We start from the raw sequence: 57,115 nt of genomic DNA, 5'->3' as shown, positions 1-57,115 counted from the left end.
GCACGGCCCGGGGCGACGCCTGCGCCTACGCCTCGACGGGCCCGGAGGGCACGGTGGCGGTGGCCGTCGCGGGCGGCTCCTGGCCGATTCCTCCGGGCTGTCCCACGCCCACGCCTCCGCCCCGCCCCACGCCCACACCGACGCCCACTCCGACACCGCCGCCACCCCCGTCACCACCGCCGAAACCCACGCCACCGAAGCCCACGCCCGAACCGCCGCCACCGCCGAAGCCGAAACCGCCGGCCCCGCCGCGGCCGGCCCCCACCGCGACGCCGATGCCGACACCGACGCCGACCCGTACCCCGGCTCCCGCACCCCGCCCGTCGGCCGAGCCCGCCCCGCGGTCCTCCGCGACCCCGGTCCACTATCCGCGCCACCACCCCCGGCCGGCCGGCCTCCCGGCGCCCGACCGGACCTCCCCGGTCACCTACGTCCTGCTCATCGCCATCCCCGCGATCGTCGCCGTCGCCGCACTGCGTCCCCGCTGACACCGGGACCGCCGGCACCTCGATCCGCTTCGATCCGCTCGTACCTGGAGGCACCTGTTGTCGGATTGGCTTGTTCTCGTCCTCGCGATGCTGGGCGCGTGCGCCGTGGTGGTCGTCATCACCCTGGTGCGGCACCGGACCGCCGCCGAGGACGACGACCCCAGCGAGACCCCCGACGTCATCGAGTACATGACCATGTGGATCGGCGTCGTCTACGCCATCGTCCTCGGCCTGGCCATCGCCGGGGTCTGGGAGGCCCGCAGCGCCGCCCAGGACCATGTGCAGGCGGAGGCCCAGGCGCTGCACGAGATCTCGGAACGGGTCCGGGTCTACCCGCCCGACATCCGCGACGGCATTCGGACCGATGTCAACGCCTATGTCGGACACGTCGTCCGCACCGAGTGGAGGACGATGGAGCGCGAGGACCGCCTCACCGACACCGGCACCAGGCTGCTCGACCGCATCCGCCGCGATGTCACCGACTACCAGCCGAGGACGGACTTCGAGGCGCAGGCCTACCAACCGCTCGTCGACCAGGTGACGGCGGTGGACCAGGCGCGCAGCGCCCGCGCCGAGTCCACGGGGGCCACGATGCCCGGCGTGGTGTGGTTCGGGCTGTTCTTCGGAGCGGTGGTCACCATCGGCATGGTGTTCGCCCTGCAGATCCGGCGCACCCCGCGGGAACTCGTCCTCGCCGGGCTGTTCTCCGCCACGATCGCGTTCATGCTCTTCTTGATCTGGATCTTCGACTCCCCCTACAGCCGGGGCATGGACGCGACGGCACAGCCGTTCCTTGACCTCTTCCCGAACATCAAGGGCTGAGGGACCGGACCTCCGCCACGGAGGACCGCCAGGGGGCGTGCGCGCCGCACCGCGCACGCCCCGTCCACAGCGGGGATTTCGCCCGGACGGCCGACACGGATGACCCGTTCGCGCTACTGGGTTCGCGCACCCGCGCGAACATTCCTAGCGTTCCGGACATCGAGGTGCACGCACGGCGCAGGCGGCAGAGGCCGCGGGCTGCTCCTCGGGGACCGGAGGAAACACATGCGCGCGATACGCGTCGCTTCGGCCGCACTGCTGGGCACCGGCGCCCTCGTCCTGTGCGCCCCGGCCGCCGTGGCGGAGGACGGTGGCGGCCACGGCGTCACGCCGTTCGGTTTCGGGGTCGAACCGTCCACCATCACCGCGGGCAGCAAGGTCACCCTGCGCCTGGACCGCAACGACGGCTGCAAGGGCGGCGCCACGGTCGCCTCCGAGGTCTTCGAGACGGTCCGCATCCCGTCGGGGCGTTCGTCGGCCACGACCACGATCGGCCCGGACGTCAGGTCCGGCTCCTCGTACCGGGTGACGTTCAGCTGCGACGGGGCGACCGGCTCGACGAACCTGAAGATCGCCGAAGGGCGTGCCGACGGCGGGCCGGCCGTCCAGCCGCCCGGGGACGACGGCCTCACGGGCACGCCGGTCCCGGGCGCGGTGCAGGCCGGCGACGGCGGCAGCATCGCCGGGTTCGACCTCGGGCAGATCGGCCTGGGCACGGTGCTGACCGCCGGGGCGGTCGCCGCGGCCTGGCGGCTGGCGCACCGCCGCACCGGCGACGAGAGCTGACCGTGCCGCCCGGACCACGCTCCCGGACCTGCGCCCCGATCCGCCACGGGATCCTGGGCGAAGGTCCGGCCGCGTGCGCTCCGTTCCGCGCGTGGTGGCCGCCCGGCAGGGTGGTCGCCGGGTCAGATCCGCTTCTCGTGCCGACGGCGCACCCAGAACACGCCGCCGCCGATCACGCCCGCCGCCACCAGGCCGCCGCCGATGGCCATGTCGGCCGGGGCCGCTCCGGAGGTGACGGAGCCTCCGAAACCGCCGTGGACCGGGCCCGGCCTGATCTCGTTTCCGGGCCGAATGCCCTCACGGCCGAGCCCTTCACGGCCGAGCCCTTCACGACCAAGGCCCTCACGACCGAACCCTTCACGGCCAAGGCCCTCACGGCCGAGCCCTTCACGGCCGAGCCCTTCGCGGCCAAGGCCCTCACGGCCGAAGCCCTCGCGGCCGTTGCCCGGGCGCAAGCCGTTGTTGCCGGGAAAGAAGCCGCCGCCCGGAACGACGAGGCCCGGGCCGACCCCGCCCGGCGCGAACCCACCGCCCGGAAAGTAGCCGCCACCGGGAAAGTAGCCGCCACCGGGAAAGACGCCACCCGGGCCGACTCCGCCCGGAAAGACTCCACCGCCCGGAAAGACGCCACCACCTGGAAGGACGCCGCCCGGGGCGACTCCACCGCCCGGCAGGACTCCGGTGCCGTTGACGCCGCCGGTGTTGCTCGGTCCGCCCCCGTTGCCCACGCCGTCCGCGACGGCCGTGGGGGCGGCGAGCCCGAGGACGGCGACGGCGAGGGCCGTGGCCGCCAGGGCGCGAGTGTTACCCATGTGATCCTCCGCGAGAGGCACCCCGGGACCCGTCCCCGGTCGATCGGCGAAAAAGCACCTCCGGGGTAGACCTTCGGATGAGCGGAACACGCCCGCATGTCGAGAATGCTCCGTCCCGGTGATCAAATACGCGGAACCAAAAGCGCACAATCGGATGTTGTCCCAGGTCACGGACCGTCAGAAAAATTCCTCTCGGCCACACCTCGGATGGCGCACCCAAGGGCGCCCCGGTCACCCGTTCGCCCTCGCCCCCGTCGCCGCCCGTCCGCGCGCGACTTAGCGTTCTCGTATGCGTGGATGACGCGGCGTCGGCCGCGCCGAGAGGGGATGGCGAATGTCTGCGTTCGAGCTGTCCGAGCTTCCCGAAGAGGAGGAACGGCGCAGGAAGCGCGCTCCGTGGGGCGTGATAGCACTTGTTCTGCTGACCGGTCTCGCGCTCATCCGCAACGGGTCGGGCGAGTTCGACGTCGGACCGCCGCAGCCCGCGCAGAACGCGGCCGCCGACAGCCCCGTACCCGGCACCGGCTTCGCCGGCGCGGCGGACGCGCTGCCGTTCTCCGCCGCGGAGCGGGTGATGATCCCGGCGATCCGGGTGGACGCCCCGGTCATGCCGGTCGGCCTGGACGCGGACGGCTGGGTGACCGCGCCGCCGCCGGAGGATGCGAACCTGGCCGGCTGGTACACGGGTGCCGTCTCGCCCGGTGAGAAGGGGACGTCCGTCATCGTCGGCCATGTGGACAACACGTCCGGCCCCGCGGTGTTCTACGGACTGGGATCGCTGAAGAAGGGAAACCGGATCGAGGTCCGGCGCAAGGACCGGAAGACGGCGGTCTTCGAGATCTACGGTGTCGAGGTCTTCGCGAAGAACGGCTTCCCGGGCGACCGGGTCTACGGCTCCAAGGGCACGCCCGAACTCCGGGTGATCACCTGCGGAGGCGGGTTCTCCAAGCAGAACGGCTACGACGGGAACGTCGTCGTCTTCGCCCGCCTGGCCGAGGTCCGCTGACGGTGTCCCGGCCGGGCGGCCGGCCGCTCAGCCGTAGGGCCGTTGGGGGACGGTCAGGTGGTAGCCGTGGTCCAGCAGCCAGGGCAGATAGCTGCGCAGGGCGCTGACGCTCTGCGCGCGGTTGCCCCCGGCGTCGTGGGAGAGCACCACGACGCCGGGGCCGGCGCCGCGCTCGATCCGGTCGATGATGGTGCGGGTGCCCGGCTCGGTCCAGTCGAGGCTGTCCACCGTCCAGGCCAGCGGCTCCATGCCCATCTCGGCGCCCAGTTGGAAGGCCGCCCGGTTCCAGGCCCCGTACGGCGCGCGGAACCAGCGGGGGTGCTCGCCGTAGCCCTTTGTGATGGCCTCGCCGGTGCGTTCCATCTCGGAGCGGATCTGTGCCCGGTTCAGCTCGGTGAGCAGCGGATGGGACCAGGTGTGGTTGCCGACGACGTGTCCCTCGTCGGCCATCCTGGCCAGCAGGTATCCGTTGCGCTCGGCCATCTCGCCGCACACGAAGAACGTCGCGCGGACGTCGTACTTAGCGAGGGTGTCCAGGATGTGCGGGGTGTAGGCGGGGTCGGGGCCGTCGTCGAAGGTCAGCAGCATGCGTCGGCCGGTGCCGGGCATCCGCAGGATCGGCTCGACTCGCACGGGGGTCCTGGCGGGGCGGGTGCGCGGCGGTCCATCACCGGTCAACGGCCGCAGGCGGAACGCGGAGGAGTTGACCGCGGCCCGTGCCCCGGGTCCGGCGGCGGGTGCGCCGGACCGTGCCGGGACGGTGTCCGTGCGGCCGGTCAGGAAGAGGTCGGCGGTGCCGGCCGCCCCCAGGGCAGCGGCGCCGGCCAGCAGCACCCGGCGCCGCGTGAGCATCTGATCCTTCTTCATGACTCATCACTCGCCCGCAGGGCACCGGCGCACCACTCGCTCACGGGTGCCGCGACGGGAATCCACCCGCACGGCGCAGCCGTCCGCGCGCCTGTACGGCCGTGCGTCAGCGGCGGCGGACCAGCGGGAAGGGAAGGGTCTCCCGGATCGTCAGTCCGGTCAGGAACATGACGATCCGGTCGACTCCGAGACCAAGCCCCCCGGTCGGCGGCATCGCGTACTCGAGGGCGTCGAGGAAGTCCTCGTCCAGTTCCATCGCCTCCGCGTCTCCCCCGGCGGCCCGCAGCGACTGCGCGGTCAGCCGGCGGCGCTGCTCGACCGGGTCGGTCAGCTCCGAGTAGGCGGTGCCCAGTTCGGTGCCGAAGGCGACGAGGTCCCAGCGCTCGGCGAGCCGCGGGTCGGTGCGGTGCCTGCGGGTCAGCGGGGAGACGTCCACCGGGAAGTCCTTGTAGAAGGTGGGCAGTCGGGTCGGCTCCTCGACCAGCCGCTCGTACATCTCCAGGACGATCGCGGCCGGGCCGGTCGCCGCGGTGTACGGGACGCCCGCGCGGTCGCACAGGCGGTGCAGCACGGGCAGCGGGGTGCCGGCGTCGACCTGTTCGCCGAGCGCCTGGGAGATCGCGCCGTACACCGTCCTGACCGGCCAGGGCCCGGAGATGTCGTGCTCCTCACCCTGTCTGCGGACGACGGCGCGGCCGAAGGCGGCGGTGGCGGCGCCCTCGACCAGTTCGCGGGTGAGGTCGAGCATCATGTCGTAGTCGGCGAACGCCTGGTACGCCTCAAGCATCGTGAACTCGGGGTTGTGCTTGTGGGAGACGCCCTCGTTGCGGAAGCAGCGGCCCAGTTCGAAGACCTTCTCCAGGCCGCCGACGCACAGCCGTTTCAGGTACAGCTCGGGGGCGATGCGCAGCGTGAGGGCGAGGTCGTAGGCGTTGCTGTGGGTGGTGAAGGGCCGGGCGTCGGCGCCGCCGTGGATCTGCTGCAGCATCGGCGTCTCGACCTCGACGAAGCCGCGGTCGGCGAGGCCCTGGCGCAGCGCCTGGACGACGGCGGCGCGGATCCGGATCACCCGGCGGGCGTCGGGGCTCGTCACCAGGTCGAGGTGGCGCATGCGGACCCGGGCCTCGGGGTCGGTCAGGCCGCGGCGCTTGTCGGGCAGCGGACGCAGACACTTCCCGGTGAGCCGCCAGGAGGTGACGAACACGGTCGGTTCACCCGTGTCGCTGGTTCCGGTGTGCCCGGTGGCGGTGATGTGGTCGCCGATGTCGGTGTCGGCGGTGAACCGGTGCAGGGCCGGGCCGGTGCCGGAACGGGTGAGGGCGAGCTGATGGTCACCCGACCAGTCGCGCAGCACCACGAAGACGATGCCGCCGAAGTCACGGACCAGCATGATCCGGCCGGCGACCGTCACCTCCTCGCCGTCCCGGACGTCGGCGAGGGCCCGGGTCGGCGGCGGCACGCCCACCGGGTAGGGGTCGGTGCCGGCCGCGTACAGCCGGTCGAGCGTGCGGTGGCGGACGCGGACCTGTTCGGGCAGGCCCGCGTCCGGTCCGGCGTGGCCGGCCGCGGCACCGGTGCCGGTGCCGGTGCCGGGCGGCGGGTGCGGCGGCGCCCCGCCGGGCGCGGGCCGTTCGGCGGCCGGGCGGGTCTTGCCCCACAGCTTGTGCAGCGACGGTACGGCGACGAAGCCCTCGGCGATGCCGGAGGCCAGGCCGATGCGGGCGAGCGAGGCGGCCTCGCCGTAGCAGAGGAAACGCGGGTACCACTCGGGGCGGTACTTGGCGTTGGAGCGGTACAGGGCCTCCAGCTGCCACCAGCGGGAGAAGAACAGCAGCATGCGCCGCCACAGCCGCAGCACGGGCCCGGCGCCGATGCGGGCGCCCTCCTCGAAGACCGAGCGGAACACCGCGAAGTTCAGGGAGATACGGCGCACGCCCAGCCTCGGGGCCGCCGCGCACAGTCCGGCGACCATGAACTCCATGACGCCGTTGGGGGCGGCGCGGTCGCGGCGCATCAGGTCGAGGGAGACGCCGTCGGTGCCCCACGGCACGAAGGAGAGCAGGGCGAGCAGCCGGCCGTCCGCGCCGTGCGCCTCGACGAGGAGGCAGTCGCCGTCCGCCGGGTCGCCGAGCCGGTCGAGGGCCATGGAGAAGCCGCGTTCGGTCTCGGTGTCCCGCCAGGCGTCCGCCCGGTCGACGATCTTCGCCATCTCCGCCACGGTCAGGGCCGAGTGGCGGCGGATGCGGCAGGTGGCCCCGGTGCGGCGGACGCGGTGCACGGCCTGGCGGGTGACGCGCATGTCGCGGCCGTCGAGATCGAAGCCGGGCACGTGCAGGATCGCCTCGTCGCCGAGTTGCAGTGCGCCGAGCCCGGCACGCGTGTACGCGGTGGCGCCGGACTCGGACGCGCCCATCACGGCGGGCACCCAGGCGTGCCGGCGGGCCGTGCCGAGCCAGGCGGCGATGGCGTGCGGCCATGCCTCGCGGTCGCCGACGGGGTCGCCGCTGGCCAGGCAGACCCCGGCCTCGACGCGGTAGGTGACGGCCGCCTTGCCGCTGGGCGAGAAGACGACGGCCTTGTCGCGCCGGGTGGCGAAGTAGCCGAGCGAGTCGTCCTCGCCGTAGGCCCGGAGCAGGGTGCGGATGCGGGCCTCCTCGTCGCCGTGCAGGGCCGCTTCGAGGCGCTGCGAACGGAACAGCGCGGCGGCTGCGTTGAGCAGGGCGAGCGCGCCGAACAGGCCCAGCAGGAAGGTGACCGGGCGGGGCGGGCGGCCGTCGAAGGCCGTGCTGGAGACCAGTCCGCCGCAGACCCGGGCGGCGGCCCAGGCCAGGTGCTGCCCGGGCGGCAGGGTGCCGGGGAACAGCGCGACCAGGCCCCAGCCGAGCAGGATCGCCACGGCGAGCCCGGCCAGCAGGACGCCGAGCGCCCGCCACACGGCGCCGCGCCGGGAGGCCGCGTAGAACTCCCCGCGGGCCACGACCAGCACGGTCAGCGCGAGCCCGCACACCACAAGGGACGGGACGGACTCGGCGTACAGGCCGACCGCGAGGCCCAGTACGTCGGTGAGGACGACCAGGCCGAGGTAGACCACGACCAGCCACCAGGCGACCCGCTTGCGGGCGGCGGTCGCGGCGGCCAGCAGGAACAGGAACACGGCGTACGCGAGGTTCGCGCTGACCGGGACGATCAGCAGGTCGAGGGCGCGGACCAGCGGACGGAGCAGGACACGCAGCGGCGCGCTGACCGCCAGCAGGGCGCAGAGCAGGGCGAGGGCGCCGAAGAAGGCGGCGTAGCCCTCGGGCACCCGGCCGGGGAAGCGGCCCGCGGGCGGCGGTGTCGGGCCCGTGGCGTCCTTCCCCTGGGCGGCCTCCGGGGTGGCACTCATGGTTCCGACTGTAGGAACCGCGGGGGCGGCCCGCCCGTCGAGGGCTCCCGGAGAGGAGCGGGACCTGCGGTTTCCGATAGCCTCACGGCCGTGACGGAACAGCACGAGCAGCATGCGCACAGGTTCGAGCGGGGCACGGACGGGCCGAAGGTCATCGTGGCCGGGCTGGACGGCTCCGAGTCCTCGCTGCGGGCCGCCGCCTATGCCGCCGGTCTGGCCCGGCGGCAGCACGCGCTGCTCGCCGTCGTCTATGTGCAGCCGGTGCTGGCTGCGGGGGCCGCGCTCGGGGCGCCGGTGGCGGAGACGACGGACGAGATCGCCGAGGACCTCGTCACCCACATCCGTGAGTCCGCCGAGCAGGTCAAGGGGATATTCGATGTGCGCTGGGAGTTCCACACGTTCCGTGGCGATCCCTACAGCGGCCTGGTGAAGGCGGCCGACGAGCTGAAGGCCGACGCGGTCGTGGTCGGTGCGTCCGAGCAGGCGGGCCACCGCATCATCGGCTCGGTAGCCATCCGCCTGGTAAAAGCAGGCCGCTGGCCGGTGACGGTAGTCCCCTGACCGCCTTCTTCCCGTACGGCGTCGGCGGGGCGTTCACCGGCGCGACCACCGTGTTCTTCGCGGTCTTCGGCTACGACGCCATGTCCACGGCCGCCGAGGAGTCCAAGGACGCGCAGCGGCACATGCCGAGGGCGATCGTCTCTCGCTCGCGACCTCGATGGTGCTGTACGTGGCGGCCCGCCTGGTGCTGACCGGAATGCAGAATTACCGGCACATCGACAAGGCGAGCGGCTTCTCCACGGCGTTCAAGGCGCGGAATCACCCGCGTGAACATTGCTTCCCAGCAGCAGTTCCGGGATGACCCACAGGCGGATGTGGGTCGACGGGATCGGCGCCGGGTCAAAGGGCTCGTCACCGCCGAGGCCCTTCAGCCGTTCCATCACCGCCGGCCAGACCTCCGGCGTCCACTCCTGGCTGACCTTCCGCAGGTTCTGGCCGTCTCCGTACGGGCGGGGCAGCTTGCCCCAGCTGACGCCCGTACGGACCTTCTCCAGCATCCCCGCCAGTGCCTGACGGGCATCGCGGCCGGGGGCCGCGGGGACTATGTCCTTCACCCGCTCCCACGCCTCGTCGGTCAGCTGCGGCACCTGGTAGCCGTTCTCCCTGAACCAGGTGATCAGCGAGCACCGTACGCCACTCTTCCCCCGGGGAGCCGGGGCGGTCACGGTCACCTCTGCGTCGAGCAGTGTCAGCAGGCGCTCTTGTTTCTCCGGCGAGAGCCGGCCGAAGCGCTGCTGAGTGGCCTTGGCCAGACTCAGCAGGTCGTCCGCCCGCGTGGCGGCCTCCGTGGACTCCTTCTGCCACTCGACGGCATCCGCTCGCAGCTTCTCCAGGTCGGCGAGCTGCTTGTTCAGCGGCCGAACGGCGGCGGTCGCCTCCTGGACGGCCTGAACCTCGTCCAAGCCCCTGTCCAGGGCCTCAGAGATGGCCACGGCGCGCGTCACTGTGACGGCCTTCTTCTGCCGCTCGATCTTGGAGTCCAGCTCCTTGATGCGGTCCTCGAAGTTCACGTCACGCTTGGCTGCCTCACCCACCCAGTCGGCCGCTACGCGTTCCAGGCGGTCCAGGTCGCTCAGCGCTCCCTGGATCCTGCGCCATACGTCCTTCTCGATGGCTTCGGCGGGCACCAACTGGCACTTGGGCCCGCCGGTGTTGCACCGGTACTTGGCGGTGCGCTTGCCGGTGGGGTTCCAGCCGGTGTACGTCCCGCCGCAGGGGCACCTGAAGCGCCCACTGATGGTGTAGACCCGGCCCCGGTGGCGGGCCGGCCCCTTGGCGGCCACCTTGATGGCTGCCTTCAGCTCGTCCCTCTCCTCGTCGGAGAAGACCGGGGGAAGGTCGATCACCACCTCATCCCCGTACAGCGGCGCTCCGCTGCGGTTCAGCTTGGCCTTGCCCGCCTTGCGGAAGACCTGCCGGGACTCCAGCAGCGCATCACCGGTCAGGATGTTGCGCAGGTTGGCGTCCGACCACGGCACGCCGCTGCGCAGTGAACAACTGCTCTGCGTTCAGCAATTCTGCCGCCGTGGACCAGTTGCGATGCTCCACGAACAGCTGCCGCGCTCGCTTTGCGGTCGTGGCCTCCATCTCGTCAGGCACGAGGCGGCTTTCCCGCTTCTTGCCCATGTTCTCCACGCGGTAGCCGAACGGCACGTAACCGCCGGTGTATCCGCCGTCTTCGGCGTGCTCCTGGATACCGCTCTGCGTCCTCGCCCGGATACGCGTGTACTCCTTGAAGGCGTAGTTCGCCTCCTCGCGCATCTTGGCGCGGCCCTCGTCGGTGGTGTTGTCGATGTCCAGCTTCGCGTCAGCCACGAAGACTCCGAGGTCTTCGAGCTTCCACACCCACGGGTAGTAGGCGCGGTCCGCCCGGCCGATCACTCGGCCTTCCGGCACAACCACCACGTCGAAGGGACGTGGCTCTTGCTGCGCAAGCTCCATCAGCCGATTGAGATCGGGCCGCTCCGTCCAGTCCAGAGAACCGGAGACTCCCTCGTCGGCGAAGGTGGTGATGTAGGCCCAGTCCTTCTTCTCGATGTAGCGCTTGGCGCGCTTGTCCCCCGCGGCGATGCCGTATCCCTTGGCCTGCTCCTCCGTGGAGACGCGGGCATAGATGACGGCCCGGAGCTGTCCGGCTCGTACGGCCTGCTGCGCCACATCGATGGCGCTCGTGAGAGTGTGGGTCACGTCAGTCCCTTCGCGACTGGCTATGCGACCCCGGGAGCGTTTCTCAGGCCCTCCCGGGGTCACTCATATGGCGACATCATGACGCCTCATCAGTCGGCCCGGGGTCCGAACAGGATCTCCATCACCTCCCGGTAGACGGCCGGGTTCGGCTTGGCAGGCATGAGCGTGATGGAATCCGCGTCCTTGAGGTTCTTCCTCAGCCACTCGCCGGCCTCTTCAGCCGGTATGGCGTCCCCGTCCTGCATGGCAGGGCCTTCCACCCGCCCCGCAAGGGCGGGGCGTGAGTGTCAGCCGGCGTTCCCGGCTGGCTGGCTGCAAAGGTGCACGGGCGCCTCTGGCTCATGGAGAGCGCAGCGGCGGTCATGATCCCGGCTGCACCATCGGCATACGGCACGGCCGGTCATGCCACATACGCTCCTACCGGCGCTCCGCGCTCGCCGGTCCGGGGCGGGTCACTCCCCCATGACCAGGCCGTCCTTGGCGGCGCCGCGGGCGAGCACCACGTCCCGGATCCGGTCGCGCACGGCGGTCAGCTCGGCGCCGTCGGCGATGGCGGCGTTGAGGTCGACCACGCGGCCCGCGTCGAGGTCGTACAGCTGCGGGACGAACTCGGCGCGGGTCACCTCCCAGCGGGCGCCGGGCCGGGCGGGCGGGGAGAAGGTGAAGCGGGCGAGCGTGGACTGGTTGCCGCGCGGGTCCTGCACGCCCTGCCGGTTGTACATCTCACCGGCGATCTGATCGCCCATGCCGTACACGACCCAGGTCCCGTTGACCTTCTCGTAGGCCTGCGGGACATGGGCGTGGGTGCCGATGATCAGGTCCACGTCGGGGCGGCCGGCGGTCCGTGACGCGGTGAGCCGCTTGGCGAGGGCGAGTTGCCGGTCGTCGGGGTCGTCCTGCCACTCGGTGCCCCAGTGCAGGGACACGACGACCACGTCCGCGCCCTGCTTGCGGGCGGCGCGGGCGTCGGCGACGATCCTCGCCTCCTCGATCAGGTTGACGGCCCAGGGCTGCCCGGCCGGCGGCGCGAAGCCGTTGGTGTCGTAGGTGTACGCCAGGTGCGCGACCCGCGCCGGGCCCGCCCGCATGAGGGTGACCGCGCGGGCCTCCCCCTCGGTACGCGCCGTTCCGGAGTGCCGCAGGCCCGCCCGGTCCATGGCGTCCAGGGTGCGGGCGATGCCCGCGGCGCCGTCGTCCAGGGCGTGGTTGGAGGCGGTGGAGCAGGCGTCGTAGCCGGTGGCGGCGAGGCTGGGGGCGATCTCCGGCGGGGACTTGAAGGCGGGGTAACCGGTGTAGTCGCCGTTCGCGCCGTAGACGGTCTCCATGTGACACAGCGCCAGGTCGGCGCGGTTGACGACCGGTTGGACACCGGCGAGCATCGGGCGGAAGTCGTAACCGGCGCCGCCCGCGTCGAAGTTGGCCCGCTCGATCACGGAGGTGTGCGGCAGGACGTCGCCGGAGGCGACGAGGGTGAAGCCGCGGGCCGGAGCCGTCGGCGCCGGGTGTGCGGGCGCGGACGGCTGTTTGCGTGCCTCGGCCGAGCAGGCGGCGGCCGCCGTGAGGAGTACGGTCAGGGCCAGGGCGACCTGGCGTCTGCGTGCGATCATCGGCTCATCCCGGATGGTCTCGATATCACCGTCACATTCGTATTTACAGACAAATGAGTACGAAGATGACGGCCGCCCCAAACGACCCGGCGGTCCTCTTTAACCCGTCCGGTGTCCGTGACCGGCCGTGACCGACCGTTCGCCGAACCGTTCGCCGACGCGATCGACCGTCCGTCGCAGATCCCGGTGCGCACCCTGTCCCGTCGGCGGACCCTGCGCTGCCATATGGCCATGACGGCCGGAACCACCCTTGACCACGGGACGACGACCGCCGAGCACGAGCTGGCCGCGCTGCAACGCGAGCACGGCCGACCGCTCTTCGCGCTGCTGCTGCGGCTGTGCGACGGGGACCGGCAACGTGCCGAGGACCTGGTGCAGGAGACCTTCGTACGCGCCTGGCAGCACCCCGAGGCGCTGCGCGCCGACGCCTTCGACTCGGTGCGGCCCTGGCTGCTGACCGTGGGCCGGCGGCTCGCGATCGACGCGCGGCGGGCCCGGCAGGCGCGACCGCCGGAGGTCGGCGACGCGATCCTAGAGAACGCGCGGGTGTGCGCCGACCACGCCGAGCGGTCGGCCGCCACTCTGGATGTCCGCGAGGCGGTGAAGACACTCACTCCGGAACACCGTGAAGTACTGGTGCTCGTGTATTTCCAAGGGGCGAGTGTTGCGGAAGCCGCGGAAACGCTGGGCATCCCACCCGGTACGGTGAAGTCCCGCGCGTACTACGCGCTGCGCGCCCTGCGCCGGGTTCTGCCGGGATACGCGCCCGACCTGCGGTGAAACCGGGTCCTGGGTCAAACCTCGGTAAAGCGCCTTGCTGCGGACCCCGTTGGAGCAATCAGCTGTCTTCATCCGTGTTCCGGACCGGGGCGGGGTTCGGGCGACGCGCACGTACCGCAGGAAGGCAGGACGGGATGCTGCACAGAGGTCAAGAGAGCACGGACGGCACCGGCGGCGGCGCGCTGACCGTCCCGGTGGCCTGGTTCTACGCCGAGTACATCGCCGACGAACTGCTGCGGACCGGCGATCTGATGCCACCCACGTCCTTCGAGTTCCGGGCCGGCCGGGACGCGCTGGCGCTGACCGTCTTCCTGTCCGACACCGACGGCGAACTCTCCGGCATCCGGGTGGTCACCCAGCTGGAGACCTGGCTGACGCTGACGGCGTACGACCAGCCCTGGCAGGACTGGGTGGGCGAGCGCATGGCCCAGCTCGCCACCGCGGCGATCGCCTCCGGCACCCCCGCGCCGGACCTGGACCTCGCCGCGGCGGCCTGGCGCTGGCTCCAGGAGACCGAACTGCTCGCCCCCGACCTGGACGCGGTGCCGGGCGGCGGCCCGGTGGTCGGCGAGGACGACGGGCCGAAGGTGTGGACCCCCGCCTGGCGGCTCGGGCTGCCCCTCGGCCACCTCGCCATCCACCTTTTCTGAGCTTCTTCGCCGACGGACCAATCCGCGGCCCTGACCGCTCCGAATCCCTTGGTTGTCCCTCGGGGCGGTGATTGTGGACGTGGCTTGAGTGATTCGGCTGTCCGGTGCGTACCGGTGGGTGCACGCAGTCACCCCACCCGCACCCAACGGCACGAGGATTCGGCATGAGGTCCCTGGAAAGGCATCGCGACGTCGGCGCTTATGCGCTCGGCGTGCTGGACGAGGCGGAGACCTTCCGCTTCGAGGACCACCTCATGGAGTGCCCCAGCTGCGCGGCACACGTGACCGAATTCGGCCCTGCGGCACGGCAGTTGATGCTGTACCGCCGGGCCACCCCGCGCCTTGTGCACCCCCTGGCCCAGCCCGGCCCCCGGCTGCTCGACCGGCTGCTCGCCGAGGTCGTGGCACGCCACCGGGCGCGCCGCCGGCGCCTGCTGTACGGGCTGGCCGCGTCCGTGGTGTTCGCGGTCGCCGGTCCCGGGATCGTCGTCTACGCCGGGCACGGTACGGCGTCCGTACGGGTGACGGCGACGACCGATCCGGACTCCGGTGTGTGGGCGCAGGTGACCAGCGAGGGCGAGGCGTACGGCACCGAGGTCGAGCTGAAGGTCAGGGACGGGGCGGGCCGGCGTTCCTGTCACCTGGTGGCGGTCGGCGAGGACGGCACCGAACAGATCCTCACCAGCTGGACGGTGCCCGACCACGACACCGGCACGACCACCCTGCGGGGCGCCTCCGCGATGCACCCCGACCAAATAGACCACTACGAGGTCCGCACCACCGCAGGAAAACCCCTGGTGACCCTGAAATCCCCCTGACCACAACAGCGCCCCAAAGGGGCGCGGGGCTGTATCGATATGCGGCTCCGCCGCGGTGGGGGTGCCCCCTGTTCGAGCGAAGTCGAGAACTTGGGGGAGCGATCAACCCCAACGACGCCGCAGCCGAACAACGGCAGAAACACCCCACCCCGCCGAAACTACTTCAGCAGGCGCGACATCCTGCGGTCCGCCAACGGCTTGCCCCCCGTCTGACAGGTCGGACAGTACTGCAGCGACGAGTCGCTGAACGACACCTCCCGGACGATGTCGCCGCAGACCGGACACGGCTCCCCGGCACGCCCGTGCACCCGCAGCCCGCTCTTCTTCTCCGCCTTGAGCCGCCCGGCGGCCAGCCCCCGGGAGCGGTCGACCGCCTCCGTCAGCGTGCTGCGCAGCGCCTCGTACAGCCGCCCGGTCTCCTGCGGGGTCAGGGACGCGGCGAGTTTGAACGGCGACATCTTCGCGGCGTGCAGGATCTCGTCGCTGTAGGCGTTGCCCACGCCGGCGAGCAGGCTCTGGTCCCGCAGCGCGCCCTTGAGCTGCCGCCGCTCCCCCGTCAGCAGGGCGGCGAGCCGGGCCTCGTCGAAGTCGTCGGCGAGCGGGTCGGGGCCGAGCCGGGCCACGCCGGGCACCTCCCGCACGTCCCGTACCAGGTACACCGCGAGCCGCTTCTGGGTGCCGGCCTCCGTCAGGTCGAAGCCCGCGCCGTCCGCGAGGGCGGCCCGCAGCGCGAGCGGGCCCTTGCCGGGGCGCGGCGGGCCGTCCGGCAGCCGGTCCTTCCACTGCAGCCAGCCCGCGCGGGCCAGGTGCGTCACGAAGTGCAGGCCCGTGTCGCCCTCGATGTCGAGGAACTTGCCGTGCCGGTGCACGGCCGTGACCTCGCTGCCCTCGAACGCGGAGACCGGCGGGTCGTAGGTCTTCAGGACGCTGATCGCGACCGGCAGCACCCGGACGACCTCGCGGCCGACCAGTTGCTCGGTCAGAAAGTCCTTGAGCGCTTCCACCTCGGGGAGTTCCGGCATAGCTCCAGGGTGCCACCGGCGCGCCGAGTGGTCAGCCGCCGTGGAGCCGGCCGCCGACCTGCGCGGTGTCGGCGTCGAGGCGGCGCAGCAGGAGCAGGGCCACGTCGTCGTCGCCGCCGCGTTCCTCGGCCAGGTCGATGAGCCGGTCGGCGAGGTCGCGTACGTCCTTCGGGCCGGTGCCGATCAGTTCGGTGAGGGCCCGCACCCCGTCGTCGAGGTCGGTGCCGGGCCGTTCGACGAGTCCGTCGGTGCACAGCAGCAGGGTCTGGCCCGGGCCCAGTTCGTGGGTGGTCACCGGGTACTCGAGCCGCCCGAACTCGGCGGACAGGCCGAGCGGCAGTCCGCCGTCGACCGGCATGCGGCGGCAGCTGCCGTCCGTGTGCCGGATCAGCGGGTCGATGTGCCCGGCCCGGACCAGCTGGACCACCCCGGTGGACAGGTCGGCCTCCGCGTACAGGCAGGTGGCGAACCGGTCGGTGTCCAGTTCGTGCAGGAACACCGAGGCCCTGGCGATCACGGCGGCCGGGGTGTGCCCCTCGGCCGCGTACGCGCGCAGCACGATGCGCAGCTGGCCCATGACGGCCGCCGCGTGCGTGTCGTGCCCCTGGACGTCGCCGATGACGGCGCCGACCCGGCCGCCGGGCAGCGGGACGAGGTCGTACCAGTCGCCGCCGATGTCCCGGCCGAGGGAGCCCGCGGTGGCGCCGGCGCGGTAGCGGACGGCGACGTCGGCCCCGGGGACGCTCGGGATGGTGCGCGGCAGCATGGCCTGCTGGAGGCCCTGGGCGAGGTCCCGCTCCTGTTCGTAGAGCATGGCCCGTTGCAGGCTCTGCGCGATGCTGGAGCCGAGGGCGACCAGCACGGCCCGCTCCTCGGCCGAGAAGCCGCGCCGGTCGTTGTAGAGCAGGCCCATGGCGCCGATCGGGCGGCCCTGGGCGATCAGCGGCAGATAGGCGGCCGAGGTGATGCCGAGGTCGGTGATGTGCGGCCACAGGATCGGATAGCCCTCGGCGAACTCCTGCGGGGACTCGATGAAGCGGGGGCTGAGGAGGCGCACGACCTCGCTCATCGGGTACGGCTCGTCGATCCCGGTGATCCGGGTGCCGGGCACGAAGCTGCCCTCGGGCCCCTCGGCGACCAGCCGGATCCGGCCCGCCTCCACCAGACCGATCACCACGCTGGTCGCGCCCAGGTGCCGTACACCGTCGGTGTCCTTGAGTACGTCGATGACGTCCTGGACGCCGCGGGCGTGGGAGAGGGCGGCGGTGATGACCTGCACGACATCGCTCTGCCGGCGGAAGGCCGCGTCCTGGGCGGCCCGCAGGCTGCGCGCCTCACTGTCCGCGAGTTCCTGGGTCGCGTCGCGGACGATCCCGATGACCCGGCGCGGCCTGCCGGTCTCGTCGCGCCGGATGTAGCCCTGGGTGTGCGTCCAGCGGTAGCGGCCGTCGCGGCGGCGGATGCGGAAGTAGGCGCCGTAGTTCTCGCTGCCGTCCTTGATGGCGCGGGAGACGACGGCGTCGATCCGGCTGGCCTCCGGCTGGGGCACCCGGATGCCGAGCGATTCCAGGCGCCCGTCGAACTCCTCGGGAAGCAGGTCGAACACCTCGTGGGCCTGCGCGTCCATGTGGTACAGACCGGTGTCCAGGTCCCAGTCGAAGGTGCCCATGCGGTTGAGCGCCAGGAACGGATCCGGGTGGGCGGGCCAGTCGTCCGGGACCGACGGGGCGCTCGCTCCCCGATCGGACATGGAGCCGCCTTGCCGGGGTTCGTCCGGATCTTCGACCGGTGTCGGCGCCACAGCGGGCCCTCAGCCGCCGAGGACGCCGGTGGGGCTGTCGAAGATCGCGTCGGTGACGGCGATGACGGCGGTGTCGTCGGGGGCCGGGCCGTCGTCGCCGCCGGGCCGCTCGGGCGCTTCTGGGACGATCTCGGGTCCGGTCTCGTCGGTGGTGGGCGGGGAACTGCCCGGCTGCGTGGCGGGCGGCGGGACCGATCGGGTGGCCCGGACGCAGTCGGCCGGGCCCGGCCGGCCCGCGGCGGCGTCCGCCGCGACCGTGTCCGCACTGGCGTTCGGCTCCGGTGCGGGGGATGCCGTCCGGGGCGTGCAGCTCGGCGCCGGGGAGCGCGGGCCGTCGCCGGTGGGGCTGGCGTCCGGCGCCGGGGACGCCGTGCCCGGCAGCGGATCGGGGCCGGTGGGTACGGCGGCGGGCACGGCGGACTGAGCCGTACGGGTGATGCGGCCGTCGTCGGCGCCGCATCCGGCGAGGAGCGGCACCGCCGAGAGCACCGAGAGCACACTGACCGTGAGGATGGTTCCGGTGGGTATCCGCACCGCGTTCTCCGACATCATTCAGACCATCTGACGACATTCAGTCATTTCGACCATTCGACCGTTCGACCCTTCGACACCATTGTCCGCACCAGCCGCCCGGGTTACGCAAACGCAGCGGCGCGGTACGCACAGTGATGCGCACGCCCGCGGGCGGACACCGAAGGAGGGAGCGCGGGACCGTGGACTGGTTCACCGCATCCGAGTACTGGCTGAGCCGACTGGTGTTCCAGCGGGCCCTGGCCGCCGTCTACCTCGTCGCGTTCCTGACAGCCGCCCTCCAGTTCCGCGCGCTGATCGGGGAGCGGGGCATGCTGCCGGTCCCCCGGTTCGTGGCACGGGTGCGCTTTCGGCGCGCGCCGAGCCTGTTCCACCTGCACTACTCCGACCGGTTCTTCGCGGCCTGCTGCTGGGCGGGCTGCGCCGTCTCGGCGGCGCTGCTCGCGGGGGCGGACTCGCTGCTTCCCACGGCCGGCGCGATGGCCCTGTGGCTGGTGCCCTGGGCGCTGTACCTGTCGATCGTCAACGTCGGCCAGACCTGGTACGCGTTCGGCTGGGAGTCGCTGCTGCTCGAGGTCGGCTTCCTCGCCGTGTTCCTCGGCAACGACGAGGTCGCGCCGCCGGTGGTGGTGCTGTTCCTGCTGCGCTGGATCCTGTTCCGGCTGGAGTTCGGCGCGGGCCTGATCAAGATGCGCGGCGATCCGTGCTGGCGGAACCTGACCTGCCTGTACTACCACCATGAGACCCAGCCGATGCCTGGCCCGCTGAGCTGGTTCTTCCACCGGCTGCCCGGGCCGCTGCACCGGGTGGAGGCTGCGGCGAACCACGTCACCCAACTCGTGGTGCCCGTGCTGCTGTTCGCCCCGCAGCCGGTGGCGACGGTCGCCGCGTCCCTGATGATCGTCACCCAGCTGTGGCTGGTGCTGTCCGGCAACTTCTCCTGGCTGAACTGGATCACCATCGTGCTGGCGCTGCCGGCGATCCGCTTCCCCGGCACGCCCCCTTCGGTGGGCGCGGCCCCGCTGTGGTTCGTGTGCGTGGTGCTCGGCGCCGCCGCGCTGCTCGTGTTCCTGAGCTACCGCCCGGTGCTGAACATGGTCTCCCGCCGCCAGGTGATGAACCGCTCCTTCGACCCGCTGCACCTGGTGAACACCTACGGTGCGTTCGGCAGCGTCGGCCGGGTCCGCTACGAGGTGGTGGTCGAGGGCACGCTGGACGCGGTGCCGCGGGCGGACGAGGGGTGGCGGGAGTACGAGTTCAGGGGCAAGCCGGGCGACCCACGGCGCTGGCCGCGCCAGTTCGCCCCCTACCATCTGCGGCTGGACTGGCTGATGTGGTTCGCGGCGCTGTCGCCCGCGTACGCCGGTGACTGGTTCGGCGGCCTGGTGGAGCGGCTGCTGGAGAACGACCGGGACACCCTGCGGCTGCTGCGCCGTTCGCCGTTCCCGCCGGACCGGCCGCCGCGCTATGTCCGCGCCCGCCTCTTCCGCTACCGGTACACGACCTGGCGCGAGCTACGGGAGACGGGCGCCTGCTGGGAGCGGACGTACGTCCGGGAGTTCCTGCCACCGACCCGGCTGACGACGAACACTCGGACGCCGTAGCCGCGGGCGGCGGTGCGCTCGCCCGCTTCCAGGTGGGCGGTCAGTTCCCGGCGGGCGGCCTCGTACGCGGCGACACGGTCCGGGCGCTCGCCGAGAGCGGCGCCCGGCGTGTGCGTCTCGCCGGCGGCGATGGGCCGGTGGCGGAACGGGCAGGTCCACGGTCAGTCGCCGGGCACGGCGTCTCTTGTCGGCATGGGCGTGGGCCTCGCACGCCCATGCGGCGGGGGACCGTGCCGGGCGTCCCTCGGGTCAGTCGACGCTTGGCAGGATGTGGGGTTCGGCCAGGTCGTCCTCGTAGCCCGCGAGGCGGATCGGGGCCGACCGGGCCCACACGTCGAGGCTGCCGAGCTGTCCGGGCCTGCGCCCGCCCGAGCGCTCCGGGCGTTCCTTGGGGCGCTGTTCGTGATTCGTCTTCTCCGGTGTCACCGCGCACTCCTTATGTGTCGGGTCACCCTCGGGGCGTGCCGGCCAGTGTGCGTCTCCGGCGCTCGACGCCCGCTCGGGTCTGATGAAAGGCCAGTTCGGACGCGGTGGCGCCGGTACTCGCAGCAGAGCCGGCCGTGATGGACCGGTCGGCCCCGGACGGACCGTGGGTGTGGATGGGACCCGGTGTTGTCGTCCGCCTCACCCCAGGTTAACCAAATGAGCGGGGGTCCGCTCGATCGGGAGTGCAAACAAGCTGTAACGTTCGCGCGTCACTCCGTGCTGCACCAACAGCGATTTGACCCTATTTGTAACGTAATGCACCTCTTGGGATCGCCCGTTCGAAGCAAGGGTCGAACAAAGGAACCCGGCGCTGTGCAGTTCAAGTCCCGTTGGCCGGGTCGCAAGCTCTCCATGATCTGCTGACACCAGGCAACGGCTGTCTCGCGGGAGGACTGACGCATGGAGCTGCGCAGCGTCGAGGAGCTGATGGATCTGCTGTACGCCTGCCGGTACGAGCACGGGCTGCGCACCGCCGCGCTGCTGCGCCGCACCCGGCCCGCCGACAAGGAGCTCCAGGTGGCGGGGCTGGTGCACGGCATCGGACAGCTGCTCGGGCCGGGCGATGCGGCCGAGCGGGCGGCGCGCGCCGCGGAGGCCGTACGGCCGCTGCTCGGGGAGCGCGTATACGGTCTGGTGCGGCAGCGTGGGCCGGCGGCCGACGACGATCTGCTGCGTCTGCAGCATGCGGCCGAGGAGGGCCGGGCCGTCGTCTTCGACGCGGGCGTTCTGGAGGACTGGCGCACGGTGCTCGAACTGGTGGCGGCGCGGTCGGCTCGCGCCGGGCGTTGGCCGTGATGGTCGGTCCGCCTGAGCGGTCCCCTGCGGGGCGTTGTGGCCGGTCGCGCAGTTCCCCGCGCCCCCTTTCGGGGCGCACAGCCGTCGATCGACTGCGGGAGCGTCGTGGCTGGGCGCACCGTTCCCCGCGCCCCCTTTCGGGGCGCACAGCCGTCGATCGGCTGCGGGAGCGTCGTGGCCGGGCGCACCGTTCCCCGCGCCCCCGTCGGGGGGCAACGGGCGGCGGGCCGGTGCGGGGGCGTTCGACGCGGTTCTTTGGGGAGGGCGGTTACCACTTGCTGGGGGCGTAGTCCTTGAGGAAGACGCCGTGGAGGTCTTCGCCTTTCTCGCCGCGGACGATCGGGTCGTAGACGCGGGCGGCGCCGTCGATCAGGTCCAGCGGGGCGTGGAAGCCGGCCTCGGCGAGGCGGACCTTGTCGGGGTGCGGGCGCTCGTCGGTGATCCAGCCGGTGTCCACGGCCGTCATCAGGATGCCGTCCTTCTCGAACATCTCCTGCGCGCTGGTGCGGGTGAGCATGTTGAGCGCGGCCTTGGCCATGTTGGTGTGCGGGTGCCCCGCGCCCTTGTAGCCGCGGCTGAAGACGCCCTCCATGGCGGAGACGTTGACGACGTACGTCCGCCGGGCCGGGGAGGCCGCCATGGCCGGGCGCAGCCGGCTGATCAGGATGAACGGGGCCGTCGAGTTGCACAGCTGGACCTCCAGCAGCTCCACCGGCGTGACCTCGTCCACCGACTGGATCCAGCTGTTGGTGTCGTGCAGGTCGGGGACCAGCCCGCCGGCGTCGATGGCCGTACCGGCCGCGATCCGCTCCAGGGACGCCGAGCCGGAGACGAGCGCCAGGCCGGTCACGTCCTCGGCGGTCAGGGCGCCGCCGCCGGCCACCGGGAGCGCGGCAACCGCGCCCGAGCCGAAGGCGCCGATCACCTGGGCGGCCGGCAGCTCACCGGCCGGCAGCGGAGCGGACTCGGCGGCGACCAGCTCGCTGTAGGCCTGCGGGGAGCGCCGCACCGTCTGCGCCGCGTTGTTGATCAGGATGTCGAGCGGGCCCTCGGCGGCGACCGCGTCGGCCAGCGCCACCACCTGGGCGGGGTCGCGCAGATCGATACCGACGATCTTCAGCCGGTGGATCCACTCGTCGCTGTCGGGCTGGGCCTTGAAACGGCGGATCGCGTCGTTCGGGAACCGCGTCGTGATCGTCGTGTGCGCGCCGTCGCGCAGCAGCCTGAGCGCGATGTACATGCCGATCTTGGCCCGGCCGCCGGTGAGCAGCGCCCGCTTGCCGCTGAGGTCGGCGCGGGCGTCGCGGCGGGCCCGGTTCTCGTCGGCGCACTCCTGGCACAGCTGGTGGTAGAAGTAGTCGACCTCGACGTAGCGCTGCTTGCAGATGTAGCAGGAGCGCGGGCGCTGGAGCACTCCCGCGATCCGGCCCGCCTGCGTCGTCGAGGAGGGCAGGATGCCCTCGGTCTCGTCGTCGATGCGCTCGGCGGAGCCGGTCGCGGTGGCCTCCGTGACCGCCTTGTCGTGGGCGGTCTTGGCGGCCCGGCGCTCCTGGCGGCGGCGCTGCTTGACCGTGCGGTAGATCTGCGAGGTGGCCCGGCGCACCTTGACCGCGTCGGGGTGGTCGACCTCGATCCGGTCGAGTTCCGCCAGCACGCTGAGGCACACGGCGAGGCGTTCGGGGTCGATTCCCGGACCGTACGCCGCCTCGTCACCGGGCTCCAGCGCCCCCTCGGGAGCCGCCGGGCCGTCCTGTGTCACCGTCATCGCGTTGCCGTTTCCCTGATCACCGCACGGCGCTCCGGTCGCGCCGCCGTCGAACGCGGAATTTTACGGAGCGCCCGGCCGCACCGCCAAACCCGGCCCCCATGGGCCGGCGGGACGGCGTGCGGCGCGCGGGCCGGGGAGCCGGCGGCGCAGGGGGCAGGCGCCGCGGCGGCCGGGGCCCGCCCGCCGTGCTCAGCGCTCGCAGACCGTGATCAGGGCCTCGACCTCGTCGGCCACCGCCCGGGCCAGCCGGTCGAGGTCGGGCACGGCCCGCGCGTCGGCGACGAGCCCGTAGTGGACACGGCCGCGGTACGTCGAGATCGCGACCGCCAGCGACTGGCCGGGGGCGAGCGGGGCGAAGGGGTAGACCTCGGCAAGCTGGTGGCCGCCGAGCCGCAGGCCGAGACCGGGCAGCGGCACGCTGGTGACCAGGATGTCGAACCAGAGCCGGGCGGCCTGGCCGACGAACGGTCCGCCGAGCCGGTGCCCGAGGGCGGGCACATGGTCGGCGAGCAGCGCGACCGCGCCCGCGCCCCGGTTGGGTCCGGCGTCCTTGTTGCGGTCCATCGCGGCACGCACCGTGCCGAGGCGGCGCAGCGGGTCGGGCTCGCCCACGGGAAGCCGTATCAGGTACCCGGAGAGCCGGTTGCCCTGGGGGTGGGCGGTGCGCGGGCGGCGCTTGGAGACCGGGATCAGGGCGCGCGGAGCGACCCCCTCGCTGCCGTCGCCGCGCTCGTCGAGCCAGCGCCGCAGGGCGCCCGCGACGACGGCGATCAGGACGTCGTTGACGGTGCCGCCCGCGGTCTTGCGGACCCGGTGCACGTCGTCGATGTCCAGGACGACGCCCGCGGTGCGGCGGGTGCCGCTCGGGGCGGAGGCGAGCGCGGCGGAGGAGCGCACGCCCAGGCCGGACAGGGCCACGGAGGCGCCGATGTCGAGGGCGCGGCCGATGTCGGACAGGGCGCCGCGCAGCAGGCCGGGCAGCCTGCGCACATCGGGCACCGTGCGGCGCGGCGGCGCGGTGGGGCGGGGGCCGCGCTGCGGCAGGTCCACCGGGTCGAGCAGGCCGGCGGCGAGCTTGAGCGCGCGCAGGCCGTCGGCCAGCGCATGGTGGAACTTGAACAGCACGGCGAAGGAGACGCCGTCCGCGCCGGGCAGGACGTGTGCCTCCCAGGGGGGCAGGCCGCGTTCCAGCGGACGCTGCATCAGCCGGCCCGCGACGGCGTGGAAGTCGTCGGTGGGGGCGTGCAGGCGCACGTGGTTCAGGGGGTCGAAGCCGGGGTCGGGTTCGCGGGCCGCGCCGCCGAAGGCGAGCGGGAGGGTCAGCGGGGAGCCGGTCGGCTGCCACACGTCCCGGATGCGCATGCGCAGGCCGGGCACGGCGGCGGCGCGGGCGGCGAGCAGGTCGGCGGCGTGCGCGCCGGCGGTGGGCGAGTGCGTGGCGAAGACACCGAGCGCGCCCAGGTGCATCGGGTGCAGGTCGGACTCGATGTTCCAGAACGCAAGGTCGAGAGGTGCGAGCAGATGGGATGTCAATGGCTTGCCTCGCGTCGGCGGAGGGTGGACAAGCAGTCAACCCCCCACCGGCGATTACGGTCAAGTACGATCAGACTACGCACAGTTAACGCCACATGGAGCCACCGACCCTCCGAAAGCGGCGGGACGCATGAGGCGCCTGAGGTCACGTCAGGGCAGGTGGGGCCGCCTGGGGTGATGTACCCCACTCTGACGGGCGCGGGCCGACCGTGAACGCGAGCGTCCGCAGGGAGCGCAGCGCACCCGTCGTCAGATAGGTCCGGGCGTGCGGCACTCCGTCGGCGCTGACCGACTGGACGTAGCGGTCGGCGGCCGAGGTGCCGGGCGCGGTGACGGTCAGCCCGCCGCTCGGCCAGTGCCGCCGGTCGAGGACCAGCTCGACCCGGTCGAAGACGGGTGTGGACAGGCCCCAGGTGCCGTAACCGGGCTGCACGGGGAAGAGCCCGATCGAGGAGAGCACGTGCCAGGCGGACATGGTGCCGAGGTCGTCGTTGCCGGTGACCCCGCTCGGCGCGTCCGTGAACAGGGTGAGCGCCGCGTGCACCACGTCGGTGGTCTTCCAGGGCTGACCGGTCGACAGATAGGTGTACGGGGCGATGAGGTCGGGCTCGTTCTGCGGGTTGTACTTGTCCGCGTGGTAGTAGTCGTACGGATCGCCGTGCACCCACACCCGACGGGCGGTGCCCTCCGGGTCGGCCTGCAGCCGGTCGTAGGCGAAGAACGCGTCCAGCCGGTCGTTCGCCGCCCGCTCGCCGCCGAGCAGGCCGATCAGCCCCGGCAGGTCCTGCGGGACCAGCCACTGGTACTGCCAGGCGGTGCCCTCGTGGAAGCCGACGCTGTGCGCCGGGTCCGCCGGTCCGGTGAAGGCGCCGGAGACGTCCCGGGCCCGGAAGAAACCGGTCGAGGGGTCGAAGACATTGCGGTAGTTGCGGGACCGGGCCGCGTAGCGGGCGGCGTCGCCGGTGTGGCCGAGGCCGCGCGCCATCTGCGCGAGCATCGCGTCGGACAGCGCGTACTCCAGGGTCACCGAGCCGCCCTGGTGGAAGTCGGAGTCGCCGAGCTTGGCCCGCGGGCGGTCCTTGTCGTACGGGGCGAAGCCGTGCGCGATGTACTCCGCGCCTGCCTCGCGGCCCGCCATCGGCAGACCGGCCGGCGGCACACCGTCGGCGTTGCGCTTCAGCACCCGGTACGCCCGCTCCTCGAACCCGGCGAGCAGGCCCTGCTGGTAGGCGGTGGTCAGGAACGGGGTGACCGGATCGCCCGTCATGATGTTCGTCTCGACCGTGCCGTAGCCCCACTTGGGCAGCCAGCCGCCCTCCTCGCCGACCCTGACCACGGAGAGCGCCATGTCACGGGCCTCGCGCGGCGCGAGCAGGGCGAGCAGCTGGCACTGGGTGCGGTAGGTGTCCCACAGCGACCAGTTCTGGTAGTACGTGAAGTCCCGCGCGCGGCGCACCCGCAGGTCCCAGCCCCGGTAGCGGCGGTCCGCGTCGCTGCCGACGTTCGGCGCGAGGAACGACCGGTACAGCGACGAGTAGAAGGTGCGCAGGCGCACCGGGTCGCCGCCCGTGACGCGGACCGTGCCCAGCCGCTCCTCCCACGCCCGCCGCGCCGCCGCGCGCACGGCGTCGAAGGAACGGCCGCCCTCCGCGGCCAGGTTGACCTCCGCGCCGTGCGCGTCGACGTACGACAGGGCGGTGGTCGCCGTGACGGTGCGCTGCCGGGTCGTGTCGAAGCGCAGGTAGGCGCCGCCCGGCCCGGTCCGCGCGCCGGGCGTGACGGTGGCGCCGTCCCAGGTGCCGTACGCCGTGAACGGCCGGTCGAAGCGGGTCAGCGTGTACACGGTGTAGGGCGGGGTGTCCCGGCAGAAGCCACGGCCGGTGATCTTGGTGCGCACCGTCCGGTCGTCGAGGATCCGCACCTCGCCCGCGACCGGCTTGTGCAGCGACTGGGCCGCGTTCAGCAGCACGTTCGCCTTATCGGTGGCGGGGAAGGTGTAGCGCTGCACGCCGGTGCGGGCGGTGGCGGTGAGCTCGGCCCGGATTCCGGAGGCCAGGCCCACCCGGTAGTAGCCGGGGCTCGCCCGCTCGTCATCGTGCCGGAACCCGGCCGCGTACCCGGCGTAGTCCGTCCGCGTGACGTCACCGGTGGTCGGCAGCGCGGGCAGGTCGCCGCCGATGCGGCAGCCGACGCCCGAGAGGTGGACCAGCGAGAAGCCGCGGATCCGGCGGTGGGAGTAGTCGTAGCCGGTGCTGTGCCCGGTGTCCGGGGACAGCTGCACCATGCCGAAGGGCACGGCGGCGCCGGGGAAGGTGTTGCCCTCGTTCTGGGTCCCGATGAACGGGTCGACCAGGTCGGTGAGGTGGCCGACGGTCGGCTCGGCGGCCCGTGCGGCGGGGGTGGCGAACAGCGCGGACGCCGCCATCACCCCGGCCAGGCACAGTCGCGGACGCCGGGTCACTCTCATCTCGGATGACCTCCGGATCTCGACATCGTTGTCTGCATCCTGAGGTCCGCGGACCGGGAAGCCGGGGATCCCGCGGCGGTGGTGCACAACACGTCGCCCACGCGGCCCTGCCGGGAGCGGCACAGGGGCCGGGTGCGCTGCACGTCACCCGCACCGCCCTGCCGACGCCGGGAGCGGCGCACGGGGGTGGTGCGCCGCACGGCGCCCAGTCGGCCCAGCCGATACCGGGAGCGGCGCACGGTGGGGTGCACGACGCGCCGCACGCGCAGCCCTGCCGATACCGGGAGCGCCGCACGGAGGTGGTGCGCTGCGCGTCCACCCGCACCTCCCTGCCAACGCCGACAGCCACGCGCGGCGGTGGCCCACGACGCGACACCCGCACCGCCCCGTCGGTGCCGGGAGCGCCGCACGCACCGCCCTGCCGACGCCGGGAGCGGCGCACGGGGGTGGTGCGCTGCGCACGCGCGGGCCTGTCGGTGCCGACAGCCGCGCATGAAGGTGGCGCACGGCCCTGCCGGTACCGGGAGCGCCGCACGGAGGTGGTGCGCTGCGCGACACCCGCACCGCCCCATCGGTGCCGGGAGCGCCGCACGGGGGTGGTGCGCGGCGCGGCGCACGCGCGGGCCTGTCCGGGGGCGGGAGTGGGGTTGCTTTCGGCGGTCCGTCAGGAGACCCGTTGGCCCTTGCCGAGCGCGATCACCCCGGCCGGGGAGACCGTGTACAGCTCCGCGTCCCGCTCCGGGTTGACGCCGATGGTCGCGCCGGGCGGCACGTCGACGTTCTTGTCGAGGACGGCGCCGCGGACCACCGCGCCCCGTCCGACGTGCACGTTGTCGTGCAGCACCGAGCCCTGGACGACGGCACCCGGGTCGACCACCACGCCCGGGGACAGCACGGACCGGGTGACCTGGCCGCGGATCAGACAGCCGGCGCTGATGATGGACTCGCTCGCCATGCCGCCGGCGTTGAACCGGGCCGGCGAGAGCTGGTTGGAGTGGGTGTAGACGGGCCAGCTCCGGTTGAACAGGTTGAAGGCGGGACGCTCGGCGATCAGGTCCATGTGCGCGTCGTAGTACGCGTCCAGGGTGCCGACGTCCCGCCAGTAGCCCCGGTCGCGGCTGGTCTCGCCGGGCACGTGGTTGTCGCCGAAGTCGTACAGCTGCGCCTCGTCGCGGCCGGTGAGCCGGGGCAGGATCGAACCGCCCATGTCGTGCGCGGAGGACTCGTCCTCGGCGTCCCGCTGCAACGCCTCGATCAGCGCCTTGGTGGTGAACAGGTAGTTGCCCATCGAGGCGAAGACCCGCTCCGGGTCGTCCGGCAGGCCGGGAGGGTCGGCGGGCTTCTCCAGGAACCGCTGGATGCTGCGCCCGTCGGAGCCGGGCGTGATCACCCCGAACGCCGAGGACTCGGAGCGCGGCACGCGGATGCCCGCGACGGTCACGCCCGCGCCGCCCTCGATGTGCTGCCCGAGCATCTGCCGCGGGTCCATGCGGTAGACGTGGTCGGCGCCGAACACCGCCACGTAGTCGGGCTGTTCGTCGTGCACGAGGTTGAGGGACTGCAGGATCGCGTCGGCGCTGCCCAGGTACCAGCGCGGGCCGAGCCGCTGCTGCGCCGGGACGGGGGTCACATAGTTGCCGAGCAGGCTCGACATCCGCCAGGTGGTGGTGATGTGCCGGTCCAGCGAGTGCGACTTGTACTGGGTGAGCACGCAGATGCGCAGGATGTCGGCGTTGACGAGGTTGGAGAGCACGAAGTCCACCAGGCGGTAGGTGCCGCCGAAGGTGACCGCCGGTTTGGCCCGGTCCGCGGTCAGGGGCATCAGCCGCTTGCCCTCGCCGCCCGCGAGGACGATGCCGAGCACTGAAGGTCCTCCACGACGCATGGCCGCTCCCCCCTCACCCTGGTTCCCCCATCGTGCCCTGGCGCGGCACGCGTTAAGCCTGCTTGACGACCTCCTCGTACAGTGCGACCGTGCGCCGCGCCACCGCGTCCCAGCCGAACTCGCGCACGGCGCGCTCCCGTCCGGCCTCGCCCATCCGCCGGGCCGTCGCCGGATCGCCGAGCACGCGGTCCAGGGCCCGCGCCAGGGACGTCTCGAAGTCGTCGTCCATGTCGACCAGCAGCCCGGTCCTGCCGTCCTCGACGACCTCGGGGATGCCGCCGACCCGGGACGCCACCACCGGGGTGCCGCAGGCCATCGCCTCCAGGTTGACGATGCCGAGCGGTTCGTACACCGAGGGGCAGACGAACACGGCGGCGTGCGTGAGGAGTTGTACGACGTCGGCCCGCGGCAGCATCCGCGGGATCCAGTGCACACCGGCGCGGACGCGGCTCAGCTCACCGAACAGGTCGCGGAACTCCCGGTCGATCTCGGGGGTGTCGGGGGCGCCGGCACACAGCACGACCTGGGTGGCCGGGTCGATGTCCCGCACGGCGCGCAGCAGCCGGGGCACGCCCTTCTGGCGGGTGATGCGGCCGACGAACAGGACGTAGGGCCGGTGCGGGTCAAGGCCGTTGCGGGTGAGCACGTCGGTGCCGGGGTCGGGCCGGTACAGGGCGGTGTCGATGCCGTTGTGCACGACGTGGACCCGGGCCGGGTCGAGCGCCGGGTAGCAGCCGAGGATGTCCTCGCGCATCGCCCCGGACACGGCGATCACCGCGTCGGCGGCCTCGATCGCGGTGCGCTCGGACCAGCCGGACAGGGCGTAGCCGCCGCCCAGTTGCTCGGCCTTCCAGGGCCGCAGCGGTTCCAGGGAGTGGGCGGTCACCACGTGCGGGACCCCGTACAGGAGCTTGCCGAGGTGGCCGGCGAGGTTGGCGTACCAGGTGTGCGAGTGGACGAGTTCGCGGCCCGCCAGGGCCGCGGCGATGGACAGGTCCACGGAGAAGGTGCGCAGCGCGTCGTTGGCGGTGTCCAGCGCGGTCCACGGGCGGTGCCGTACGACGCCGGCGCTTCGGCCCTCGCCCCAGCAGTGCACCTCCAGGTCGACCAGGCAGGCCAGCTCCCGGGCAAGGAACTCGACGTGGACGCCCGCGCCGCCGTACACGTCCGGGGGGTATTCCCGGCTCAGCAGTCCCACTCGCACCCGTAACCCCCTGCTCTCACCGGCCGGTCCCCTCATGGTGGCCCGTACGGGGCGCGCGGGGAAGGCCCCGGCGGCCGGCTCGGGCGCAGGCGTCGGCGGCGGCCGGGACGGATCCGCCCCGGTGGGATGACCGGGTGTCCACCCTGCGTCGCCCACCCGTGGGATGACGGGGAACGGACCGTACTCCATCGGCAGTAGGACCCATTGCCTGCTCAGGTACGACGACGGGAAGCCTTCGGGCGGGCAGAGTGTTGCCCATGCAAGACGATCGTTCGCCGCACCGGGCCGCGCGCCCCCGTTCCACGCAGAGGAGCAGTTCATGAGTGCCCTCGCGTTGTCCGTGGTGCTCTCGATCGTCTCCGCCGTCGCCTACGCCGGCGGAGCGATCGTGCAGGAGCGGGTGGCGGTGTCCTCCTCCCCGGACGACCGGTACGGGCCGCTGCGCCGGCCGAGCTGGTGGGCGGCGATGGCGCTCAACGGGCTCGGCGGGCTGCTGCACGTGGTGGCGCTGGCCTTCGGCCCCCTCAGCCTGGTGCAGCCGCTGGGCGCCCTGACCATCGTGTTCGCGCTGCCCATGGCGGCGCTGTTCGTGGGGCGCAGGGCCGGGGCCGCCGCCTGGCGCGGCGCGATCATGGCCACGGTCGGCCTGGCGGGCCTGCTGTCCCTGGTGGGCGCGTCCGACGGGCACGCGCTCGACGGCGCCGAGCAGTGGGCGGTCGGGCTGGTCACCGGCGGTGCGGTGGTGGCCCTGATGATCGCGGGCCGGGTGGTGCAGCGGCATCCGGCGGTGCGCAGCGTGCTGCTCGCGACCGCGTCCGGCATAGCGTTCGGCATGTCCTCCGTGTTCACCAAGACCGTCGCGGTCGACTGGAGCAGCGGGATCGCCCCGGCGGAGCTGCCGTCGCTGGCCGTGATCGGCGCGTTCGCCGTCGGCGGCGTCCTGCTGTCGCAGGCCGCCTACCGCGGTGGCGGCCTGGCCGCGCCGCTGGCCACGCTGACCGTGGTGAACCCGGTGCTGGCCGCCGTGGTCGGTCTCACCCTGTTCGGCGAGACCTTCCGGTACGGCACCACGGGCACCGTCCTCGCGCTGGGCTGCGGCGTGCTGGCGACGGGCGGACTGGTCCTGCTGACGACCGAGCGCATCGGGCCCGCCCCGCACCCCGGCGAACCGCACCCCGGGGAACCGCTGCCCGCGACGGGTGCGGCCCCGCTGCCCGTGCCCGCACTCGCCGGGACGGCGGCGGGCGGGGAGCCGCCCGTGGTGCTGCCGCAGCAGCGGGGCGCGCCGGTCCTGGCCGAGCCGGACCGCAGACCAGCGGCCGAGGAAACGGCATTCGACGCGCCGCCGGGCCACGGCGAAGGGCGGGCATGGGACGCGTACACGCTCTTCGCCCCCTGCGGCCCGCTGCACAGCGGCGTCTACCGCGTGCCCCTGCCGCTGCGGGGGCGGTGCCGGGCGCAGCTCAGATCCTGACGCCGCCCGAGCGGAGATAGGCGACCGGATCGATGTCCGACCCGAACCCCGGACCGGTCCGCACCTCGAAGTGCAGATGCGGCCCCGTGGAGTTCCCGGTCGATCCGGAACGCCCGATGCGCTGTCCCGCGGTGACCGGCCGGCCGGCCTTCACGGAGATCGCCGACAGATGCGCGTACTGCGAGTAGCGGCCGTCGGCGTGTCGGATCACCACCTGGTAGCCGAAGGAGCCGCCCCAGCCGGCCGCGACCACCTGGCCTGCCGCGACCGCCTTGACCGGGGTGCCGGTGGGCACCGGGAAGTCGACGCCGGTGTGGTAGCCCTTCGACCAGTGCGCGCCCGAGGCGTGGTACCGCGTGTCCATGGCGGCCTGCACGGGCGCCACGAGCAAGTGGGCGGATGCCGACCCGTGGCTGCTGCTGCCGGCCGTCTTCTTCGCCCCGGAGGAGGACTTCTTCGCCTCGGGTGCGGTCTTCTTTCGTTCCGGGGCCTGCTCGGCCTTCGTGGGCTTCTTCGGTGGCGAGGTCCGCTTCTGCGGTGTCGTGCCGGAGCGGCCCCCGGCCGCCGGGGTGTGCAGGTCGAGCCGCTGCCCCGGCAGGATCAGATCGGGGTCGGAGCCGATCGTGCTGCGGTTGGCCGAGTACAGCCGGTGCCAGCCGCCCCGCACCCGGTGCTCCTCGGCGATGCCGGAGAGCGTGTCGCCGTGCACCACCGTGTACATCCGGGCCCGGCCCGCCCGGGACTGCGGCGTGGTCTGCGGCTGCACGTCGCGCACCGGGCTCTGCGCGGGCCGGGTCGCGGCGCCCAGCGGCTGTGTGCCCGGCGCGTCGCCGCCCCGGGTGAGCCCGGCCCGCTCGGAGCACGTCGGCCAGGCGCCGGGCCCCTGTCCGTCCAGCACCCGCTCCGCCACCGCGATCTGCTCGTCCCGGGTGGCCAGATCCGCGCGTGCCGCGTACTTCGCGCCGCCGTACGCCGCCCAGGTGGACTGGGTGAACTGGAGCCCGCCGTAATACCCGTTGCCGGTGTTGACGCTCCAGTTGCCGCTCGACTCGCAGGCGGCGACCTTGTTCCAGGTGGCCGCGTCGGCCGCGTGGGCGGTTCCGGTGCCGATCAGCGGGATCGCGATGCCGACGCCACCCGCCGTGGCCGTGAGCGAGGCGCGGTTGATCCTGTTCGGCTGGTACCGGCGGTGCCGGCCGCGTACGGCCATGGAGAGCCCCCTCGACATGCGCAGGAGCGGCAAAGGTAAGCGCCGCGAACAGGCCATGACAAGACGGCAATCGGCCGCACCGCGCCACAAGTGACCGGGAACCCACCCCAAGTTGGAATACGGCTGAGGCAGGTGGGACTTGTCATGCGTATCTGCCTGCGCAGCCGGAACGGCCGGAACGGCTGGTACGACCGATCGACTGGAACGACTGGAACGACTGGAACACGGCAGCCGGAACAACCAGGACGTGCGGGCGGCGTACCGGCAAGTCAGGATGGTCAGGGGCAATACTGGCGGCACGACCGGCAGCACCGATGTCCAGATCTTTAGGAGCCAACCGAATGAGCACTTCAGCCCAGATCGGCGTCACGGGTCTCGCGGTCATGGGCCGCAATCTCGCCCGCAACTTCGCGCGCAACGGGTACACGGTCGCGGTGCACAACCGCACCGCGACCCGGACCCGGGAGCTGGTGGCGGAGTTCGGACACGAGGGGGACTTCGTCGCCGCCGAGACCGCCAAGGAGTTCGTGGCGGCGCTGGAGCGGCCACGGCGCCTGGTCATCATGGTGAAGGCGGGCGAGCCGACCGACGCCGTGATCCAGGAGTTCGCCCCGCTGCTGGAACCCGGCGACATGATCATCGACGGCGGCAACGCGCACTTCGCGGACACCCGGCGCCGCGAACGCGAGCTGCGCGGCAAGGGCATCCACTTCGTGGGCACGGGGATCTCCGGCGGTGAGGAGGGCGCGCTGCACGGGCCCAGCATCATGCCGGGCGGCTCGAAGGAGTCGTACGACTCACTCGGCCCGATGCTGGAGAAGATCTCCGCGAAGGCCGCGGACGGGGCGCCCTGTGTGACCCATGTCGGCCCCGACGGCGCCGGGCACTTCGTGAAGATGGTGCACAACGGCATCGAGTACGCCGACATGCAGCTGATCGGCGAGGCGTACCAGTTGCTGCGCGATGTCGCCGGGTACTCCCCCGCGCAGATCGCGGACATCTTCCGCACCTGGAACACGGGCCGTCTCGACTCGTATCTGATCGAGATCACGGCCGAGGTGCTCTCCCATGTGGACGCGGCGACGGGCAAGCCGTTCGTGGACGTCGTGGTGGACCAGGCGGAGCAGAAGGGCACCGGCCGCTGGACGGTCCAGATCGCCCTCGACCTCGGCGTCCCGGTGTCGGGCATCGCCGAGGCCGTGTTCGCCCGCTCGCTGTCCGGGCATGCCGCGCTGCGGGCGGCGTCGCGGGATCTGGCCGGGCCGAAGCCGGCCCCGCTCGGCGAGGCGGAGGCGGCGGCGTTCGCCGACCGGGTCGAGCAGGCGCTGTACGCGTCGAAGATCGTGTCGTACACGCAGGGCTTCCACGAGATCGCCGCGGGCAGCGCGGAGTACGACTGGAACATCGACCTCGGCGCGGTCTCCGCCATCTGGCGCGGCGGCTGCATCATCCGGGCGGCGTTCCTCGACCGCATCCGCGCGGCCTACGACGCCCGGCCCGACCTGCCGAGCCTGCTGTCCGACGAGACGTTCGCGCAGGAGATCGCGGCGGCCCAGGACGACTGGCGCGAGGTGCTGGTCGCGGCGACCCGGCAGGGCGTCGCGGCCCCCGGTTTCGCGGCGGCCCTCGCCTACTACGACGCCCTGCGCGCCGAGCGGCTGCCCGCCGCGCTGACCCAGGGGCAGCGGGACTTCTTCGGGGCGCACACCTACCGGCGGATCGACCGCGACGGCTCGTTCCACACGCTGTGGGGCGGGGACCGCTCGCAGGTCGAGGCATAGCGGGGCGCCGGCCGGGGGCGGGCGGCCCGTGCGGGGCCGCCCGCCCCCGGCCGGGTCAGGTCAGCGGTGGACCCGGTTCGGGGTTCGGCACGGGCTCCGGGCCGGGCGGGATCGGGGACGGCGAGGGCTCCGGCGGCGGCCCCGGATGCGGGGCGGGCGGCGGAGTCGGGGCCGGGCCGGGGGCCGGCGGTTCCGGGGCCGGCGGCGGCTCGGGGGCCGGTACCGGGCTCGGATACGGGTCCGGCGGGCGGGGGCCCGGACCCGGCGCGGGTCCGGGCGGGGTGGGTTCGGGATGCGGATTGCTCATGACGTCCTCCGGCGGGCCACTCGACAGCGCCACTGGACTACTCCCCCGCGTACCCGGCAGCGCGTCCACCACTCACCCGGGCACACCGGGGCCGTCCCCGCCGCGGCAGGACCGTCGCGGCGGTACGGCGCCCGCGGTCGCCGCCGCGGTCAGAACCGGCCGGGGTGCGCCGCCAGCCAGGACTTCGCGGCCCGCAGCAGGTCGCGGTCGGCGGGCGGCGCCTCCTCGGGGTGGCGGGCGGCCCACTTGACGACGTACGGGCACAGCGGGGCCACCGCGACGCCCTCGCGTCCGGCGATGGCGTACAGCTCGCGGGCCAGGGAGCCGGCGATGCCCTTCCCCTCGTGCGCGGGTTCCACAACGGTGTGCACGGGGACCAGGGCACGCCCCGGTGACTCCAGGACGAAGTACTCGATGCGGCCCACGACTTCGGCGTCGGAGACGGCCTCCAGCCGGCCCGCCACCCGGTCGTCGCGGATCTCGATGTCACTCATGGCTGCGTGCCCTCCTGCTTCGGTCTGCCGAGCGTAACCCATGTGATCAGCGGCGGTGCGGCGCCGGTGGCACCCCGCACGCGGGTGCGGACGGCAGGCGCGGTGGCGGGTCCGCCCTCACCCGCTTCCCGTACGTAAGCCGCCGTCCCCTGTCCGGCCACCCGCCGTTGACGTGGGGCGGAAAACCTCTCCGGGTGTGACAGCGGCACACCTCCCCGATCCCCGCGGGCCACGACGTCTTCTGCGGCGCCTGCCCGTCCGCCAGGTGCTGTGCCTGGCCCCGCTCGTGCTCGTCACCGTGATCGCGGTGCGGCACCGCTCCGTGCTCGCCGAGGGCTTCGGCCATCTGCGTGCCGCGTCCTGGCCCTGGCTGCTGGCAGCGGGCGGCGCCACCTGCCTGACCTGGGTGGCGGCCGCGGTGACCCGGCAGGGGGCGGTGGTGCAGCCGCTGCCGAAACGACGGCTGCTGGCCACCCAGTTCGCGGCCTACGCGGCCAACCACCTGCTGCCGACGGGGCTCGGGTCGAGCGCGGTGAACCTGCGCTTCATGACCGTGTGCGGGGTGCCGCTCGCCCGTTCCTCGGCGGCGGTCGCGCTGTACCTGCTGGCCGAGTCGGTGGGCCGGGTGGGCCTGCTGGCGGCCCTGCTGATCGCCTTCCCGCACGCGCTGCGGGTGGGCGGCCTGCTGCCCGCAGGGACGCTCGGACCGCTGGTACTGGCCGCCGTCCTGCTGCTGGCCGTGGCGGCGTGCGTGCTGGCGCTCGTACGGCGGCTGCGCACGGCCGTGTGGTCCTTCCTGCGCAGCGCGCTGGGCGAGGCACGCTCGGTGCACACGCGTCCGTCGCGGGCGCTGGCCCTGTGGGGCGGATCGCTGGCCTTCCCGGCGCTGCAGGCCGCGGGCCTGGCCGCGGTGGGGCGGGCGCTGCACCTGCCGGTCGCACCGGCGCACATGGCGCTGGCCTATCTCGCGGCGACGGTCGCGGTGGCGCTGGTGCCCACGCCGGGCGGCCTCGGCTCCGTCGAGGCCGCGCTGATCGTGGCCCTGGTGGCGGCGGGCGGACCCGTCGCGGTCGCCACCGCGGTGGTCCTCGCCTACCGCATCATCACCGTGTGGGTGCCGCTGCTGCCGGGGGCGCTGACGCTGGGCGCACTGGTGCGGCTGAAGGTGATCTGAGGCAGAGTGGGCCCTCCGAGCCGACCGGGGACGCGGCCCGGCCGGCCCGCCAGGGAGGAGGGCCGTCCGTGCCGGTGCGCCTGGAACGCGAGGAACACGTCACCACCGTCGTCCTGTCCCGGCCCGAGGCCCGCAACGCGGTGGACGGGCCGACCGCGGCCGAACTCGCCGCCGCCTTCAGGGCGTTCGAGGCCGACGAGCAGGCGCGGGTGGCGGTGCTGTGGGGTGAGGGCGGCACGTTCTGCGCGGGCGCGGACCTGAAGGCCCTGGGCACCGGGCGGGGCAACCGGGTGGCCGAGGACGGGGACGGCCCGATGGGGCCGACCCGGATGCGGCTGTCCAAACCGGTGATCGCCGCGGTCGCCGGGCACGCGGTCGCCGGGGGCCTGGAACTCGCCCTGTGGTGCGATCTGCGGGTGGCGGAGGAGGACGCGGTCTTCGGCGTGTACTGCCGCCGCTGGGGCGTCCCGCTCGTCGACGGCGGCACGGTACGGCTCCCCCGGCTGATCGGCACCGGCCGGGCCCTGGACATGATCCTCACCGGGCGGCCGGTGCCGGCCCCGGAGGCGTACCGGATGGGCCTGGCCGACCGGATCGTGCCCGCCGGGCGGGCGCGGGACGCGGCGGAGGCGCTGGCCGCGGACCTCGCGCGCTTCCCGCAGGCGTGTCTGCGCTCCGACCGGGCGTCGGTACTGGAGCAGGAGGGACTGCCGGAACCGGCCGCACTGCGGAACGAACTCCGGCACGGGGCCGCGGTGTTGACCGAGGCCGCGGAGGGTGCGGCGCGGTTCGCCGACGGCGCCGGGAGGCACGGGTCCTCGACCGACCTGTGAACCACGGGCCCCGGCCCGCCGGGGCCGCCTCCCGCCGGGCGGCCGTGGTGCGAACTCCCGTGCCGGATACGGCAGGATGAACGAGCGCGGCCGGTCCTTCGCACCGTGGAGCCGGCGCGCCCGCACATCCCGGACCCGAACAGGTGACACACAACGTGACGAGACATCGCAGCCGGCCGTCGGACGCGCGGCACGCCGCACGGCGCCGCACCGGAGGTGACCGGTGAACCGGGCACTGACCGCGCACGATCTGATCCTCGCCGCGATCGCCGTGGCCGCGGGCCTGGTGGCGGCGTTCCTGTCGCGGACGCTGCTGCGCTGGCTGGCCAAGCACGCGAAGCGGACCCGCTGGAGCGGCGACGACGTCGTCGTGGACGCCCTGCGGACCGTCGTGCCCTGGGCGGCGATCGCGGGCGGCGTGGCCGTCGCGGCGGCCGTGCTGCCGCTGACCCGGACCGTGCGGCACCACACCGACCAGGCGCTGCAGGTACTGCTGATCCTCGTGGTGAGCGGCGCCGCGGCCCGCGTGGTCGCCGGTCTGGTGCGGACGGTCACCCAGTCCCGGTCCGGGGTCGCCGGCTCGGCCACGATCTTCGTGAACATCACCCGGGTGCTGGTCCTCGCCCTCGGGTTCCTGGTGATGCTGCAGACACTGGGCATCTCGATCGCGCCGCTGCTGACCGCCCTCGGCGTCGGCGGTCTTGCCGTGGCCCTCGCGCTCCAGGACACCCTCGCCAACCTGTTCGCGGGCATCCACATCCTCGCCTCCAAGACCGTGCAGCCCGGCGACTACATCCGGCTGAGCAGCGGCGAGGAGGGCTACGTCGTGGACATCAACTGGCGGCAGACCACGGTCCGCCAGCTGTCCAACAACCTGGTGGTCATTCCCAACGGGCAGCTCGCGAAGACCAACATGACCAACTTCACGCGCCCTGAGCAGGAGCTGACGATCCTGGTACAGGTGGGGGTCAGCTACGACAGTGACCTGGACCAGGTGGAGCGGGTGACCGGCGAGGTCGTCACGGAGGTGATGACGGAGATCACCGGGGCGGTGCCCGACCACGAGCCCGCGATCCGCTTCCACACCTTCGGGGACTCCCGGATCGGCTTCACGGTGATCCTGGGCGTGGGCGAGTTCAGCGACCAGTACCGGATCAAGCACGAGTTCATCAAGCGGCTGCACCGGCGTTACCGCGAGGAGGGCATCCGCATTCCGGCCCCGGCGCGGACGGTGGCCCTCCAGCAGGGGGCGGTCCTGATCCCCCACCAGCGCGCGGCCGAAAACGAACCGACGCCTCCGCAGTGAGGCCGGGGCCGCGCGACGCCTCCGCGGCGGTGCGGGGTGTCTTTGGCCTTGTCGCGCAGTTCCCCGCGTCCCCTACGGCACGCGCCGTTCATGGAACGGGAGCGTTGCCGAGTGCGGGTGCGTTGTGGCTTGTCGCGCAGTTCCCCGCGCCCCTACGGGACGCGCCGTTCATGGAACGGGAGCGTTGCCGGGTGCGGGGGCGTTGTGGCTGATCGCGCAGTTCCCCGCGCCCCCTCGGGGCGCGCCGTTCGTGGAGCGGGAGTGTTGCCGGGTGCGGGTGCATTGTGGCTTGTCGCGCAGTTCCCCGCGCCCCTTCGGGGCCCGGGCGGCGGGCGTTGCGCGGAGCGGGGCGTGGGGGGAGTTGTCGGGTGCTGTCGAGTCGGGGGGCGGTAGGAGATATCTTGATGTCGAGCAATGTTGCAGACGTGGAGCGGAGCACCCGGTGACTGACCCGACCATCATCTACACCTACACAGACGAGGCCCCGGCCCTGGCGACGCATTCGTTCCTGCCGGTGATCCAGGCGTACGCCTCGCAGGCCGGTGTCGCCGTGGAGACCCGGGACATCTCGCTGGCGGGCCGCATCATCGCCGTATTCCCGGAGTACCTGAACGAGGACCAGCGCATCCCGGACGCCCTGTCGGAGCTGGGCGAGCTGGCCAAGACGCCCGAGGCCAACATCGTCAAGCTGCCGAACATCTCGGCGTCGATCCCGCAGCTGAAGGCCGCGATCGCCGAGCTGCAGGGCAAGGGCTACGCGCTGCCGGACTACCCGGACGACCCGAAGAGCGACGAGGAGCGGGAGATCCGCGCCCGCTACGACAAGATCAAGGGCTCCGCCGTCAACCCGGTCCTGCGCGAGGGCAACTCCGACCGCCGCGCACCGGCGTCGGTGAAGAACTACGCCAAGACCCACCCGCACCGCATGGGCGCCTGGACCCCCGAGTCCAGGACGAACGTGGCCACCATGGGCGTCGACGACTTCCGTGCCACCGAGAAGTCCGCGGTGATCTCCGAGGCCGGTGCGCTGCGCATCGAGCTGAAGGGCGACGACGGCTCCACCACCGTGCTGCGCGAGTCCGTGCCGGTGCTCGCGGGCGAGGTCGTCGACGCCTCCGTGATGCGCGTCGCCGCGCTGCGCGAATTCCTCACCGCGCAGGTGGCCCGCGCCAAGGAGGAGGGCGTCCTGTTCTCCGTGCATCTGAAGGCCACCATGATGAAGGTCTCCGACCCGATCATCTTCGGCCATGTGGTGCGCGCCTTCTTCCCGAAGACCTTCGCGGAGTACGGCGAGACGTTCGCCGCGGCCGGTCTGACCCCGAACGACGGCCTGGGCGGCATCTTCAAGGGCCTTGAGTCCCTGCCGAACGGCGACGAGATCAAGGCGTCCTTCGACGCCGAGCTGGCCGAGGGCCCCCGGCTGGCGATGGTCGACTCGGACAAGGGCATCACCAATCTGCACGTACCCTCCGACGTGATCGTGGACGCCTCCATGCCGGCCATGATCCGCACCTCCGGCCACATGTGGGGCCCGGACGGCCAGGAGCACGACACCCTCGCGGTGCTGCCGGACTCCAGCTACTCCGGCGTCTACCAGGCCGTGATCGACGACTGCCGCGCGCACGGCGCCTACGACCCGTCGACCATGGGCTCGGTGCCGAACGTGGGCCTCATGGCGCAGAAGGCCGAGGAGTACGGCAGCCACGACAAGACCTTCGAGATCCCGGTCACCGGCACCGTCCGCCTGGTCGACCAGTCCGGCACCGTCGTCCTGGAGCAGACCGTCTCGGCCGGCGACATCTTCCGCTCCTGCCAGACCAAGGACGCCCCGATCCGCGACTGGGTCAAGCTGGCCGTGACCCGGGCCCGCGCCACCGGCGACCCGGCCGTGTTCTGGCTGGACGAGAACCGCGCCCACGACGCCGTACTGATCGAGAAGGTCAGGGCGTACCTGCCGGAGCACGACACCGAGGGCCTGGACATCCGGATCCTGCCCCCGGTCGAGGCCACCAAGCTGTCCGTGGAGCGCATCCGCCGCGGCGAGAACACCATCTCCGTCACCGGCAACGTGCTCCGCGACTACCTGACCGACCTGTTCCCGATCCTGGAGCTGGGCACCAGCGCCAAGATGCTGTCCGTGGTGCCGCTGATGGCGGGCGGCGGCCTGTTCGAGACGGGGGCCGGCGGTTCCGCGCCCAAGCACGTCCAGCAGCTGGTCAAGGAGAACTACCTGCGCTGGGACTCCCTCGGTGAGTTCTTCGCGCTGGTGCCGTCCTTCGAGCAGTACGCGAAGACCACCGGCAACGCCCGCGCCCAGGTCCTCGCGGACACCCTGGACCGGGCCACGGCGAGCTTCCTCAACGAGAACAAGTCGCCGACCCGCCGGGTGGGCGGCATCGACAACCGCGGCAGCCACTTCTACCTGTCCCTGTACTGGGCGCAGGAGCTGGCCCGGCAGACCGACGACGCGGAACTGGCCAAGGCGTTCGCCGCGTTCGCCGACACGCTCGGCGCGCAGGAGCAGAAGATCGTGGACGAGCTGATCGCCGTCCAGGGCTCCCCGGCCGACATCGGCGGCTACTACCGGCCGGACCGGGCCAAGGCCGACCAGGTGATGCGCCCGTCGGCCACCTGGAACGAGGCGCTGGCCACCCTGAGCTGACCTCCGCCCGGCGACCGCACGCACACCCCGCGGCCCGTCCGCTCCGCCCCGGCCGGCGTACCCCCTGGCCGGGGCGGAGCCGTGTCCGCCGGTGCCCGGGGCGCCGCGTACGGTGGGCGGTGATCGTCCGCCGCAGTGCCGACCGCGCCCAGGGAGCCGCCGCATGCATGCCGCCACACCGCCCTTCGACCTGCTCCCCGGCGCGGCCGACTCCCCGGTGATCCTGCATGTGCCGCACTCCGCGCGGGAGATACCGGCGGCGGTGCGCGCGGGCATCGTGCTGGACGACGCCGCGCTGGAGCGGGAGCTGGACGACATCACGGACGCGCACACGGCCCGGCTGGCCGAGGTCGCGGCCGGGCTGGCCCGGGTCACCCCGTGGCGGTTCGTGAACCGGCTGTCCCGGCTGGTGGTCGATCCGGAGCGGTTCCCCGACGAGCGGGAGGAGATGCTGTCCGCGGGCATGGGGGCCGTCTACACCCGGACCACCCGGCGGGGCACGCTGCGGCCCGCCGACACCGATCCGGGGCCCCTGATCGAGCGGTACTTCCGGCCGTACGCGCGGGCCATGACCGAGGCCGTGCGGGACCGGCTCGCCGCGACCGGCCGTGCCGTCGTGATCGACGTGCACTCCTATCCCACCGAGCGGCTGCCCTACGAACTGCACGGCGACGGGCCCCGGCCGCCGGTCTGTCTGGGCACCGACGCCTTCCACACCCCGGCCGAGCTGGTGGAGGCGGCCCGCGAGGCGTTCGCCGGGTGCGGCGGTACGGGGCTGGACAGTCCGTTCGCCGGGGCGTACGTGCCGCTGGAGTTCCACGGGACGCAGCCCCGGGTCGGCGCGCTGATGGTGGAGATCCGCAGGGACGGCTATATGACGGAGCCGGGCGGCCCGGCCGGGCCCGGGCTGCACCGGCTCGCGTCCGCGCTCGCCGCCCTGGTGGACGGCGCGGGCCGCTGACCCCTACGCCCGCAGCCCTGTGGCGGAAGCCCTTCGCCGCCGCCCCTCACCCGGTGGCCCGGGCCGGCTCAGGCGCGCAGCCACTCGGTGACGACGACGTCCCCGCCCGTGCGCAGCCGCAGCGCGAACGGGCCGGCGGGGCGCGCGTCGCTGGTGAAGCGGCCCAGTTCGTCGACGGGGACCGGCACCGCCGACTGCGGCCCGCCGAGCACCTCGATCCGCGCCGGCTGCGGCGGCAGCACCTGTCCCAGCAGGCCCTGCCCGGTGACCTCGACGTCGACGGTCAGTTCGCCGGCGTGGAAGGTGAGCATGCGGGGCGCGTCCGTGGCTCCCCTGATGGGCAGGCCGTCCACCAGGGAGTCGAAGGCCAGCTCGGCGACACTGGCGTCGAGGTCGTACAACACGTAGGCGTCGAGGGCCAGTTGGCGCAGCCCGGTGGGGACGGGGTCCCGGACGGCGGCCACCTGACGCAGTTCCTCCTCCAGCAGCCCGTCCTCGAATACGGCCGGTTCGAAGGCATCCGCCGCGAGTTCCCGCTCGTCCGCACCGTACGGGTCGTTCTCGTCGTACCGGTCGTTCTCCTCCCGCATGCCGCTCATACCGCCCCCCGTGCGTCGAGCCGGGCCCGCAGCCGGCGCAGGCAGCGCTGGCGCAGCGGTCCGATGCTGCCGACCGCGATGCCGAGGGCGGCCGACACCTCCAGATAGCTGGGCGGCGGCGAGGCCATCAGGACGCGCAGCAACCGGCGGCAGCGGTCGCCCAGTTCCTCGAACTCCTGCCACAGGCGACGCACCCGCTCGGCCTCGGCGGCCGCGTCCTCGGAGTCGATCAGCAACTGCTCCGGGGTGCGGTCCTCGCTCACCCGGTCCAGGACGAGCGGGTCGTCCGTGGGCGTCAGCCGGGTGAGGCTCTTGATGACCTTGAGGCACTCGTGCCGGGCCGTACTGGCGAGCCAGGACCCGGCCTTGTCCGGCTCCCGGATCCGGCCGAGGTGCTGGGCGAAGCGGAACCACACGGTCTGGTAGACCTCGTGCCCGTCGGCGTCGGACAGCCGGTGGGCCCTGACCACCGCCCACACCAGCGGACTCAGCCCTTCCACCAGCGCCTTCCAGGCCCCCGCGTCGCCGTCGACGGCGGCCCGGACCAGCGCGCCGACCTCTGCTCGCTCCACGGCCCCACCCCTCGTGTACGGCCTGTCATCGTACGCCGTGGAGGGGCCGGTTCCGGCCGTCATGCCTGGGCGTCCGACGGGACAACCGGAGCCGGGCGCCAGGTGGGTGGCAGGAGCGCCGGCACATACGCCCCGCGCACTTCCGCGAACGCGGCGGTGGCTTCGAGCAGTTGCCGGCGGGCCGCGCGCGGGTCGCTCTCCTTGTGCGCGCTCATGTGGGCGGCGACGAGCCCGGCGGCCAGCGGGGTGGCGAACGAGGTGCCGCTCCAGTGCGCGAACCCCGCGAAGGTCACCCGGTCCGGCTCGCCCGGGCCGCTGACCCCCTCCTCGTTGTCCTCGCTCAACGCGCCTGTGTGACGCGGGAACTGACAGGTGCAGTCGTAGCCGAAGCCGTACCGGCAGGCGTCGTAGGTGGAGTGCTGGTACACGTAAGGCACGGGCGTCTCGAAGCCGGTGAGGGAGCTGACGAGGCGTTCGCCGGGGGCGTAGGCCGCGACCCAGGGGCCGTGGTTGCTGAAGCAGGCGCCCCGCTCGCCGTCGCCGCGCAGGGCGCCGACCGACAGCACGGCGTCCTGGTAGCCGGGCAACGCGGCGTAGGCGGCGGGCCAGAACGGGGTGGCGCTGCCGTTGTTGCCGGCGGCGGCGACCAACAGGGTGTGCTGCTCGCGCAGTTCCCGCATGAACGCGTCGACGCCGAGCAGCCCGTCGGTGCGCCCGTTGGAGGTGCCGGCGGACAGGCTGATGACGTCCGGCCAGCCGTCGCGGTCGACGGCCTCGAAGAGCCTGGCCCCGAACTCCGACTCCAGGACGGCCCCGGCGTCGTTGAGGGTGCCCCGCACGGTGATGTCGGTGTTGGGCGCGACCGCGGCGACCAGTCCGGCGATGAACGTGCCGTGCCCGACGTACTGCCGCAGGACGCCCTCCTCGTCGGTCTCCGCGACCTGTGCGTCGCCCTCGGTGTGCGCGAGCGGCGGGTAGCAGCGGTGGTCGTGCATGAGGCCGGTGTCCACGACCAGGACGCCGACGGCCGTTTCCTGGTCGTAGGGGGTGCCGTCCGCTGCCGGATTGGGCGGCTCGCCGGCCGGGGCGGGCACCGGCTCGTCGCCGGGGCAGGCGTTGACCGCGATCGAGACCACGTGGTTGCGGCTGACCAGCCGGTGGCCACGGCGCCCCTCCGCCTCGCGCAGGGCGCGCAGGGCGTGGGCCACGGCCGGGTCGCCGTCGCGCACCCCGCGGCCCGGGTCGCCGACCCGGATACGGGTGATGCCGGTCCGGTTGGTCTCCGGGCCCGCGCGGCGCACGTCGTCGGCGGCCAGGTCGGGCGTCGCGGCGAAGTGGCCGCGCACCCTCTCCTCGACGAGGCGTGCCTCCTCGCCGTCGCGGGCGAGGACGACGCCCTTCTCGTAGAAGAACTCGGCGGAGTCGTCCGGGCCCATCGCCAGCGGGACGTCGGTCATCGAGCGCTGGATCTGGTCGAACTGCTCGCGGAATCGCTGGGGTGCCATGGCGTGTCCTCCCATTCGGGCGGCGGTCGTCAGTCAGAGCCCCGGGGCCGCCGGTTGATACAGCCGATACCGTCATCCCCCGCGTCGAACCCGTGTGACGTGCAGCCTTGGAGCACTACCATCCGAGGGGTGACAGCGGGAAGCGACTCGGTCCTCGAACTGCTGCCGATGGTGTTCGCCGACCCCATGGAGGCCCTGGCGCGCGCGGAGCGGGTGCTGGAGACCGGTCCGCCGCCGCTGCACGCCTGTGTCGCGCACCAGGTGATCGGCATCTGGCAGCGGGACTTCGGCGACCTGCGGATCGCGCTGCACCATCTGCGGCGGGCCCGTGACCTCGCGGCGCGCGCCGAGTCCGCAGAACGCGAGGCGGATGTCCTCGCCACCCTCGGGGTCGCACTGGTGCACGCCGGGCGCACCCGGCAGGGCCTGGCGGCGTTCGAGCGCGGGGTGGCCCGGGGCACCGGGCACACCCGGGCCCGGGTGCTGTACCGGCGCGCCTACGTCTGGTGGGTGCTCGGCCGCCACCGGGAGGCGCTGGAGGACGTGCGCCGGGCGATCTCCGTGCTCCGCCAGGCCGACGACGTCATCTGGACGGCACGGGCGCTGACGCTGCGGGCCACGGTGCATCTGGCGCTGGGCGCGGTGGACCGGGCGGACGCCGACTTCACGGCGGCGGAGCGGCTGTGGGAGACCACCGGGCAGGAGCACGACAAGGCCGACGCCGTGGAGAGCCGGGGGCTTGCCGCGTTCCGGTCGGGCGACATCCCGGCCGCGCTGCGCCTGCTGGACGAGGCCGAGGAGCGGTACGCCAAGCTGGGCACGCCGACCTTCATGCTCAACATCCGCCGCTGCGAGGTGCTGATGGCCGCCGGACTGGCCCCGGAGGCGCTGGCCGAGGCGGACGCGGCGATCGCCACGCTCGACGGGATCGGCGGGCAGTCCACCCGCAAGGCGGAACTGCTGCTGGCCGCCGCCCAGGCCGCGCGTTCGGCGGGCGACGCGCACACGGCGATCGCCCGGGCCGCCGTCGCCGTACGGCTGTTCGCGGCGCAGCGGCGCGCCTGGTGGGAGACGCACGCCCGGCTGGTGCTGATCGAGGCGCGGGTGGCGACCGGGCGCGGCTCGGGGCGGCTGGTCGCGGACGCCGCCGCGGTCGCCGAGCGGCTGGCGTCCTTCGGCTCGCCGGCCGCTCCGGAGGCCTCCTTGCTTGCCGGCCGGATCGCGCTCGGCCTGGGCTGGACGGCGGACGCGGAGCGGCATCTGGCGCTCGCGGCGCGCAGCAGACACGCCGGCCCGCCACTGGCGAGGATGACGGGCTGGGCGGCGCAGGCGCTGCGGGCGCGGGCGGCCGGTTCCGGGCGGGGTGTGCTGGAGGCCTGCCGGCGCGGACTCGACGTGCTCGACGACCACCGGATGACGCTGGGCGCCTCGGAGTTGCGGGCCCGGGCCACGGCGCGGGGCGGGGAACTCGCGGCGCTGGCCCAGCAGGCGAGCCTGGCCCGTGGCGGTCCGCGGCGGCTGCTGGAGTGGAGCGAGCGGTGGCGGGCCACGGTGCTGTCCGCGCCGCCGACCCGGCCGCCCGCCGACCCGGCGCTGCTGAGCGCGCTGACCGCGTTCCGGGAGATCGCGGCCCGCGCCGAGGCCGCCCGGGTCGAGGGCCGTCCGGTGCCCGCCCTGGAGCGGGAACAACGGCGCCTGGAACGGGAGATCCGCTCCCGGACCCATCACATGCGCGGCGACGCCTCCGGCGACGGCCGCCGCTTCGACACCGCCCGGCTGCTGGCGCGGCTCGGTGACACGACGCTGGTCGAACTCGCCGTGCTGGACGGGCGGGTGCAGGTGCTGCTCTGCGGTCAGGGCCGGGTACGGCGATTCGAGGGCGGGGCGCTGGCGCAGGCGCTGACCGAGGCGGAACACGTCCAGGCGGGGCTCAGGCGGCTCGCCCATCCCGGGGCGGAGGGGCGGCTGCCGGTGGTGGAGGCGGCCGGCCGCCGGCTTGAGGAGCTGCTGCTGGGCGGTGCCGTGCGCCGGCTGGGCGGCGGCCCGGTCGTGATCGTGCCGCCCGGGGCGCTGCACCGGGTGCCCTGGGCGCTGCTGCCCGCGCTGCGCGAGCGGGTGCTCAGCGTCTCGCCGTCGGCGGGCAGTTGGCTGCGGGCCCGGGAGACCGCGGCGCCGCCGGGCGGCCGGCAGGTCTTCGTGCGCGGGCCCGGGCTCGCCACGGGCGGCGCCGAGGTGCCCGAGGCGGCCGGCCGGTACCGCACGGCGACGGTCCTGGAGCAGGCGGACGCGCGGGTGCCGCGCGTGCTGCGGGAGCTGGACGGGGCGGCGCTGGCGCACCTCGCCGCGCACGGCACGTTCCGCGCGGACAGCCCGATGTTCTCCTCGCTGCGGATGGCCGACGGCCCGCTGATCGTGCACGACTTCGAACGCCTCGACCGCAGCCCGTACCGGATCGTCCTGTCCAGCTGCGACACCGCCCGGCTCGCCTCGGTCGGCGCCGACGAACTGCTCGGCCTGGTCACCGCGTTGCTCCCGCTGGGCACGGCCGGGGTGGTCGCGAGCAGCGCGCCCGTCAACGACGCGGCGGTGGTGCCGCTGATGCTCGCCCTGCACAAGGGCCTCGACGCGGGGCTCTCGCTGGCCGAGGCCCTGCGTGACGCGCGGGCGGCCCTGCCGGGTGACGCGGTCCACCGGGCGACGGGGTGGGCGTTCGCTGCGTTCGGCGCGGCATGAGACCCCACCGGTGGCCGGCCGGCTGCCGACGACCGGTCGGGCCGCCGCCGTCGCCCGTCTCAGGCCGATGCCGCGCCCGGCAGCTCCACCAGCCAGGGCAGCGCGCCCCGGTCGCCGGCGCCCAGCCGGGTGTAGGCGCCGTACAGGTGGTTGCCGACGGTGCGGACGGACAGCGTGAGCCGTTCGGCGATCTGCCGGTTGCTCAGCCCGGCGGCGGCGAGGGTGACGATCTGCCGCTGCCGGGCGGTGAGTTCGCCGAGCACCAGCCCGGCAAGCGCCGGGGTGCGGGCGCCCTGGCAGCGGCGGGCGAGGGCGACCGCGCGGGTGCGGGCGGTGCGGGCGGCGGCGGGGTCGCGGTGCGCCCGTACGGCCTGCGCGTACGCCTCGGCCGCGAACAGCAGGAAGCCGCGCTCCGCCAGCGCCGCGGCGGCCCGGTCGAGAGCGGGCCCGTCGCCGCGGGCGAGCGCGTCGGCGTGCCGGGCCAGCACCCCGTCGCCGGGCAGCCGTCCGACGGCCAGCTCGGGCGCGCCGAGGCGTACGGCGTCGTAGCGGGCGTACGCGGCGGCGTGCCGGTCGCCCGCGTCACCGCAGGCGTCGCGGCCGTCGGCGTCCTCGGCGCGGCCGGCGAGTGCCCGTAGGGCGCCGTCCACGTCGCCGCGCGCCGCCGCGGCCCAGACCGCGGTGCCGTCCGCCGTGCCGTCCGCCGACGACGGCCCGGCGGCGCGGTCCGCCGTGCCGCCGTGACCCCGCCTCCCCGGTGCCCCGCCGGCCGGGTCCGGTCCTGACCGGCCCGTCTCGCCCGACTGGGCCGCGGCGAGGGCGAGTTCGGTGCGGCACGCGGGGTCGCCCGGCGTCGCCCGCAGCCCTTCCCGCGCCCAGGCCGCCGCGTCCCGCAACTCGCCGCGCAGCCGCGCGAACCGGGCCCGCAGCGCCGCGTATCCGGCCGGTACCGCCGCCCCCTGTGCGAGCAGCCACTCCCCCACCGGGGCCGGCAGCGCCCGTACGTCCATCGCGTCGATCCGCCGGGCCAGGGCCTGCTGTTCGGCGGCCAGGGCCGGGCCGTGGTGCCGCGGGCCGCGGGCCGGCCGCCGGGCCCGCAGCCGTCCGGCGCGGGCGCGCAGCGCCGGGCCGTGCAGCGGGTGGGCGAGGCGGACGGTGCCGTGCTCGTCGACGTGCACCAGGCCGTCGGCCTCGACGCGTTCGAGGGCGTCGAGGCCCAGGTCGTCCGGGTGCAGCGGCAGGGGTTCGGCGAAGGCGAGGCGTTCCAGCACCTCGCGTTCGCCGGGACCGCGGCGGTCCAGGACGGCGGCGACGCGCTCACGCACGGTGGGTGTCATCGGCAGCGGGCCGCGCCAGGCCCAGGTGTCCGTGCCGGGCACCGGGGTGAGCAGCCCCTGGGTGCGCAGCGCGCCCGACAGGTCCCGCAGCAGCCGCAGATCGCCCTGGCAGAGCCGGTGCAGCCGGCACACCGTGAGCGGTTCCAGGGCGGTGCCGCGGGCGAGCAGACGGGCCGTCTCCTCGTGCGGCAGCGGCTCCAGGGCCAGCCGCGGCAGCAGTTCACCCGTCCACAGCCGGGACACCGCGCCCGGGACGGGGGCGCTGTCGTCGGCGATCACGATCAGCCGGGTGCGGCCGTGCACGGCGAGCTGATGGACCAGGGCGGCCGAGGCCTCGTCGAGCAGATGGGCGTCGTCGACCACGAGGAGGCGCGCGCCGGAGAGCGACCGCACCGCGCGGTGCAGCGAGAGGGTCCCGGGCAGCAGCGGGGCGAACGCGGCGAAGGGCAGCGAGCGGGTCTCGGGTGTCCCGGTCACCCGGGCGCAGTCGGTGCCGCGCACGGCCTCGGTGACCAGCCGGGTCTTGCCGCGGCCGGCCGGGCCGGTCACCACGATGCCCTGCCGTCCCGCGGCCGACGATCCGCGGATCAGCTCCAGTTCGTCCTCGCGGCCGGTGAACGGCCAGGGCAGTTCGAGGGTCTTGGCGTCCTGTGCGTAAGTCGTCACGTCATGGAGAGACCCGGTACTCACGCCTGATACAGGGGGACTTGAGTAGCCCCCGACTCAGGCGCGCCTGCCGGGGCCACGGCAGTCTTGGCGCATGACCCAGCGCTACTGCTCACTGCCGCAGCAGCCTGCCCCGTCCTTCGCGCCGGGGCTGGCCGCCGAGCGGTTGAGCGCGCTCGTCGCGGGGCGGCGCATGTGGGTCAACGGCACGGTGCTGCACTACTACTTCTTCGACGCCGACACCGACGGCTCCGTCATCCCCGTGCCGGGGACCGGGGAGACCCGGTGGGTGCCGTGGGCCGGCGCCAAGGAACAGTGCGATGTCGTACGGGAGTGCTTCCGTCAGTGGCAGGACCTGGGCATCGGGGTGACGTTCGCGGAAGTCGCCGACCGGTGCGAGGCGGAGCTGCGGATCGGGTTCCAGTACGGCGACGGCTCCTGGTCGCGGGTGGGCCGGGACGCTCTCGGGGTCGGCCTCAACGAGCGGACCATGAACCTCGGTTGGGACCTCACCCGGCCCGGGCAGCGGGTCACGGCCCTGCATGAGATCGGGCATGTGCTCGGCATGCAGCACGAGCACCAGAACCCGCTGGCCGGCATCCACTGGGACGACGAGGCGGTGTACGCCGAGCTGGCGGGCCCGCCGAACCACTGGAGCCGGGACAGGACGTTCTTCAACATCCTGCGCAGGCTGGACCCGGCCGAGGTCAACGGGTCCGTCTGGGACCCGCAGTCCGTCATGGGCTTCCCGTTCGGGGCGGGGCTGGTCCTGGAGCCGGAGCAGTACCACGGGGGGCTGCATTCGCCGGGCACGCTGTCCCCGGCCGACAAGGAGTTCGTGCTGCGCTGGTACCCGCCGGCCGGCCCGGACGCGGACGGACCCGGCCGGCCGGCCGCGCTGGTGCCGTTCCGCTCGGTGCCGCTCGGCCTGGGCCCGGGCGGGCAGGCCGACTTCACCGTCGATCCGCCCGAGACCCGCGACTACTCGGTGGGCACCTTCGGCGACGGTGACGGCGTCGTGGTCGCCTTCGAGGAACGCGACGGCGTACCGCGCTACCTCGCCGGGCGGGACGACGGGGGCACACCGCACAACGCCGTACTCAGGGTCAGGCTCGTCAAGGGCCGCCGCTATTTCGTCCGTGTCCGTCTGTACTCCACGTGGGGAACGGGCGAGACGGCCGTCATGTGCTGGTGACAGCACGGGACCGCGCCACGCGGACGCTCGGACCACAGTCCGGCACCGGGGGAGCGGTCGAGGACGTCACCTTCGGGGGGCGATGTCGCTGAGGCACTGTTCGGGGGAGCAGGGTCTCAGCCGGACATCGCGGGTGACGTCCTCGACCACGCCACTCACCGGGTGCCGTTCACCGGCGCTGCCACTCCCGGGCCAGCAGTTCGTAGGAACGGACCCGGGCCGTGTGGTCGTGGGTGACGGTGGTGACGAGGATCTCGTCGGCTCCGGTGGCCTCCTGGAGCTGTTCCAGCTGGTCGGCGACGCGGGACGGGGTGCCGACGAACCGGGTGTCGACGCGGTCGCGCACCAGGTCGCGGTCCGCGTCGGACCAGGCGTGTGCGCGGGCCTCCTCGGGGGTGGGGAACGGGATGGCGCCCTCGGCGGTACGGATGCTGCGCACCCACAGGCCGTACCCGGCGGCGATGTCGTGGGCGGTGGCCTCGTCGTCGGCGACCACGACGTCGGCGGAGACGCTGACGTACGGTTTGCCGAGGTCGTCGGAGGGCTCGAAGTACGCGCGGTAGCCGTCCACGGCCTGAAGGACGGTGGCCGGGCTGACGTGGTAGTTCGCGGCGAACCGCAGACCGCGCCGGCCCGCGACCTCGGCGCTCGTGCCGCCGCTGCTGCCGAGGATCCACACCTCGACGTCGGCGCCCTCGCCGGGCACGGGGTGCGCCTCGACGCCCTCCGCCGAGCGGTAGGTGCCGGCCAGCAGGGCGAGGATGTCGTCGACCTGTTCGGCGTAGTCCTGGGACCGGGCGCCCGGCAACTGCAGAAGCCGGCGCTGCAGGGCGATCCTGGGCGAGCCGAGCAGCCGCTCGAAGGAGAAGGGGGGCGGGATGAGCAGTCCGTTCGGTGCGCGGCCGTCGACGACCGGGGTCGCCGTCGGCGGCGGGGCCGCCCGCTCGCCCGGTGGCCGGCCGCCCGAGCGGCCGAGGCCCAGATCGACGCGGCCCGGGTGCAACGCGTCGATCAGGCCGAACTCCTCCACCGTGCTCAGCGCCGTGCGGTGGCCGAGCTGCACGGCGCCCGAACCGAGCCGGATGGTGGAGGTGGCGGCGGCCGTCAGCGCGAGGAGGACCGCCGGTGACGTGCCCGCCACCCCGGGGTTGAGGTGGTGCTCGGCGAACCAGTACCGGTGGTAGCCGAGGCGTTCGGCCCGCTGGGCCAGGTCGATGGAGTTGCGCAGCGCCTCGCCGGCCGTGGCCCCCGAGGGGACGGGGACCAGGTCGAGGACGCCGAGGGGTGTGCTGGAAGGCATGCGGGCTCTCCCTCAGTGCGCGTCGGGCACGGGCGCGGGGTCCGGTGGCGCGAGCACCGGGCCCCAGGGGAACGGCGGGTCCGGGATGTCCCTGCGCAGCACCGGGGCGACCTCGGTCCAAAACCGCTCCAGCGAGTCCCGGTGCCGGGTGTCGCTCAGCCCGCTCGCGTCCGCGGGCACATGCTGCACGGTGTGCCCGAGCCGCTCGTGGTAGCGGTGCACCTTGTCGATGACCTGCTGGGGGCTGCCGATCAGCGCCGAGCTGCGCTCGACGAAGTCCTCCAGGGTCTCGAAGACCACGGGCAGGCCGGTCGCCCGCTGGAAGGCGAGGTTGCTCTCGAAGACCGGCCGGTAGGCGTCGAGTGCTTCCTGTGTGGTCCGGGCGACGCACAGGCCCGCCGAGCCGGCGCCGACGGCGATGGCGGCCGGGTCGTGGCCGTGGTGCTCCCAGCGTTCCCGGTAGTGGCGGACCAGTGCGGCGTACGGCTCCACCGGGTGGGTGACGTTCGCGGAGAACAGCGGGTCGCCGTAGCGGGCGGCGAGGTCCACGCTCTGCTCGCTGGTGGCGCTGCCGTGCCAGACCCGTACGGGCCGCTGGTAGGGGCGCGGCCAGACCTCGGCGTCGGTCAGCTGCGGCCGGAAGCGGGTCCTGGCGGTCACCCGGTCCTCGCGCCAGATCCGCCGGAACACCTCGTAGCTCTCGGCGTTGCGCTCCCACTGGTCCTCGGGGGTGACGTGGAACAGCTCGCGCTGCGCGGCGCCGTTGCCCTTGCCGATGATCAGGTCGAGCCGTCCGTCGGCGAGATGGTCGAGGGTGGCGTAGTCCTCGTAGGCGCGCACCGGGTCCAGCAGGCTCAGCGTCGTCACCGCGGTGAACAGCCGGATCCGCCGGGTGCGGGCGGCGATGTGGCTGAGCACGACCGGGGGCGAGGAGGAGATGAACGGCCGCTCGTGCCGCTCCCCCACGCCGAAGCCGTCGAAGCCCAGCTCCTCGGCGAGCAGCGCGTTGTCGAGGACTTCCCGGAACCGCTCGTGTGTGGTCTTCCGCACGCCGGTGACCGGATCGGGGCGGTGCACGATCAGGGTGATGGCGAGGAACTTCACGAGGCCACCCGTTCCCGCTCGCCCCGCGCGTCGTCGGGGTGGGCGAGGCCGAGGTGGTCGCGCAGGGTGGTGCCCTCGTAGTCGGCGCGGAAGACGCCGCGCTCCTGGAGCAGCGGGACGACGGTGTCGGCGAACGCGTCGAGGCCGCCCGGTGTGATGTGCGGGACGAGGATGAAGCCGTCGGCTGCGTCGGCCTGGACGAACGCGTCGATGGTGCGGGCGACGGTGGCCGGGGAGCCGACGAAGGTCTGCCGGTTGCCGGTGTTGATGACCAGGTCGCGGATGGACCACCGGTGCGCGGCGGCCAGTTCCCGCCACTCGCGGGCGGTGGCCAGCGGGTCCCGGTACATGCGCACCTGGGCGCGGCCCCGCGCGATGTGCTCCTCGTCCACGTTCGGGTCGATCTCGGGCAGCGGGCCGTCCGGGTCGTACCCGGACAGGTCCCGGTTCCACACGAACTCCAGGTGCTTGATCGCGGTGGCGCCGCTGACCTGCTGCCGGCGCACCTCGCGGGCCGCGTCCTCGGCCTCGGCGTCGGTGTCGCCGAGCACGAAGGTCGCCGCGGGCAGGATGAGCAGCTGGTCGCGGCGCCGGCCGTGGGCGGCCAGGCGCCGTTTGACGTCGGCGTAGAACGCCTGGCCCTCCTTGAGCGTGGCGTGCCGGCTGAAGATCGCGTCGGCGCTCGCCGCGGCGAACTCGCGGCCCTCTTCGGAGTCGCCGGCCTGGAAGATCACCGGTCGGCCCTGCGGCGAGCGTGGCACGTTGAACCGGCCGTGGATGTCGAAGTGCCGGCCCCGGTGCACGAAGGCGCCGGCCCGGGCGTCGCGCAGGAAGGTGCCGGTGGCCTGGTCGGCCAGGATCTCGTCGCCGCTCCAGGAGTCGAACAGCTCGTTCGCGGTGGCCAGGAACTCCTTGGCCCGGGAGTACCGCTCCTGCTGGGGCAGGAAGCCGCCGCGGCGGAAGTTCTCGCCGGTGAAGGCGTCCCAGGAGGTGACCACGTTCCAGGCGGCCCGGCCGTCGGAGAGATGGTCGAGGCCGGCGAACTGGCGGGCCACCTCGTAGGGTTCGTTGAAGGTGGAGTTGATGGTGCCGGTCAGGCCGAGCCGGTCGGTGACGGCGGCCAGCGCGGCGAGGACGGTGAAGGTGTCGGGCCGGCCGACGACGTCCAGGTCGTAGATCCGTCCGCCCTGTTCGCGCAGTCTGAGGCCCTCGGCGAGGAACAGGAAGTCGAACTTGGCGCGTTCGGCGGTGCGCGCGAAGTGCGCGAAGGAGGCGAACTCGATGTGGCTGCCGGCGGCCGGATCGCTCCACACAGTGGTGTTGTTGACGCCGGGGAAGTGGGCGGCCAGGTGGATCTGCTTCAGCGGCTTGCTCATGACGGTGCGGTCCCTCCGGCTCAGGCGATGGGGGTCCCCCCGGGCACGGGCGAAGCCGAGTGCCTGGGGGAGTAGCGGTTGGCGGGGCGGGCGAGGCCGAGCAGCCCGCGCAGGGTGGCTGCTTCGTAGGCGCGCCGGAACAGGCCCCGGCGCTGGAGTTCGGGCACCAGGCCCCGGGTGATCCGCGGCAGGTCGTGGCCGAGTACGGCGGGCCGCAGCCGGAAGCCGGTGAGTCCGCCCTGCCGCAACTCGACCAGGAGGTCGGCGAGTTGGGTGGGTGTGCCGGTGAAGATCCGGGCGTCCGAGGTATACGGCTCGCCGGCCGTCTCGTCCAGGCGGGCGCGGCGCGCCGCCGCCTCGGCGGGGTCGTCGTCGAGGAAGACCAGCAGGTCGCCGAAGAGGTGCAGGGGCTCTTCGGCGCGGCCGGCCGCCGCCTGTTCGGCCCGGATCTCGGCGACGATCGCGCGGGCCTGCTCCGGGTCGTGCGGGGTGATGTATCCGACGTCGGCCTGGCGGGCCACGAGCCGGTAGGGGACGGTCTGGTGGGCCAGCGCGGTGACGAGCGGCTGCCCCTGCGGCGGGCGGGGGGTGATGCTCGGGCCCTTGACGCTGAAGTACCGGCCCTCGAAGTCGATGTAGTGCAGCTTGTCCCGGTCGATGAAGCGGCCGGTGGCCGCGTCCCGGATCTCGGCGTCGTCCTCCCAGCTGTCCCAGAGCCGGCGGACGACCTCGACGTGGTCGGCGGCCTCGTCGAACAGGTCGGTGACCAGGTCCTGGGCGGCCGGGCTGTCGTAGGCGTCGATCCTGGGCAGGGTGCGGCGGCCGAAGTGGGCGGCCTCGTTGGGGCGTGCGGTGATCTGGACGCGCAGGCCCGCGCGGCCGGTGCTGACGTAGTCGAGGGTGGCGATCGCCTTGGAGATATGGAACGGCTCCGTGTGTGTGGCCACCACCGTCGGCACCAGACCTATGTGGCGGGTGAGCGGTGCGACACGGGAGGCGATGAGGACCGCGTCGAGCCGGCCGCGCACCTGGTCGGTGCGCTCGTCCGGGTCGAGGAAGCGCGAGGACTGCGGGCCCAGGCCGTCCTCGAAGGTGACGAAGTCGATCAGGCCGCGTTCGGCCTCGGCGACCAGATGGGCCCAGTAGCCGGCGGTGAACAGGTCGCGGGGGCGGGCGACCGGCTCCCGCCAGGACGCGGGGTGCCAGCCGGTGCCGTCGAGCGCCACGGCGAGGTGCAGGGGGGCAGGGGTGGATGAGGACACGAGTGGGCGCCTTCCTGGAGGTCCGTACGGGATCGCCGGCCCGCCCCGGCGGCCGGGGCGGTGGCGGATGGGGCAACGGGTCAGGAGCAACAGAGCGCGCCGGCGACGCGCAGCAGATCGATGTGCGGCCGGGAGTGGAGCCGGACGGCGCGACGGACCCAGGTCATGTCCGTCACCTCCGCCCGTCGCGTCGGCGGCCGTGCGGCCGCGCCGTGCACATGTCGTCGCGAGTGACAACACGCTGTCCGTCCGGTGTGTTCCGTCGCCCTTGCGGCGGCGGGTCAGGAGTTGTCGAGGGGCAGTCCGGGCGGGTTGACCTCAGCCTTGGTGACGGCCTCGTCGGACAGGTTGTAGGCGGCCAGCCACTTGGCGTACTGCCCGTTCTCGATCAGGTGGTTGATCGCGTCGGCGACCGGCCGGGCGAGGCCGCTGTCCTTCTTCGTGGTCGCCGCGATCAGGCCCTGGAGGGTGGCGCCCGCGCCGGAGAAGGTGCCGCCGCTGCGGGTCGGGTTCGGCGATGAGGCCGTCTGCCTGATGTGGTAGGCGATCCCGGGGTTGGCGGAGAAGTAGGCGTCGATCTTGCCGCCGGTCAGCGCGAGCGAGGTGGCGTTCTTGCTCGCGTAGTGCTTGACGGTGAGCTGCTTGCCCTCCTGTTTCAGCTTCGCCTGCCACTCCAGGAGGATCTTCTCCTGGTTGGTGCCGTTGTCGACGGCGACGGTCCGGCCGGCCAGGTTCCGGTAGTCGCCGCCGAAGTTCCAGGTGCTCTTCTTCAGCACCTCGAAGCCGAGGTTGTCCTTGCGGTAGGAGGCGAAGTCGTACTTCTTCTTGCGTTCCTCGGTGTCGGTGATGTTGGAGAAACCGATGTCGGCCCGGCCGCTGTCGATACCGACGAACATGTTCTCCCAGGTGGCGTTGGAGATCTGCGGTTTCAGCCCGAGCACGGCGGCGACCAGGCGGGCGAGGTCGGGTTCGGCGCCGGTGAGGGTCTTCTGGTCGGAGCCGACGTACGCGAGCGGCGGGAAGCCGTCGGGCAGGGCTCCGACGACGATCTTCAGAGTGCCGCTGCCGCGGACGGACTCGGGCAGTTCGGCGCTGATCGACTTCACCTCGGAGACCTTGAGTTCGGTCTGCGTGGCGGCGCCGTTGGACACCCGGCCCACCGTGACCGTGCCCGCGGTGTCGGCGGTGGTGGCGGCGTCGCTGTCGCCCCCGCAGGCGGTGAGGCCGGTGGCGAGGGTGGCCGCGGCGGCGGCCGTGGTGATGCCGCGGATCAGACGGCGTCCGGAGAGCTGGCTGGGCATGGTTGTCCTATCTATTGATGTGGGTCTGAACTGGTCATTCGTAAGATCGGTGAGGCCCAGGGGCCCGGGGTATGGCTGTCATGGGTGAGCCGCTGGAT

At 73.3% G+C, this 57,115-nt stretch carries 46 protein-coding genes and 2 pseudogenes; 20 read left to right on the top strand and 28 right to left on the bottom strand.

The genetic code is table 11. The features are described 5' to 3' along the window. Positions 1–275: 275 nt before the first annotated feature. The 3 genes from ACIRFL_RS22105 (at position 276) to ACIRFL_RS22095 (ending at position 2,096) form a co-directional block, all read left to right on the top strand. Positions 276–488, top strand: coding sequence for a hypothetical protein (locus tag ACIRFL_RS22105; RefSeq protein WP_404030859.1), 213 nt, complete (start codon positions 276–278; stop codon positions 486–488). A 57-nt stretch (positions 489–545) separates the two neighbouring features. Next, the gene (locus tag ACIRFL_RS22100) at positions 546–1,310 is read left to right on the top strand and encodes a hypothetical protein (RefSeq protein ID WP_404030856.1); all 765 of its coding nucleotides are present in this window, start codon (positions 546–548) and stop codon (positions 1,308–1,310) included. Positions 1,311–1,535: 225 nt separating this feature from the next. Continuing rightward, positions 1,536–2,096 (top strand): hypothetical protein, encoded by a 561-nt coding sequence (locus ACIRFL_RS22095; RefSeq protein ID WP_404030854.1) that lies wholly within the window; start codon positions 1,536–1,538, stop codon positions 2,094–2,096. Positions 2,097–2,218: 122 nt separating this feature from the next. On the opposite strand, the gene ACIRFL_RS22090 is transcribed toward ACIRFL_RS22095, so the two are convergent. Next, complete coding sequence (locus tag ACIRFL_RS22090; RefSeq protein ID WP_404030851.1) at positions 2,219–2,908, bottom strand: hypothetical protein; 690 nt, start codon at positions 2,906–2,908, stop codon at positions 2,219–2,221. Between the two features lie 334 nt (positions 2,909–3,242). Between ACIRFL_RS22090 and ACIRFL_RS22085 the strand changes: the two genes are divergently transcribed. Next, complete coding sequence (locus ACIRFL_RS22085) at positions 3,243–3,914, top strand: class F sortase (RefSeq protein ID WP_404030848.1); 672 nt, start codon at positions 3,243–3,245, stop codon at positions 3,912–3,914. Positions 3,915–3,941: 27 nt separating this feature from the next. On the opposite strand, the gene ACIRFL_RS22080 is transcribed toward ACIRFL_RS22085, so the two are convergent. After that, complete coding sequence (locus ACIRFL_RS22080) at positions 3,942–4,781, bottom strand: polysaccharide deacetylase family protein (RefSeq protein WP_404030845.1); 840 nt, start codon at positions 4,779–4,781, stop codon at positions 3,942–3,944. A gap of 106 nt (positions 4,782–4,887) precedes the next feature. Next, positions 4,888–8,166: a bifunctional lysylphosphatidylglycerol synthetase/lysine--tRNA ligase LysX gene (gene lysX, locus ACIRFL_RS22075; protein WP_404030843.1), complete on the bottom strand. Its 3,279-nt coding sequence runs from the start codon at positions 8,164–8,166 to the stop codon at positions 4,888–4,890. 90 nt (positions 8,167–8,256) lie between these two features. Between lysX and ACIRFL_RS22070 the strand changes: the two genes are divergently transcribed. Together ACIRFL_RS22070 and ACIRFL_RS22065 are read left to right on the top strand one after the other, a co-directional pair. After that, positions 8,257–8,727, top strand: a complete 471-nt coding sequence (locus ACIRFL_RS22070; protein ID WP_404030841.1) for a universal stress protein — start codon at positions 8,257–8,259, stop codon at positions 8,725–8,727. Between the two features lie 5 nt (positions 8,728–8,732). Next, positions 8,733–8,980 (top strand): annotated as a pseudogene (locus ACIRFL_RS22065) (amino acid permease); the annotation flags it as partial. Here the strand turns inward: ACIRFL_RS22065 and ACIRFL_RS22060 are convergent. From ACIRFL_RS22060 to ACIRFL_RS22045, 4 genes are all read right to left on the bottom strand, one after another. Then, positions 8,973–10,010: a transposase gene (locus ACIRFL_RS22060; protein ID WP_404031026.1), complete on the bottom strand. Its 1,038-nt coding sequence runs from the start codon at positions 10,008–10,010 to the stop codon at positions 8,973–8,975. The pseudogene ACIRFL_RS22065 and the gene ACIRFL_RS22060 overlap by 8 nt on opposite strands. Positions 10,011–10,161: 151 nt before the next feature. Continuing rightward, on the bottom strand, positions 10,162–10,914 hold the full coding sequence (locus ACIRFL_RS22055) for a recombinase family protein (protein ID WP_404030838.1): 753 nt from the start codon (positions 10,912–10,914) through the stop codon (positions 10,162–10,164). An 89-nt stretch (positions 10,915–11,003) separates the two neighbouring features. Continuing rightward, positions 11,004–11,159: a hypothetical protein gene (locus ACIRFL_RS22050; RefSeq protein WP_404030835.1), complete on the bottom strand. Its 156-nt coding sequence runs from the start codon at positions 11,157–11,159 to the stop codon at positions 11,004–11,006. A gap of 207 nt (positions 11,160–11,366) precedes the next feature. Continuing rightward, a complete protein-coding gene (locus tag ACIRFL_RS22045; protein WP_404030832.1) occupies positions 11,367–12,521 on the bottom strand; it encodes a CapA family protein in 1,155 nt (384 codons plus the stop codon). Between the two features lie 231 nt (positions 12,522–12,752). Between ACIRFL_RS22045 and ACIRFL_RS22040 the strand changes: the two genes are divergently transcribed. The 3 genes from ACIRFL_RS22040 (at position 12,753) to ACIRFL_RS22030 (ending at position 14,769) form a co-directional block, all read left to right on the top strand. Further along, entirely contained in the window at positions 12,753–13,301 is a 549-nt protein-coding gene (locus ACIRFL_RS22040) for a sigma-70 family RNA polymerase sigma factor (protein WP_388704471.1), read from the top strand. Positions 13,302–13,435: 134 nt separating this feature from the next. Beyond that, the gene (locus ACIRFL_RS22035) at positions 13,436–13,951 is read left to right on the top strand and encodes a hypothetical protein (protein ID WP_404030830.1); all 516 of its coding nucleotides are present in this window, start codon (positions 13,436–13,438) and stop codon (positions 13,949–13,951) included. A gap of 164 nt (positions 13,952–14,115) precedes the next feature. Next, on the top strand, positions 14,116–14,769 hold the full coding sequence (locus ACIRFL_RS22030) for an anti-sigma factor family protein (protein ID WP_404030827.1): 654 nt from the start codon (positions 14,116–14,118) through the stop codon (positions 14,767–14,769). 158 nt (positions 14,770–14,927) lie between these two features. Here ACIRFL_RS22030 and ACIRFL_RS22025 read toward each other — a convergent pair whose 3' ends face one another. From ACIRFL_RS22025 to ACIRFL_RS22015, 3 genes and pseudogenes are all read right to left on the bottom strand, one after another. Further along, complete coding sequence (locus ACIRFL_RS22025) at positions 14,928–15,791, bottom strand: Fpg/Nei family DNA glycosylase (protein WP_404030824.1); 864 nt, start codon at positions 15,789–15,791, stop codon at positions 14,928–14,930. A gap of 43 nt (positions 15,792–15,834) precedes the next feature. Then, positions 15,835–17,541 (bottom strand): annotated as a pseudogene (locus tag ACIRFL_RS22020) (SpoIIE family protein phosphatase); the annotation flags it as partial. Positions 17,542–17,601: 60 nt separating this feature from the next. Beyond that, a complete protein-coding gene (locus ACIRFL_RS22015; RefSeq protein WP_404030821.1) occupies positions 17,602–18,144 on the bottom strand; it encodes a hypothetical protein in 543 nt (180 codons plus the stop codon). A gap of 161 nt (positions 18,145–18,305) precedes the next feature. Here ACIRFL_RS22015 and ACIRFL_RS22010 point away from each other — a divergent pair, with 161 nt between their 5' ends. Then, positions 18,306–19,727 (top strand): lipase maturation factor family protein, encoded by a 1,422-nt coding sequence (locus ACIRFL_RS22010; protein ID WP_404030818.1) that lies wholly within the window; start codon positions 18,306–18,308, stop codon positions 19,725–19,727. A 249-nt stretch (positions 19,728–19,976) separates the two neighbouring features. On the opposite strand, the gene ACIRFL_RS22005 is transcribed toward ACIRFL_RS22010, so the two are convergent. Then, a complete protein-coding gene (locus tag ACIRFL_RS22005) occupies positions 19,977–20,153 on the bottom strand; it encodes a hypothetical protein (RefSeq protein ID WP_404030815.1) in 177 nt (58 codons plus the stop codon). A gap of 459 nt (positions 20,154–20,612) precedes the next feature. Here ACIRFL_RS22005 and ACIRFL_RS22000 point away from each other — a divergent pair, with 459 nt between their 5' ends. Continuing rightward, the gene (locus ACIRFL_RS22000) at positions 20,613–21,008 is read left to right on the top strand and encodes a hypothetical protein (RefSeq protein ID WP_404030813.1); all 396 of its coding nucleotides are present in this window, start codon (positions 20,613–20,615) and stop codon (positions 21,006–21,008) included. 268 nt (positions 21,009–21,276) lie between these two features. Here the strand turns inward: ACIRFL_RS22000 and ACIRFL_RS21995 are convergent, their stop codons facing one another. The 5 genes from ACIRFL_RS21995 to glgA all read right to left on the bottom strand — a co-directional run bounded on the left by ACIRFL_RS21995 (position 21,277) and on the right by glgA (position 29,865). Further along, positions 21,277–22,773: an SDR family NAD(P)-dependent oxidoreductase gene (locus tag ACIRFL_RS21995; protein WP_404030810.1), complete on the bottom strand. Its 1,497-nt coding sequence runs from the start codon at positions 22,771–22,773 to the stop codon at positions 21,277–21,279. Between the two features lie 192 nt (positions 22,774–22,965). Beyond that, positions 22,966–24,309 carry a wax ester/triacylglycerol synthase family O-acyltransferase gene (locus ACIRFL_RS21990; RefSeq protein WP_404030807.1) on the bottom strand — a complete coding sequence of 448 codons (1,344 nt, stop codon included), beginning with the start codon at positions 24,307–24,309 and terminating at the stop codon, positions 22,966–22,968. Between the two features lie 145 nt (positions 24,310–24,454). Then, the gene (locus ACIRFL_RS21985; RefSeq protein ID WP_404030804.1) at positions 24,455–26,776 is read right to left on the bottom strand and encodes a GH92 family glycosyl hydrolase; all 2,322 of its coding nucleotides are present in this window, start codon (positions 26,774–26,776) and stop codon (positions 24,455–24,457) included. A gap of 664 nt (positions 26,777–27,440) precedes the next feature. Next, positions 27,441–28,661: a glucose-1-phosphate adenylyltransferase gene (gene glgC / locus ACIRFL_RS21980; RefSeq protein ID WP_404030801.1), complete on the bottom strand. Its 1,221-nt coding sequence runs from the start codon at positions 28,659–28,661 to the stop codon at positions 27,441–27,443. Positions 28,662–28,713: 52 nt separating this feature from the next. Beyond that, entirely contained in the window at positions 28,714–29,865 is a 1,152-nt protein-coding gene (glgA, locus tag ACIRFL_RS21975; RefSeq protein WP_404030799.1) for a glycogen synthase, read from the bottom strand. 319 nt (positions 29,866–30,184) lie between these two features. On the opposite strand from glgA, the gene ACIRFL_RS21970 reads away from it, so the two are divergent. Further along, a complete protein-coding gene (locus ACIRFL_RS21970) occupies positions 30,185–31,339 on the top strand; it encodes a DMT family transporter (RefSeq protein WP_404030796.1) in 1,155 nt (384 codons plus the stop codon). Here the strand turns inward: ACIRFL_RS21970 and ACIRFL_RS21965 are convergent. After that, positions 31,329–32,549, bottom strand: a complete 1,221-nt coding sequence (locus ACIRFL_RS21965) for a transglycosylase family protein (protein ID WP_404031023.1) — start codon at positions 32,547–32,549, stop codon at positions 31,329–31,331. The two genes, ACIRFL_RS21970 and ACIRFL_RS21965, sit on opposite strands and share 11 nt — an antisense overlap. 341 nt (positions 32,550–32,890) lie before the next feature. On the opposite strand from ACIRFL_RS21965, the gene gndA reads away from it, so the two are divergent. Continuing rightward, the gene (gene gndA / locus ACIRFL_RS21960; protein WP_404030793.1) at positions 32,891–34,330 is read left to right on the top strand and encodes an NADP-dependent phosphogluconate dehydrogenase; all 1,440 of its coding nucleotides are present in this window, start codon (positions 32,891–32,893) and stop codon (positions 34,328–34,330) included. Positions 34,331–34,786: 456 nt separating this feature from the next. Here gndA and ACIRFL_RS21955 read toward each other — a convergent pair whose 3' ends face one another. Beyond that, a complete protein-coding gene (locus tag ACIRFL_RS21955) occupies positions 34,787–35,131 on the bottom strand; it encodes a GNAT family N-acetyltransferase (protein ID WP_404030790.1) in 345 nt (114 codons plus the stop codon). Between the two features lie 196 nt (positions 35,132–35,327). On the opposite strand from ACIRFL_RS21955, the gene ACIRFL_RS21950 reads away from it, so the two are divergent. The 5 genes from ACIRFL_RS21950 (at position 35,328) to ACIRFL_RS21930 (ending at position 42,067) form a co-directional block, all read left to right on the top strand. Next, a complete protein-coding gene (locus ACIRFL_RS21950) occupies positions 35,328–36,305 on the top strand; it encodes a YbhN family protein (protein ID WP_404030788.1) in 978 nt (325 codons plus the stop codon). A gap of 68 nt (positions 36,306–36,373) precedes the next feature. Further along, entirely contained in the window at positions 36,374–37,138 is a 765-nt protein-coding gene (locus ACIRFL_RS21945) for a crotonase/enoyl-CoA hydratase family protein (RefSeq protein WP_404030786.1), read from the top strand. 223 nt (positions 37,139–37,361) lie between these two features. Continuing rightward, entirely contained in the window at positions 37,362–38,444 is a 1,083-nt protein-coding gene (locus ACIRFL_RS21940) for a mechanosensitive ion channel family protein (protein WP_404030783.1), read from the top strand. A 442-nt stretch (positions 38,445–38,886) separates the two neighbouring features. Continuing rightward, the gene (locus ACIRFL_RS21935; RefSeq protein WP_404030781.1) at positions 38,887–41,106 is read left to right on the top strand and encodes an NADP-dependent isocitrate dehydrogenase; all 2,220 of its coding nucleotides are present in this window, start codon (positions 38,887–38,889) and stop codon (positions 41,104–41,106) included. A gap of 163 nt (positions 41,107–41,269) precedes the next feature. Then, positions 41,270–42,067, top strand: coding sequence for an N-formylglutamate amidohydrolase (locus ACIRFL_RS21930; RefSeq protein ID WP_404030778.1), 798 nt, complete (start codon positions 41,270–41,272; stop codon positions 42,065–42,067). Positions 42,068–42,135: 68 nt separating this feature from the next. Here the strand turns inward: ACIRFL_RS21930 and ACIRFL_RS21925 are convergent, their stop codons facing one another. Genes ACIRFL_RS21925 through ACIRFL_RS21915 form a run of 3 tightly spaced genes read right to left on the bottom strand, consistent with a single transcriptional unit; the run spans position 42,136 to position 44,743 of the window. After that, positions 42,136–42,666 (bottom strand): hypothetical protein, encoded by a 531-nt coding sequence (locus ACIRFL_RS21925; protein WP_404030775.1) that lies wholly within the window; start codon positions 42,664–42,666, stop codon positions 42,136–42,138. Continuing rightward, positions 42,663–43,301, bottom strand: a complete 639-nt coding sequence (locus ACIRFL_RS21920) for an RNA polymerase sigma factor (protein WP_404030772.1) — start codon at positions 43,299–43,301, stop codon at positions 42,663–42,665. The genes ACIRFL_RS21925 and ACIRFL_RS21920 overlap by 4 nt, the downstream gene beginning before the upstream one ends. Beyond that, the gene (locus ACIRFL_RS21915) at positions 43,298–44,743 is read right to left on the bottom strand and encodes a S8/S53 family peptidase (RefSeq protein WP_404030769.1); all 1,446 of its coding nucleotides are present in this window, start codon (positions 44,741–44,743) and stop codon (positions 43,298–43,300) included. The genes ACIRFL_RS21920 and ACIRFL_RS21915 overlap by 4 nt, the downstream gene beginning before the upstream one ends. Positions 44,744–44,911: 168 nt before the next feature. On the opposite strand from ACIRFL_RS21915, the gene ACIRFL_RS21910 reads away from it, so the two are divergent. Then, positions 44,912–47,476, top strand: coding sequence for a CHAT domain-containing protein (locus ACIRFL_RS21910; protein ID WP_404031020.1), 2,565 nt, complete (start codon positions 44,912–44,914; stop codon positions 47,474–47,476). A 59-nt stretch (positions 47,477–47,535) separates the two neighbouring features. Here the strand turns inward: ACIRFL_RS21910 and ACIRFL_RS21905 are convergent, their stop codons facing one another. Further along, a complete protein-coding gene (locus ACIRFL_RS21905) occupies positions 47,536–49,479 on the bottom strand; it encodes a LuxR C-terminal-related transcriptional regulator (RefSeq protein ID WP_404030766.1) in 1,944 nt (647 codons plus the stop codon). Positions 49,480–49,573: 94 nt separating this feature from the next. Between ACIRFL_RS21905 and ACIRFL_RS21900 the strand changes: the two genes are divergently transcribed. Further along, the gene (locus tag ACIRFL_RS21900; protein ID WP_404030763.1) at positions 49,574–50,674 is read left to right on the top strand and encodes a M12 family metallopeptidase; all 1,101 of its coding nucleotides are present in this window, start codon (positions 49,574–49,576) and stop codon (positions 50,672–50,674) included. A gap of 169 nt (positions 50,675–50,843) precedes the next feature. Here the strand turns inward: ACIRFL_RS21900 and ACIRFL_RS21895 are convergent, their stop codons facing one another. From ACIRFL_RS21895 to ACIRFL_RS21870, 6 genes are all read right to left on the bottom strand, one after another. Then, positions 50,844–51,974, bottom strand: coding sequence for an LLM class flavin-dependent oxidoreductase (locus ACIRFL_RS21895; RefSeq protein ID WP_404030761.1), 1,131 nt, complete (start codon positions 51,972–51,974; stop codon positions 50,844–50,846). Between the two features lie 12 nt (positions 51,975–51,986). Beyond that, complete coding sequence (locus tag ACIRFL_RS21890; RefSeq protein ID WP_404030759.1) at positions 51,987–53,078, bottom strand: LLM class flavin-dependent oxidoreductase; 1,092 nt, start codon at positions 53,076–53,078, stop codon at positions 51,987–51,989. Beyond that, complete coding sequence (locus ACIRFL_RS21885) at positions 53,075–54,454, bottom strand: NtaA/DmoA family FMN-dependent monooxygenase (RefSeq protein WP_404030757.1); 1,380 nt, start codon at positions 54,452–54,454, stop codon at positions 53,075–53,077. The genes ACIRFL_RS21890 and ACIRFL_RS21885 overlap by 4 nt, the downstream gene beginning before the upstream one ends. A 20-nt stretch (positions 54,455–54,474) precedes the next feature. Further along, positions 54,475–55,716 carry an LLM class flavin-dependent oxidoreductase gene (locus tag ACIRFL_RS21880; protein WP_404030754.1) on the bottom strand — a complete coding sequence of 414 codons (1,242 nt, stop codon included), beginning with the start codon at positions 55,714–55,716 and terminating at the stop codon, positions 54,475–54,477. Between the two features lie 80 nt (positions 55,717–55,796). Further along, complete coding sequence (locus ACIRFL_RS21875) at positions 55,797–55,883, bottom strand: putative leader peptide (RefSeq protein ID WP_404031016.1); 87 nt, start codon at positions 55,881–55,883, stop codon at positions 55,797–55,799. Between the two features lie 114 nt (positions 55,884–55,997). Further along, a complete protein-coding gene (locus ACIRFL_RS21870; RefSeq protein ID WP_404030752.1) occupies positions 55,998–57,017 on the bottom strand; it encodes an ABC transporter substrate-binding protein in 1,020 nt (339 codons plus the stop codon). Positions 57,018–57,115 lie beyond the last annotated feature (98 nt).

The sequence above is a fragment of the Streptomyces sp. NPDC102462 genome, from assembly GCF_044765425.1.
GTDB lineage: Bacteria > Actinomycetota > Actinomycetes > Streptomycetales > Streptomycetaceae > Streptomyces.
The sequence above is the reverse complement of the archived record's forward strand: the minus strand, read 5'-3'. Positions and strand labels throughout refer to the sequence as shown.

Excerpts from the sequence above, each read along its gene's own strand:
- ACIRFL_RS22105 (WP_404030859.1), top strand. The coding sequence starts at position 276 with ATGCCGACACCGACGCCGACCCGTACCCCGGCTCCCGCACCCCGCCCG.
- ACIRFL_RS22095 (WP_404030854.1), top strand. The coding sequence starts at position 1,536 with ATGCGCGCGATACGCGTCGCTTCGGCCGCACTGCTGGGCACCGGCGCC.
- ACIRFL_RS22090 (WP_404030851.1), bottom strand. The coding sequence starts at position 2,908 with ATGGGTAACACTCGCGCCCTGGCGGCCACGGCCCTCGCCGTCGCCGTC.
- ACIRFL_RS22085 (WP_404030848.1), top strand. The coding sequence starts at position 3,243 with ATGTCTGCGTTCGAGCTGTCCGAGCTTCCCGAAGAGGAGGAACGGCGC.
- ACIRFL_RS22080 (WP_404030845.1), bottom strand. The coding sequence starts at position 4,781 with ATGAAGAAGGATCAGATGCTCACGCGGCGCCGGGTGCTGCTGGCCGGC.
- lysX (WP_404030843.1), bottom strand. The coding sequence starts at position 8,166 with ATGAGTGCCACCCCGGAGGCCGCCCAGGGGAAGGACGCCACGGGCCCG.
- ACIRFL_RS22050 (WP_404030835.1), bottom strand. The coding sequence starts at position 11,159 with ATGCAGGACGGGGACGCCATACCGGCTGAAGAGGCCGGCGAGTGGCTG.
- ACIRFL_RS22045 (WP_404030832.1), bottom strand. The coding sequence starts at position 12,521 with ATGATCGCACGCAGACGCCAGGTCGCCCTGGCCCTGACCGTACTCCTC.
- ACIRFL_RS22040 (WP_388704471.1), top strand. The coding sequence starts at position 12,753 with ATGACGGCCGGAACCACCCTTGACCACGGGACGACGACCGCCGAGCAC.
- ACIRFL_RS22035 (WP_404030830.1), top strand. The coding sequence starts at position 13,436 with ATGCTGCACAGAGGTCAAGAGAGCACGGACGGCACCGGCGGCGGCGCG.
- ACIRFL_RS22030 (WP_404030827.1), top strand. The coding sequence starts at position 14,116 with ATGAGGTCCCTGGAAAGGCATCGCGACGTCGGCGCTTATGCGCTCGGC.
- ACIRFL_RS22025 (WP_404030824.1), bottom strand. The coding sequence starts at position 15,791 with ATGCCGGAACTCCCCGAGGTGGAAGCGCTCAAGGACTTTCTGACCGAG.
- ACIRFL_RS22015 (WP_404030821.1), bottom strand. The coding sequence starts at position 18,144 with ATGATGTCGGAGAACGCGGTGCGGATACCCACCGGAACCATCCTCACG.
- ACIRFL_RS22000 (WP_404030813.1), top strand. The coding sequence starts at position 20,613 with ATGGAGCTGCGCAGCGTCGAGGAGCTGATGGATCTGCTGTACGCCTGC.
- ACIRFL_RS21995 (WP_404030810.1), bottom strand. The coding sequence starts at position 22,773 with ATGACGGTGACACAGGACGGCCCGGCGGCTCCCGAGGGGGCGCTGGAG.
- ACIRFL_RS21985 (WP_404030804.1), bottom strand. The coding sequence starts at position 26,776 with ATGAGAGTGACCCGGCGTCCGCGACTGTGCCTGGCCGGGGTGATGGCG.
- glgC (WP_404030801.1), bottom strand. The coding sequence starts at position 28,661 with ATGCGTCGTGGAGGACCTTCAGTGCTCGGCATCGTCCTCGCGGGCGGC.
- ACIRFL_RS21970 (WP_404030796.1), top strand. The coding sequence starts at position 30,185 with ATGAGTGCCCTCGCGTTGTCCGTGGTGCTCTCGATCGTCTCCGCCGTC.
- ACIRFL_RS21965 (WP_404031023.1), bottom strand. The coding sequence starts at position 32,549 with ATGGCCGTACGCGGCCGGCACCGCCGGTACCAGCCGAACAGGATCAAC.
- gndA (WP_404030793.1), top strand. The coding sequence starts at position 32,891 with ATGAGCACTTCAGCCCAGATCGGCGTCACGGGTCTCGCGGTCATGGGC.
- ACIRFL_RS21955 (WP_404030790.1), bottom strand. The coding sequence starts at position 35,131 with ATGAGTGACATCGAGATCCGCGACGACCGGGTGGCGGGCCGGCTGGAG.
- ACIRFL_RS21930 (WP_404030778.1), top strand. The coding sequence starts at position 41,270 with ATGCATGCCGCCACACCGCCCTTCGACCTGCTCCCCGGCGCGGCCGAC.
- ACIRFL_RS21925 (WP_404030775.1), bottom strand. The coding sequence starts at position 42,666 with ATGAGCGGCATGCGGGAGGAGAACGACCGGTACGACGAGAACGACCCG.
- ACIRFL_RS21920 (WP_404030772.1), bottom strand. The coding sequence starts at position 43,301 with ATGACGGCCGGAACCGGCCCCTCCACGGCGTACGATGACAGGCCGTAC.
- ACIRFL_RS21915 (WP_404030769.1), bottom strand. The coding sequence starts at position 44,743 with ATGGCACCCCAGCGATTCCGCGAGCAGTTCGACCAGATCCAGCGCTCG.
- ACIRFL_RS21910 (WP_404031020.1), top strand. The coding sequence starts at position 44,912 with ATGGTGTTCGCCGACCCCATGGAGGCCCTGGCGCGCGCGGAGCGGGTG.
- ACIRFL_RS21900 (WP_404030763.1), top strand. The coding sequence starts at position 49,574 with ATGACCCAGCGCTACTGCTCACTGCCGCAGCAGCCTGCCCCGTCCTTC.
- ACIRFL_RS21895 (WP_404030761.1), bottom strand. The coding sequence starts at position 51,974 with ATGCCTTCCAGCACACCCCTCGGCGTCCTCGACCTGGTCCCCGTCCCC.
- ACIRFL_RS21885 (WP_404030757.1), bottom strand. The coding sequence starts at position 54,454 with ATGAGCAAGCCGCTGAAGCAGATCCACCTGGCCGCCCACTTCCCCGGC.
- ACIRFL_RS21875 (WP_404031016.1), bottom strand. The coding sequence starts at position 55,883 with ATGACCTGGGTCCGTCGCGCCGTCCGGCTCCACTCCCGGCCGCACATC.
- ACIRFL_RS21870 (WP_404030752.1), bottom strand. The coding sequence starts at position 57,017 with ATGCCCAGCCAGCTCTCCGGACGCCGTCTGATCCGCGGCATCACCACG.